This is a genomic window from Chryseobacterium gilvum, from assembly GCF_025628965.1.
Lineage (GTDB): Bacteria > Bacteroidota > Bacteroidia > Flavobacteriales > Weeksellaceae > Chryseobacterium > Chryseobacterium gilvum.
In genome coordinates this window covers 1-57,671 of record NZ_JAOTEN010000006.1, presented here as the reverse complement: position 1 = coordinate 57,671, position 57,671 = coordinate 1, and the positions used below count along the sequence as shown (strand labels likewise).

Here is a 57,671-nt window from a genome sequence, read left to right as displayed (position 1 = left end):
CGCCTTGCGCAAAGTCTGTAATACCGATTGTAGCAACATTACCTTCGATCTTTACCCATTCGTGATCTTTCGTGTACTTTAATTCTGATGGTGTGTTCATTTTTATTTTTTATTTAATATTGACAAATTTATTCAAAAATACATAAACGCTCAAAGAAAAGGGAGAAAATTTAGTATTAATGTTTAATTGTCATTTTTATAATCGTATACCAATATAGCATTCAATCAAAATTGTAGTTCTTCTAATGATCAAATACTAACCCCTCTGAGAAGAAGGGTTAGTGTTTAATATAAATTTAGAATCCTCCGCCTGAATCACCAAATGTGAATGTGGCCGAAATCCCTGCTCTAATCGTAGACAGCGGGAAAGCCGTTGAGATTTTATATTTTGAAGTCATCTGCTCATAGAAAACTCTCAGGTTCAGATTTTCTGAAACATTATAATCTGCTGAAAGTTTGATATTCATCAACTTCTGGCCTCCCGTTACCTGAGAATCATCTAATAAAATATTCATGATACTGGTACGGCTGTCTCTTAATGAAAAATCTCCACGGATGTTAAGATCGCTTCCTTTCCCTCTTCCGCCTCTGGTATTATTCATTGCCCCCAATCTGAAATTACGGACAATATAACCCAACCTCAGCACATATTCTGTATTTGAATCTTCGGTAAGGGTATGATTTACCAATCCTAAGATCAGCGTTCTCAATTTATTATACTGTAGGCCAAACTGCATATTGTTTCTCATAGTGACATCTACCCCGATAAGCGGTGAGAAAGATTCTACATATCCTACCTGAGAAAAAGTATAAGGATTGATGTAATCATCATTAATATCTCTTGCAAATCCTGAAGTATTAAAATAATCGATACTCGACTGGATTCCGGTAGCGGTATAAGTCGCGTTGTAGCTGTGCAAGATATCAAACTTAGAAAACTGACCATTAATAAACGGAATATTTCTTAACCCTGAATAAATAATCTTCCAGTTGGGAATCGGCATTCCTGCTTTTTTAGCATTTCCGATCCTTTTAGGAGCTTTTCCTTCGACAGCTGCCTTGAAAGCCGGAATCAGAACATACGCATTGGCAATACTGTGACCGTCTGTAAACCCATCGCTTCCTAAAACGCCCCCCAGTTGCTGCGAAATGGATTTTGCATTTTCCCGTATTGCCGCGTAAACTGCCTGTCCGTCCTGGAAAGCCGTATTAATCAGCACTACAGAATTGGAATAGGTTACCATATCACTGGCAAAAGTGAGATCAGGATTGGCTACCCCATTACTATCGCGGTAATTGAAACCGGTATGCGAGAAGTTTCGGTTATAATTTTGCAATACATTGATGTCGATTCTCAGATCATTGATCGGCATCATCTGTAGATTTGCCCGAAGTTCTCTGGTAGACATCTGAATGTAAGGATCGATCATTAATTCTGAGTCACTTACCCAGCCATTTTCAATTACTGTACGTCTGATGTCTGCCTGTGATCCCAATAAGAATCCGATAGTAGGACCGCCCAATGTTTGTCCGTATCCATATCCGTTCGGAGCAGACAGTAAGCCGGGAAGTACGGTTCCGTTATTTTCGGTGTAATTTACATCCAACTGTTTGAATGAGGTCAATAAAAACGCCGCACTTTGTAAAACAGTCAGCCTGTTTTTAAACTTATAGCTTTTAAATTTATACCTGTTTTTCTCCCAAGCCTGCGTGTAAACATTATTCAGAGAATCCGTCTCCTGTTTACGTTTCTGAAGTTTGGCAGATATTTTTTTGAAATACGTAAACTGGCTGAAGAATTTAGGAATATCTGCCGTTGCGGTCACCTGAATTACATTGGTGTTCTGACCGATAGATCCTAAACTTTCTACCTGATTGGTGTCAGGATTGACATAGCTGCTCAACACGGTACTTCTTGCATTCCAGTTATAGGTAAATCCGTATCCTAATTCTGCGTCGATAAAATCTAAATAGGGTAAATACTGGAACGGTAATTTATAATTCAGCTGTACTCTGTGATTATACAATACCGGTCTTCCGGATCTGAATACGTTTCCGAAAATGGATGAATTATCCATCGTATTGACATCTATATTATCGTTTAATGTTCTTGTGGTAGAATTGATTTCCAGTTTTAAGGATTTGGTAAAATTAAATCCTAAACCATACTGCCATCCGAAATAGAAGTTTCTGTTTTTAATGGCGGCAAAATCTTCATTTAGATTTCCACTTAAAATAGCTTCAATATTTCTGAACTCAAGCTCGTTGTAATTTCTGTCAAGCTCTGTTCTGAAAGATAACCTTGTAGGAACCGGATTAAAATTAAATTCTTTGACCCATCTCAAATATTTGGTTGATTTTGCCGTATCGCTGATCATTTTATTAAATGGCTTGATCACCCATGGTTTGAAGGTATAGTTATAATCCAGATATCCTCTGAAATACTGTCTGTAATTTCTTTTTGTATAGATATCCCTGTAGAAATCATCATTATATACTGCCGTAAGGGAAAGGTTTTCTACATCGTAGAATTTTGGTTTTTTGTTTTGATTAACTCTTTCCTTATGCATATTGACCACTCCCAAACTTCTTTGCTGCGTGTACGTTCTTGCTACTTTCTTTAGCTCTTCTTTATTGGCAGCCTTGCTGAATTCCACATCGGTATCCAAAGGATTATACTTCGGATCTTCGATCGTTTGCGAATACGAATAGTTTACCGGGATTTTCATTCCGCTTTTTTCCGGAAGGAATTTTTCTACATTTACCGAAGTATTAATGCTGAAAGCAGATTGTGTAGATTGGTTTCTCTCCGCAGGCTTAGAATCTATATTCCCAAAACCTACCGAAGTATATGAAGCACTGGTATTTACCACTGCAAAATCACCCAGGTTGAAATTCAGACTTGCGTTTCCTGCATATCCGCCGTCATTATCAATTTCTGAAAGACGAATCTCATTTACCCATAAAACTCTTCCTTTATCTGCAATACCGCCACGTTGCGTATTTCTAATCCCCAACATCACGGTGGTAACATTTCCTAATGATGGACGTCCTTTTATAAAGATTTTCTTATGGGTCCCGTCACCATACTGAGGATCTGCTCTTCTTTCTGTAATAGAATTCGGAAAATCTTTGTCTCTTCTTATTTTAGCATCAACGAAATCCTGAATATCAAAATCTACATCATTTTCTACAGGCCAAATTTCCAATGGTGTTGTTGCGGTATTTGGCGTATATTTTACTGAAGCTTCATATTCATAATAGTTATCTGTAGCATCGCTACCAAAACGGATGAAGAATTTTACATCCGGATCATAATCTGATGATCTTGGCGAATCTAAATTTTCACCATGCACAAAAAGTTTTAATTTTTTATATCTCCTCATATCCAGAGCAACATTTTTGAAAACACCTCTTGCTGCTTCATTCATGTTTTTTACTCTCAGGTAAAGAGAAGCTTCGTTTTGTCTTTGTGCTCCTGCATTTCCGCTCAACACCTGTCTGTCTATTCCCGGAGGAAGCACATACGGAGGCTGGTTTAATGCATTTTCTTCAATATTTACGCTTCCTACTTCGAAGTTATTATTAAGAGTAGCTCCTCCGGAAGTACCTTCTGTCTGAGAATCTACGGTAGGGCTCGCAATTAAATTCGGGTATCTTCTCCAGTCTGATCTTACTAAGTCTAAAGTCCCGAATCTTAATGTTGAAGTCTGATCAAAACCGGTTAATAACAATCTTGCGAACCGTACATTATTAAGCACTGAAGGATCTTTATCACCTCCCGCTGCAGGATCATCATATTTGGAAACTGGTACTCTGAATAAATACCATTTTACATCATCAGTCTGCCCATTCTGGAACGTTGCCTGTACCGTTTTAATGTCAACAATATTATTACTTCCAAGCGTTAAACTTCCCGGATCAAGGTTTACTACATATTCGTTATAATTTTCACTTTGATCTAAATTGTAGTCTCTGTTGATATCTTCCGCATCCGGAGTCTGAGAAGACACTTCCAGTGAATTGCTTTTCGAATTTCCATCAGGACCTCTGAAATATTTGTATCGTTGGATGATAGAAGCAGCCTGACTTCCTGTAAACCTATCCGATAAATAAAATAAGAAATCATCTACCGCAGGATCGGAAATATTAGTCACAGGATTCACAAATGTATTCCCAAATTTTGCAGATTCCTGATCAGAAGTTAAACCGTCATACCCTGCATCCTGAATGGTTCTGTCATCTCCTTCCGTTGAGAACGCGTATAAAATTGGCGGTTGTTTTGGCTGGGTCCCCAAATTAGAACTAGATGTGGAAGAAGCGTTGCCCGGAGTTGGCAAACCGTTTTCGTACTGCATTAATCCATCTTTCAGGATATCTTCACTTACGTTTCCTAACTGTAGTAAAATTTTAGGATTTGTTCCTAATGTATTTCCGTCCGCATACGGATCCATCATCCAGAATTCTACATATTCTATATTTGAATTCACAAAATTGGAAACACTGATTGGCCTCATAATTCCCGCCCACCTTTGCTGTGTAGTTTCGGGAGTCGGGTTTACGTTATAAGGTCCCTTTTCCTGCGGATAATAAGATATATCAAATGTATTGGTAAACGTTTGCTCACCCGCAACAAAATCTCTGTTGTTGTAAATTTCGGAGTACTGAACTCTTCTTGAAGCATGGTTCGATACCGATTGTGCCGTAATTCCTGTAGGCGCTTTTCCACCCACTCCCCAGAATCGCGGATCGATATTGTACCATGACATCAAACCTCTTCCATTACCGTTGGTAATATCATTGTTTGCTCCGGCGCCGGTAAAAATAGGATTTGCCTGATCTTTTTCCGGTTTGGAAGCCAAGCTCCATGCGGCAGGTTCTTTTAATGATATTTTTGAAGAAGTCTGCTCAAAATCATCGATGTAAGACTGATCGTTTGTCCCTTTATTGATTCCCGGAAGAAGATAGGCTCCTTCCATCTTGAAATTTAAATTCGAAGGCGCTTCTGTATTGATCAACGGTATTTTATCCGTTAATCTTGTAAGGAAAGGCAATTGATTATTATACATCAAATTGATTCCCGCCATGGTATTGTTTACCGCTTCCTGACCGTAATTTACTTTTTGGGTAAGCGGCGATTCGGAATAATTGACCACGGTTCCGCCCAAAATAAAGTTCTCACTGAATCTCCGTTCTAAATTCAATCCCAAAAATCTTTTTCTCTGGGTATTAAACGTAAGCTGATTTTCTAATGAAATATTAATGGCTTGTCCGGACTGTTTTACGTTTTCGTTGATGATCGTTACGGTTCCCAACATGTAATCTACGGTGTAATCTACCCCTTCTGTCAATTGCACTCCGTTTGCAGCTACTTTTACCGAACCTTGAGGAACATTGACAGCTCCTAAAGAAATCCCCTGTCCTTGTGCACCTTTATATCGGCCTTCTAAGGTATATCGCTGCGCCAGATTGCTGAATGTTGCTACCTGTTTCTGCTGCGTGTATAAATCTGAGAATACGTATTGAGGATCATTACTTCCGATCACAGAAGCCATATAACTTCCGAAAGGCTGCACTTTGGTAAACATTAGCCGTCCTAATTCCGGGCGGATCGTAATGCCGTTGACGAAGTCAAAAATACCGTCACCCAAAACATTACCATTGCTTTGCAAATCACCGTTTACATTGAGACGGTCCCAGTTTAAGAGCTTCAGTAAATTGGTATCCTGAACCGGGGTATTGGGAAGATAATTGACTTTCCCTCCTGTTTTGGCATCTCTGTAGTATACATTTAAAATAAAACCATCCTGATCTACCTGACCTGCATCTAAAGAATAGAAATTCTTCATCATCAGATTCCACATCGGGGAGCTGGTTTTTACGTTGGTATTCGGCTTCAGCACTTTGGTAATTAAAACCGGGCTTTCTTCAGAAAATTCTCCGACTTTATACACCTGGCTTGTTCCGTTGACCGTATAAGAATAAGACACTGCCAATAATTGCTGGTCATTAAGCTTTTGATTTAATGATACATATCCTAACTGCGGGTGAAAGGTATATTCGTTTGAATTTAGCCTTCTCGCTTTTCTGTTAAAAATGAATTGTTCCCCATCAGTATACGTTTCCGTTGTTCCCGTTGCATTAGGTAAAACCTGTCCATTGATCGCACTGTATGTGGAATTGGGGTCTCTAAGCCCTGATAAAGTATTTACCGCATTATACAGGCCATTCTGCGAATTATCCGGTAATCCTGATAAACCGTCTCCCAAATCCCGTACCCCGACAATACTTTTCTGATATGCGAGATTAGAATTTCCCTGGTCTAAAACCCATACTTCTATTCTGCTGATATTGATTCTTGAATTGATCTGCGGATAGTTGAGCAATGCTTTATCATAATTATCCAAAAAATAATGCCCGATAAAGTAATGCTGGTTGTCTTCGTAATCGATTGCATTAATTTTAAAGGTATTCATCACACCGCCTCCCTGCACAACGATGTTCCGTGCTTCACCCTGTTGCTGGGAAAGCACAACGGTTCCATAGGTTTTTCCCAGCTGAAATTCTGTTTTCACCCCGAAAAGTGATTCCGAACCTCTGATTAAGCTGGTAGAAAGAGGCATATTAACATTCCCGAACTCAACCCTTTTAATGATTTTATCTTCTCCTCCTGCGCTGGGTTTATTCACATCTCCCAACCCTTTTGTCTGAAGATCTTTCCAGCTTCCTTTTGCCTGCCAAACGAGGTTCATTCTGTTTTCAAAAGCAAAGCCGCTTTGGGTATCGTAATTGGCTTTTAACTGAAGGTTTTCACCTACTTTTCCTAATAATCCCAGCTGAATTCTCTGATCGATATCAAACGTAAAACTTGTTCTGTTTTGAGGAAGAATCAACGGGTTATCAATTTTCTGATACAATCCCGCGAAATCAAACGATGCATATCCCGAAGGAATAATCTCGATTTTATTGCTTCCGAAAATAGTTTCAAAAAGCCGGTTATTGATCGTAAGCGAAGGAATTAATCCTCTTCTGGCGGCTTCCGTTTTATCTTTTCTGAAAAGGAGGCTGTATCTTTCTGACCGGTCTCTGTAAAAAGCTCTGGCCTGCTCAGCAAGCATAAACTCTTTGTATTCTTCGGGAGACATGGCGGTAGGAGGACCAGTAACCGTATTTCCGATTTTAGGATATACGTAGTACATCCCGGTTTTTATATCGTAAAAAGCTTCGTAATATGTGGGGTCCGTAAGCTTATAATCCTTTTTTATAGAGATCCCCTGTTGATCCTGTGCCGATAAATTTATTGATAAGAATAAAAATGACAAGAATACATATATTTTGAGAAATTTATTATTTTCCACCAAATGTTAAATGTTTTTTAAAATTTGTTTTACCAATTCTTCTACGGAGATACTTGGATTTTGTTTTATTACACGATCAGCAATTTTCTCGCTCATTCTTTTAGAAATCCCTAAAACTTCTAATGCAGATAACGATTCTTCCTTGATTTTATTATTTTCAATTGTAGAAATATTTTCTTCTCCGGTACCGAATTTTTGTACTTTATCTTTAAGGTCAACAATAATTCTTTCGGCTGTTTTTGTACCCAGTCCTTTTGCTTTCTGAATAACGGCACTGTTTTTGGAAAGTATGGCAGAGGAAATCTCGGCAAGACTTAAAGTAGACAGTAATATCAATGCAGAAACAGCTCCTACCCCATTAACGCTGATCAAAAGATTGAACATTTCTTTTTCTGAGCGGGTATGAAAACCAAAAAGCAAATGAGCATCTTCACGGATGATCTGCTGAATAAAAAGCACTGTCTCCTGATGTAAAGTCAAGGTTTGTGAGGTCATTAAACTCACCCCTACATAATATCCTACCCCATTCACATTGATCACTGCATAGGTTGGTGTAAGTTCTTGAACAATGCCTTGTAAAGAAAACATCATATTGATTTTTATAACTCCCAAATATAGTAATTTAAACTCATTATTAAAATTTCCTTAAAATCACTTTGCATTTATCATAAAAAGAAAACTCCGGAAATCCGGAGTTTTTTATAAATATGATCTTGAATTATTTTTTGGTTTCTCTTCTCTGAGCATCCAAAACGGCAACCGTCGCGAGATTTACAATTTCATCCACACTGGAGCGCATTTGTAAAACGTGTACCGGCTGTTTCAATCCCATTAAAATGGGTCCGATGACCTGCGCAACTTTCATACCTCTGATGATTTTATATGATAAATTGGCGCTTTCAAGATTCGGGAAAATAAAAGTATTGGCCGGAGTGGTTCCTAATTTTGAGAAAGGATAATCACTCAAATGGTCCGCATTCATCGCAAAATCCGGTTGAATTTCTCCATCTACAATCATCTTCGGAAATTTCTCATGAAGAATACTCACCGCTTTTGCTACTTTTTTGGAAGTATCAGAAATGGCCGCAAAGTTTTCAAATCCTAACATGGCAATTCTCGGCTCAATGGCAAAAGATTTTACTGTATGTTCCGCCATTTTAGCAATATTGACCAAATCTTCCGCTGAAGGGTTCTGATTGATTGAAGTATCTGCGAAGAAAATCGGTTTCTTTTCAGATAAGATCATCATCATGGCCGCTACTTTTTCAACTCCTTTATCTTTTTCGATAATTTCTAAAACAGGTCTTAAGGTAGAAACATAATTTTTAGAAAACCCTACAATCAATCCGTCTGTATCGCCATGTTTCAGCATCAATGGTCCGAAGTAATCTCTCTGCCGAACGAATCTTTTTGCTTTGTACTCGTTCATCCCTTTTCGCTGACGAAGCTTCCAGAGCGTTTCCCTGTATTTTTTTCTGTTTTCTTCCTGATCATCATCACTTGGGTCAATAATAGGAACATCGATATTGATTCCGAAACGTTCCATCTGTTCTTTCACATATTTTTTATCCCCCAAAAGGCTTGGATATGCAATTCCTTCTTCATACAGGATTTGAGCCGCTTTCAGGACATTATATTCTTCGGCGTTGCCTAAAGTGATTCTTTTAGGATTTGCCTTGGCGCGGTTCTGCATCATTCTCACCAATTTCTCATCTCTACCCATCCTGTCGAGAAGCTGCGTTTCATACTCGTCAAAATCTGTAATTGTTTTTCTGGCAATTCCGCTGTCGATCGCTGCTTTGGCTACTGCACCTGAAACTTTGGTAATTAATCTGTTATCAAATGGTTTTGGAATAAAATATTCTCTCCCAAACTGTAAATTCTGAACGTTATATGCTAAAATAACTGCTTCCGGAACCGGCTCTTTTGCTAAGTTAGCAATAGCATGAACAGCTGCAAGCTTCATTTCTTCATTGATTCCCTTTGCCTGAACATCTAATGCACCCCGGAAAATATACGGAAACCCCAAAACGTTATTCACCTGATTAGGATAATCACTTCTTCCTGTTGCCATGATGACATCTTTCCTGGTATCCATTGCTAAATCGTAAGTGATTTCAGGATCCGGATTGGCAAGTGCAAAGACAATAGGATTTATATTCATGCTTTTTAACATTTCCGGTGTCATTACGTTCCCTTTGGAAAGACCGATAAAAACATCTGAACCTTTTACAGCATCTTCCAGAGTATCAATATCCGTATGTGCAACGAAATCTATTTTCTCAGCCGTAAGGTTTTCCCTTTTATGATTGATGACTCCTTTGCTGTCACACATCAAAACATTTTCTCTTTTAAGACCTAATGACATATAAAGGTTGGTGCACGCAACAGCCGCTGCTCCTGCACCATTAACCACCATTTTTATATCCTCAATCTTTTTGCCGGCAATCTGCAAGGCATTGATCAAAGCGGCTGCCGAAATAATCGCAGTTCCGTGCTGATCATCATGCATTAATGGAATATCTAATTCTTCCTTGAGTTTTTGTTCGATATAAAATGCTTCCGGAGCTTTGATATCTTCAAGATTAATCCCGCCGAAAGTGGGCGCGATCCCTTTTACGATCTGAATAAATTTATCCGGGTCTTTTTCGTCAATTTCAATATCAAAAACATTGATGTCTGCAAAGATTTTAAATAAAAGCCCCTTTCCTTCCATTACCGGTTTTGAAGCTTCGGCACCGATATCTCCCAAACCTAAAACAGCGGTTCCGTTTGAAATTACGGCAACCAAATTCCCTTTTCCGGTATAATCATAGACTGTTTCGGGATTTTTTTCTATTTCTAAACACGGAATGGCTACTCCCGGAGAATATGCCAAAGACAAATCTCTCTGCGAAGAGTGCGGTTTTGAAGGGATGACTTCAATTTTTCCTTTGGGTTCTGCTTTATGATAATCTAACGCGGCCTGATGAAAGTTTTTTTCGTCGCGGTGGGTTTTATTTGACATAGAATTATTTTTATAGTATATATTTAATATGGTAGCTGACTAAACTTTCGATAGGTTTTTGTACAACATGTCCCACATTTAACTGAAGTTCTGAAGCGACAGAACGGAGAATATTTTCGTAATAATAAGCGATAGACCCGATAAAATTAATTTCGGATTTTTTTGATTCTTCATACGGAAGAACCTGATATTCGAAGAAGCTTTTCATCTCTTCGGACACCATTTTCTCAAAATATGTGTGATGTTTTCGTTCGACAACAAATTTATTAAAATCTGCCAAGAACGCATTTGGCCTTGATGAGTGATACATATTCTGCAGCGCCACATCTATGGTAAGATGATAAGTATTTTCAAACTCCGTATGAAGATCGTGAGGAAGTTTCTGCATAAAAAATCTGCGGACCAGCTGTTTCCCGATAGCGCTTCCGCTACCTTCATCTCCCATGAGGAAACCTAAAGAAGGGAGTTTTATTTTTATATCTTTTCCGTCAAAATAGCAGGAATTGGAGCCTGTTCCTAAGATACATACGATTGCAGGTTTCCCGTTGTAGGCGGCATACGCTGCAGCCATGAGATCTTCTTTTACAATAATAGATGCATTGTTAAACACTTTACCTACCTCTTCCTCGATTCTTTCACGGTTTTTCTCAACACCGCATCCTGATCCATAAAAAAAGATTTTGGTAATCGAATTTTTTACCGAAAGCAGGCTTTTGTTTTTTTCAATCTCGGGAACAATAAGCTCTATATTGATAAAATTAGGATTAAAACCAATGGTCTCAGTTTTAAGGAAAACATTTTTAAATTCGTCTAAAATTACCCAATCAGATTTTGTAGAACCACTATCAACAATAGCCACCATACTTTGTATTTTAAGACTGCTAAATTATGAATTAATCTTTAAACAGGCTTTAAAAACAGATAGAGATGCTATGTTTATGATTTAAGTTAGCTTTTGATTTCGTTTTTATTTTCGCTGAACTGCAGAAGCCAGTCTTCAATCTCTTTCTCAAGATATGAAGTCTGCACCATCATGGCGTTGATGAAATCATCGGGAATGGGAGTTCCTTCTGTATTTTCCAGATTCCATAACTCATCAGACATATTTTCGTACTCTGAATACACTCTTTTGAACCGAGAATTTTCTTTTTCCAGTGCTTCGATATTTTTTTGCTGAAGCTGAAATTTCCTGTACTTGTTTTGAGATTTCATACAAATAGTAGATTATTTAATGTAATAATATGAGCAATAATTCCTATGCAGGGTATTACAAGATAGAAAAACCATTCACAGAAAAAGTTGAAAATGAATTTATTATCAGGTATTGTGTCTTTCGTTATGAAAATTAAATTTAGAAATATTTTTTATTTAAAAAAAAACTTTAACATCTTTTTTCACTGTTTAACATATAGTTATAAATTTGCGTATTACTAATATAGATGAAAGAAGCACTATTACGCCAGAAACAGGTTTTGTTTTTTATTATCGCGGGAGGACTGAGCGCGGTTGTTGAGATAGGAAGTTTTAAAATGTTCAGCACCCATCTTCCACAGATTTTGTATAGAGAGCAAAACTTTCACGGTATTCATTACCCGCTGAGTAATATTCTTTCTACACTTTGTGGTATCATTTCCAATTACTTTCTGAGCATCTGGTTCGTATTCGAACGCGGAAAGCATTCTAAGCGAAAGGAATTTCTTTACTTTATGGCGGTCTCATTTGTTTCAACTCTATTAAGCCTTGTTTTTTTCCAGATCTTTTACAGTTTTGTGTTTAAAGACAATATTGATTTAATTTTTTATACCTTGAGTCCGGAAATGATCAGTAAAATCTGTGCAATTCTGCTGGTCTCGATTCTCAATTATTCGGTGAAGAAAAAAGTAATTTTTAATGGTTAATCTGTGGTAAAAATTTTAAATTATCTCTGGAGATTCTGGCTGATCATCCTTGCATTTGTATTAACAATCATTCTGGGGCTGCCTGTATACCTCTTATCTTTTAAAAAGAAGACCTATAAGTACGCCTGTATTTTTATAAGAATCTGGTGTTACGGAGTATTCTACGGAATGGGTTTGAGATATGAGCTTACGAATCTTACGGATAAAAAAATAGATAAAAACACGCAGTATGTCGTGATATCCAATCATACATCTATCATGGATATTATGCTTCCGTGCATTCTTTTTCCCAATCATCCGCTTTGCTATGTTGGTAAAAAAGAACTTATGAAAATTCCTATTTTCGGAACGATCTATAAAAGAATATGCGTGATGGTAGACCGGAGCAGCCCAAGAAGCCGCGCAGATGTGTACCGAAGATGCGCCGAAAAAATGGAAGAAGGCAACAGTATTGTTATCTTCCCGGAAGGCGGCGTTCCGGATGACACTTCCGTTGTACTTGATGATTTTAAAGACGGTGCTTTCACGCTGGCTTCCAAACATCAGTCTCCTATTGCCGTTTTTACTTTCATTGGCTTAAAGGAAATGTTCCCGTTTGACAATTCAAAAGGCTACCCCGGGAAAGTTAAAGTATATTTTAATGATATCTTAGAACCTAATGACTCTCCAAAAGATCTGAAGCAGTCTGCTTTTGAGACAATAAAAAAAACATTAACAGAACACGGTTAATCAAAGAAATAATTTATATTTGTTTTAATTAATTATATAACTAATATGGACTCGAACCAGCAACAGACCAAATGGTCTCAATTTTTATCCTTAATTGTAGTTTTCTTTTTTTGGGGATTTGTCGCCGCAAGTAATGATATTTTAATCCCAGTATTCAAAAAATGGTTTGTGCTTTCACAGGTTCAAAGTCAGCTGGTTGCATGGGCATTTTATGTCGCCTATTTTATCGGTTCTGTTATATTTTTTGTTATTTCTCTTAAAAGCGATATTCTTCAGAAATTCGGCTATAAAAAAACGCTTGCAGTGGGACTTGTTTTATCTGCATTAGGAGCATTTCTTTTCGTGCCTGCAGCTTCAGCAGCCAACTTTTGGTTTTTTCTGGCGGCATTATTTATTGTAGGATTAGGATTTTCTGTACAGCAGATCGTTGCCAATCCTCTTGCAATTAAAATGGGAAGCCCGCAAACAGGAGCACACCGTCTAACCTTAGCCGGAGGCATTAACTCTCTGGGAACGACAATAGGACCGATTCTTGTGGGAATTGCCCTTTTCGGAATGGGAAATAAAGAAGATTCTGCTCCTAAAAATCAAAACCTCACAAAGATAGAAATTGTAAAAAATGAATATCAGACTCATAAAAATGAGCTTACTAAAAACATTATTGAACTAAAAAAAGACCGCGAAGATGACCCTGCAAAAGTAAATGAAGTCATCGCTACCGTAGAAAAAAATATTGCTGACCTTGATACCCAGATCAATTCCATCAGTCAAAATACAGAAGCAAACGATTCACAAGTTGAAGCATATTCCTCAAAACTTGGTGAGATCAAACAAAGATCTACCAATATTACTTATCCTTTAGAATTTGTAAAAGACAATTTAAAACTGGTAAAAACACCATTTATCGTATTGGGTATCGCCTTTATTTTGGTAGCAGTTTTCATGTTATTTTCAAAAATTGAAGATCCTGCCAAAGAAGAAGAAGCCCAGATTGAAGAAGGCAGCGCAAAGTTCAGCATCTTCAAATACCCACAGCTATATTTAGGGATGCTTGCAATTTTCATTTACGTAGGCGTGGAAGTTTCTATTATCAGTAATCTTCCCGCATTACTCCACACCAAAGAATTCGGAGGTGTTTTAGAACATAACATTGCTCCGTTCGTGTCTTTATATTGGGGAAGTTTAATGATTGGCAGATGGAATGGAGGAATTAATGTTTTTAATATTTCTAAATCTACCAATATGGTGCTAAAATTTGTAGTTCCTTTTATTGCATTTGGCATTATCATATTGGCTAATACTTTAAGCGGTAAAGATGTTTCGGCATTCTACATTTATGCATTCTGGATTATCGCTTTTATCATCATGAGTTTTATCGGCGGGAAAAATGCGGGAAAAACGTTAATGATTTTCGGAGTTGCAGGTGTTGTAATGATGATTTTAGGATTAATCTATCCCGATAAGGAGATTGCAAAGTACTTCTTTATCTCAGGCGGATTATTCTGTTCCATTATGTGGCCTTCGATCTTCGACCTTGCAATCGCAGGACTCGGAAAAAATACCGGAAAAGCTTCCTCGTTCCTCGTTATGATGATTTTAGGAGGAGGTATTATTCCGCTTATTCAGGGATGGATCTGTGATTTTGACAAAGCCAGCCCTGGAGGTATTATGGGTATTACCTGGACGCATTTTTCGTACGTAATTCCTATTATCTGTTTTATATATCTTGCATTTTATGGATTTGCAACTCCGAAAATCCTTAAAAAACAAGGAATTCAGATGGGAGAAACAGAATCAAGTGCGCACTAATACTTTAAAAATATATCATAAGAAGAGATTTTGGGCAGCTGTTTTGGTTGTCCAATTTCTTTTATTCCTGTTACTTTCCAAATCGGAAACCGCTGTTGGTGCATTTGAAAGCTTTTTTGAAATGCAGAAAAAATTTCACCAGATTCTGTTTTCGTGGATTCCCTTTTCATTTGGAGACCTTTTATATATCATCTTAATTGCAGTCATTATTCATTGTATCGTTACCTGTTTCAAAAAAAAGAGCCGTCATAATGCTTTTATAAGACTTTTGATTATGATGAATATTATTTATTTTTCGTATCAGATTTTTTGGGGCATGCTCTATTTTCAGAACCCGATTATTGATAAACTGCCAAAAGGAAAAATCACACTGAATGACAGAAAAGACTTAGCTCTACACTATCTTGAAAAATGTAAAAATTCCAGAGAGCTGGTAAAAGAAAATTCTGATGGCGTTTTTAGAATCGGTGATATTACATCTATCGAAAACGAAATTCTTAAAGAGCAAAACAAACTTCCTGCCTTTATTACCAATAAGAAAAATGATCATTTGAATTCTTTTAAACCAAGTCTTTTTAAAGATGTGATGAGCTTTACAGGCATCTTGGGATACTACAATCCTTTTACCGCAGAAGCCCAATATAATAGCAGATTGCCGTCTTCTTATCTTCCTTTTACTCTGGCTCATGAAAGCGCTCATCAACTTGGTTTTGCACGCGAACAGGAAGCCAACTTCATCGGATATCTTGCTGGGAAAAATTCCGGAAACCCAGATCTCAAATACAGTACAGAATATTTTGTTTTAAAAAGTCTTTTAAACTCGATCGTATATGAAGATGAAGATTTCGTAAAAGCTGTCTTAGAAAAGTACTCTGCTGCAATGAAAAGAGACAGGGCTTTTGAAAAAAGATTTCTTTTGGAACATCAAGGCTGGCTTGATCATTTTTTCGGGTTTACGAACAATCTCTTTTTAAAGACCAATCAGCAGGAAGGTTCTGTAACCTATTCATATTTTGTGGAGCTTTTGGTAAAATACGAAAAGTAAAAAAAAAGAATCGTATCAGGCGATACGATTCTAAAAACACAAATGATGAAAAAAAATTTATTACCTTGACTTGTTCCCTCATTCAAGGCTATGTAAAAATACAATATTATTTTTAAAATCAGATATCAATAAGTGAATTATTTTAATTTTAAGAAAACTTTATGATATTCATATTTTAAATTAAATATTATTCCCTAATTGTTGATTTACTATATTGTATCAAATGTATAAAATAGAACATACATATTTATTAAAATCTTAAATCATTAGAGATATAGCACTCATAATTGATATTTAATTAATTATCTATAATTATAAAAATTTACTGTTAAATAAAATACTTTTTAAAATATTTTAACAATTTGTTTTAATTTTAAAATATGGTTTATTAATTAATTTCAAAATCGTCTTAGTTTAGTAAACTTATAGAGATATATAATAATAAAAACTAATAATTGGCTGTTGAAAAAAATATATATGAGAACAAAAGTCACTCTTAAAAGAATTATTAGTATATAAAAATCATCTTAACTTTTACAATTAGAAAATTAGATAATCGTAATAAGTACTTCACTATTTATACCAAATCTGAAGCACAGTTTCTAGATTTTATATTTTTACAGATAGGTCCTGTTTTAATTTTAAGATAAAAAAAAACGATGTATCTTAATTGATACATCGTCTGATTTGTAGCGAAGACGGGAATTGAACCCGTGACCTCAGGGTTATGAATCCTGCGCTCTAACCAACTGAGCTACCTCGCCTTTTTGGTGGTGCAAATATATAAAATATTTGTAAAACACCAAAATTATTTAATCTTTAAATAGTTCAAAACGTCTCCTACATGGTCTGGTTTACTGACAATCTTATTGTTAGCATCCAAAATAAAATAAGTAGGTGTAGCATGAATATTATACGTTTCCGCATAAGAACTATTCCATCCTTTCAGTTCAGAATCATTGATCCAAGGAAAGGCTGCGATCTTTCTGGTATAAGACTCTTTATCAGTATCCAATGAAAGACCGATAATCTGTATATTTTTTGCTTTTATTTCTGAATATTTTTCCAAAAGTTTCGGCAATTCATTTTCGCAATGGGAACAGGTTGATGACCAGAATACGATTACTTTTTGGTCTGCTTTTACATCAGAAATTGATTTTACTGTTGTGTTTACTGCAGAATGAAATTTATAATTAGGAAAAACAGCGCCCAGCTCAACGTTTGCATTAGATTTAAGAGTTGATGCCAATCTATCTGTTATGGTACATTTGAGATTTTTTGCCAGAGATAGGTATTTATTTTTATACTCTGGCATCTCATAAATATCAAAAATATCAATTAATTCTGATAAAACGGTCTGTCCCCGCGGGGTTTCTACTTTCAAAGTATTAATCAGCTTATCTACAGATTCTCCTACGTTGGTATTTCCGCCAGTATTCAGGTACGCTACTAAAATTGGTCTTACTAACGATGAGGTTTCCAACATATCACCGGATTTATCAAATAAATTAATAATTTCATCCTGAGTAACTTTTTTGGAATTATCATTAGACAAAAACTTGCTGTAATTGGTATTATAGTAATAAATAAAAGGGTGCTGCGATTGATTGATCACATTATTCCCCGATAATCTTCCCATTTCTGCAATCAGTGCTTTCCCAAAATCTGTATTATCTTTATAGTATTCTTTAATTTGTGATAAAGCGGGCAAAATCAATTCTTTCTTTTGAGAAGATTCCTGAATGCTATTCATCAATTCATTGGCTTCATCAAGATAGATTACATTTTTTACTTTATTATTTTCAGTTTCAAGCTTAATATTTACATTCTTATTTTCTGAAATAAAGCTAAGTGTGTTATTGGTATTAGGAAAGAAAACCTTCATCATCCCTTCATAACTTTTGGGATATTTAAAAGTCCATGTATTGCTTTTACTTTGTTCTTTTGTAACTATAATATCTTTGGAACCATTAAGGGTATATAAAATTGCTTCTTGCTCTCTAAAATCTGCCGGAGACTGGATTGTAACAGAAAACTGAGCCTGCAGAGAAAATGTAAATAACATCCCTGATAATATAAATATCTTTTTCATACTGTAAAAATAAAAAAACTCCCTGATTAATCAGGGAGTTTAAAACATTTTAATAAAATTTTATATTTTACGACTTTTATACTTGTTGGTATAAAAAATAATTAACATTACAGCTATGATACCGAGAGCATAAACGTACATATCTACGGGTACTGACTGCGCTCCTGTTCCGGTTGTTCCTGTACCGCCATTCGGGTCTACAGGTTTGGGAGGTAATTGTGCTTGCAGCAGGGAAACCGCAAATACACATACAGCCAGTATTAATTTACTAAATTTTTCCATTTGTATTAATTTGTGTTATTTTAAAATTTTTGCGTTAACAATTTCACCATTATCTGCAACAATTTTTACAACATAAGAATTTTTAACCGAGTTATCCAGCTCTATTATAAAGTCTGTAGAAGTATTTACTGCTTTTTTAGAAATTACTAATTTTCCGCTCATATCATAAACCTGTACATCTGCTTTTTTCCAATTAGGATCAAATCTGACAATATAGTTTGTAATATCAGGATTGTAAACAACAATTGTTCTTGAAGGTTTAGCATTGGTATTTGAAGTTGCCAATACGCTTTCTGGCGGCCCATAATATAAATCATACAAATCTCCAGCGATAGGTACTACATCATCTTGATTGATCTGCTGTACGGTACCGTTCGGGGCTTTGTAATAAAATCCTAATCCTGAAGACAAAGCATGAGTACCGGTAGGAACAAGCTCTGCATTTTCTCTAATCTCAAACTTATAAGATACAGCATTGTTAGTAACGCCATAATCGTAGTTTGCCAATTTAATATTTTTTCCCTGGAAGTTATTTTCATTCGCCTGATTGATATATAACCAATAAGAAGAAAGATAATTACTATCCCAACCTCCTGTAGGAGCTTCCTCAAATGTTCCTAAAACATTGACTGTAGAACAAGCTGCCTGTACAGTAGTGTCTACAGAAGTTTGATGTCCCGTAGCCAAATCCGGAGAAACTACATAATATGTTCTTGCAATTTCTTTACCTGATGCATCTAAAGCAATAATACCCAATTGTTTTAAACTAGCTGTTACCGTTGTAGCAGCAGTTGCATTTTTTAAAGCGGTTACACTATAATTAGTAGCTGCAGCTCTTGCTGTATTGCTGAATCTTCTAAGGGTATTAAAGTTTAAAGTTTGTGCAGTATTATTTCTTAACTTAATCACAAACGATTGCATAGGTTTAATAATAAGACCTACATCACCTGCAGGAACCCCTGAAAGATCGAAAGTCTGAATTTGTGCCCCGGTAGAGTAAGTTCCTCCGTTACTTAAAGTCGTTACAACACCCGGATCATATCGCACTCCCCAAATATTGCTTACTGCATTTCCATCCCCTATTGTTGCAGATTCCGTAAAACCTATTTTTGACAAATCAATATTGGTAAGGAAAGGGTTTCCAAACTGATAAATATTTTTACCATAGGTTCCACTCCAAGGCGATGCAGTTCCTTCAAACTGATCCTGGAGGTAAGTATAATATTTTTCGTTGTACTGATTGATTGCATTACCTCCTGATCCGAAATTAATTCCGTTCCCTGCATTCTGTAAAGTAACATTTGCAACCAGAGGCGCATATGGTGTACCATTAATGGTGTACACACTTCCTGCAGGAGTAGGAGCAATAGTCGGCCATGCAGCAGGTGGTGTCGCGGTATTAAGATTGTTGTTTTTGGATCCTAACATGTAATATCCTGTAGGATCTATAGTAGTACTTGCTAAACTCGTATAATGATCCGATACTACTAAGGGATTATTATATTTAAGAATTTCATTTTGAGTAAACCTTGTGGTTCCAAAAGCTTTATTCAATTCTGTGGATAAAGTACTGAGTGTCTTTCCTGAAAAAGGTAAAGCAACCTGCTGGAAATAATTGGTCGTACCGTGCGCAGGAGTTCTGAATTCTTTACTTACAGTAGCCGTAACCGCAGCCTGAGCCAGGCCGTTGATGTATAATTGTCCGTAAGTAGATGTAGCAGCACTGCCTGGAGTATTAAGTCGCAGTACGATATTACTGCCGTCGGTTTTGGCAGCTCCGCCTGTCGTGATGGTTCTCACAACATCGTTATTGGCTGTTAAACCTTCAATCATCATGTTTCCATGAAGATCAATAAGTCCGGTTCCTCTTGTTTGAAGTCCGCCGCCGTTATAAACTAGAGCGCCTTCACTCACATACATATTAGCACTATTATCTACGTGTAGTAGAACATTCTGCGCCTGAACAGAACAAATAGCACCTAAAAGTCCTATAGCTAATAAATTTTTTTTCATTTGTATTATTATTATATTTAGTGTTGATATAATCTTATCTGCAAAGATATAATATTTTTTACTAAATATTCTAAAAAAATTATATCTTTCTGTTAAACAAAATATTATCGTTTGTTAAAATGATCTCTTCATCTTCTCCTATATCAAACATATAATCTTCCAAAACCTTTTCTGTGGTACCTCTCAGACCTCTTGCCCCCAAACCTTTATCCATAGTTTCATCCACTATTTTCTCAACGGCTTCATCTGTAAAAATAAGTTTTGTGCCATCCATTTTAAATAATTCAACAAATTGATTGATGATGGAATTTTTAGGTTCCTTCATAATACGGATCATGGTTTCTTTAGTAAGCTTTTCGAGATAGGTAATAATGGGAAACCTACCTAAAAGCTCGGGAATTAAACCAAATGAACGGAGATCTATCGCATTGATATTGGTTAAAATATATTCGTCTTCATCCAATTTATTGATTTTTTCTGAACTAAAGCCGATAGCCTGCTTATTCATTCTTCTTTCAATAATTTCTTTGATCCCGTCAAAAGCCCCTCCCGCAATAAAAAGAATATTCTGGGTATTAACCTGAATATACTTCTGATCCGGATGTTTTCTTCCTCCTTGAGGCGGAACATTTACAATGCTTCCTTCCAGCAATTTCAGTAAACCCTGCTGTACTCCCTCACCGGAGACATCTCTCGTAATGCTCGGATTATCTGATTTTCTCGCAATTTTATCAATTTCATCAATAAAAACAATTCCTTTCTCCGCTTTTTCTACATCATAATCTGCTACCATCAAAAGTCTCGACAGAATACTTTCTACATCCTCTCCTACATACCCGGCTTCGGTTAAAATAGTGGCATCAACGATACAAAAGGGTACATTCAATTCTTTAGCAATCGTTTTTGCCAATAGTGTTTTTCCTGTACCCGTCTCGCCGATCATGATGATATTGGATTTTTCAAGCTCCACTTCCCGATTTTCATCTTTTGCGTGCAACAATCTTTTATAATGATTGTAAACAGCAATAGAAAGCTGTTTTTTTGCCTGATCCTGCCCTATCACATATTGATTGAGAAATTCTTTAATTTCCTTTGGTTTTTTAAGTTCGCTCACATGCTCTGCAGAAGAAAACCCGGATTCTGAAACACTGTCTTTTATGATTGAATGGGCCTGCTCTATACAGTTTTCACATATAAAGCCGTTCTGCCCGGAAACTAACATTTGTACTTCATTTCTTTTCTTTCCACAGAAAGAACATTGATTTGAATTCATTTTTATTTTTAAATATATATTATAGAAAATCGCAAAAAATTTCTTTTTTACGATTCTATATTGGATTAAGAATTAAGTATTGAATTTTGAATGTCTGCATATTCTTCTGCAGATAATTGTAACCGTTCATTTTTAAAATTCATTTCTTCCACTTTATTAATAGGGATGAGATGAATGTGAGCATGAGGAACTTCCAGCCCTACTACCGCGACACCTATTCTGACGCAGGGAACTGCATTTTTGATTTTTTTTGCAACGTTTTGTGCAAATCCCCAGAGATTTTTAAACTCTTCGCTTTCCAGATCAAAAATTACATCAACTTCTTTTTTCGGAATAACTAATGTATGTCCTTTTACCAGCGGCATTGCATCCAAAAAGGCAATATGATGCTCATCTTCCGCGATTTTATAAGCAGGAATTTCTCCGTTGATAATTTTTGTGAATATTGAGCTCATTTTTTCAGTATTGAATAGTTTTACAAAGTGATTTCCAGTACTTCAAAAGATAATTTGTTTCCGTTTGGCAATACAATTTCTGCCTTTTCACCGATCACTTTTCCAAGCAATCCCTTTGCAATAGGAGTATTGACCGATATTTTACCTGTTTTCAGATCACTTTCATTATCCGGAACCAATTTAAAAATCTGCTCTTTTTTTGTATCGTTGTTCATCAGTCTCACCGTGGTCAAGATCGACACTTTTGAAGTATCAAGTTGAGTTTCATCAATTACTTTAGAAGTCGTAACAATATCTTTTAGTTTAGAAATTCTCATTTCCAACATTCCCTGTGCTTCTTTGGCTGCATCATATTCTGCATTTTCAGATAAATCTCCTTTATCTCTTGCTTCTGCAATCTGTTGAGTAATTTTGGGTCTTTCTATCTTTTCCAATTGCTCAAGCTCGGCTTTCATTTTCTCTAATCCTTCCTTAGTTACATAGCTCGCCATAATTTTAAAATTTTGTTTTAGTATAAAAAAATAATCCGACATTTGTCGGACAATGTTTTTGCGCGTTAATCGTTATTGTTTTACAAATATATAAAAAATTATATTCAAATGAAAAAAAGTTTTTCAGCCATATCATTTATCATCTTATTGACATTCAGTTTATTAAACATACACTCATGCAGCACGCGTGAAGATACCGTGAGCTGTTTTCCACTGACGCCAATTAGTGTTAATTTAAATCTTAATCTGGCTGCCTATAACAACCTCAACTATGTAGGCGGGTGGATTTATGTGGATGAACAGCAATCCGGAAGCCGGGGTCTTATTGTAGTTCGAACTGGTGACAATCCTGCCGCATTTAAGGTATATGACCGCAATGCACCTCATATTTGTCCGGATAACGGAACGACGCTTGAAGTAAAAGACAATATCAGTATTCTGTGCCCGAAAGACAACGCTACATGGATTTTACTGAGCGGGCAACCGACAACGGTAACATCCCTTCCTCCAAAAACCTATTTCTGGAATTATGATTCTGCAACGAAGAATTTAAATCTTTACAATTAAATGATTTTAAATTCTAATTCATGAAAGTTGTTATCCAAAGAGTTTCTGAAGCCAGCGTGCAGGTCGAAGATAAAGTAGTCGGAACTATCGGAAAAGGCTTTATGCTATTGGTGGGAATTGACGAAAATGATTCAAAAACCGATGCAGACTGGCTGGTTCAGAAAATCTTACATCTCAGAATCTTTGGTGATGAGAATGATAAACTGAATCTTTCTATTAAAGACATTTCCGGTGAAATTTTGTGCATCAGTCAGTTTACACTGATCGCCGACTATAAAAAAGGAAACCGCCCTTCTTTTATAAAAGCAGCAAAACCTGATTGTGCAGTTCCGATTTTCGATTATTTTAAAGAAGAGCTTGCAAAATCCGGATTAAAAACAGAATCCGGGATTTTCGGGGCAGATATGAAGGTTTCACTAATCAATGACGGTCCTGTCACTATTATTATGGATTCCTTAACGAAAATGTAGCCTTAAAAAATATAAAAAGCGTTTGTTTCAAATTGAAACAAACGCTTTTCGCTATAATAAAAATTAACAAAATTATCTTGCAGGAATGCTGCTGAAATTAATCGCAACTTTCAGATTCATATCGGAAGTGGTCTGATTTCTCAATTCATACACCGTTCTTACCGTAAGACCTGTACTTTTCACCACACTGTCCAGATATCCTGTATCACTGTTCAGATCAAGATTTACACTTGATGCATCTGTAGAAATATCAGTACGGGAGGCAACCAGTTTTTCGGAAGTCCCGTTCGATGAAATATAAACTTTCACTGATTTTAAGGCACTCAGATTTCCACCCGATGGCGAAACCACAGATATTTTAGCATCCGCAATTCTTACGTCTTTAATCTGGGCATTATCATTACCGCCAAACCAGGTCTGAACATTTGTAGCAGTTGCAGTAGAAGAAACTTCTTTGTTTGCAGGAACTCCCGTCGATATTAACACATTGGCCGTGTAAGGAAATGTATTCTGAACGATTGACTGTACGGTGCCGCAACTTGCCAAAGCTGCAGATGCGATCATAATTGAAAATATATTTTTCATAATAGATTATATTTTGATTTTTTTAATTTGCAGAAACTGTACCAAAAGTTATTCGACGGTTACCGAGAAGTCGCCTGTGGTTTTTCCGTCTGCCATATTATTTTTGCCGATGATCAGCCATACTTCTCCTTTTTTGGGAACTTTATGGGATATTTCTCTCATAAAAGGCCCATCCATCGTTCCGTCCGGAAGCTGAATCTGATTAAATCTAATATTGAAATCTTTTTGTTTGGTGTTGATGGAAGCTTTAATCTCCGGTTTGGTATAGTTCTCAATTTTAAGGATAAGCTTATCATGTTTTTCTGTAAATTCTTCGCCTATGGTAAAAGGAAGATGTTCACCATCAGCAATTCTGATAATCACCCTGTCTTTTTCTTCTCTCATGACTCCGGTTTTTAAAACTTCTTTGGTAACAGGAGCATTATTGATCACCGAATCTTTCTGACGGATTTCTGCTGAGTCAGACTTTGATGAATCTCCTGTTGTCTTTATAATACTTACAGAATCATTACTTACATTTTCCGTAACGGGAGATTCTTTTTTACAGGCTATTATGAATAACGGAAGGAATAATAAAACTGACTTTTTCATATGCTAAATATAATTTTAAAGGTTGCTTATCATTCCCAGACAAGATTTATTTTTGTATGGTTTCATAATACAGGACTTTCGATAGAAATGTCGCAGACCTTTGGTTTTTTATTTTTTCTAAAATATTTTTTTTCAGTTTTGTGTTTTGTTTTTCTTCTGCATATTGCAACAGACACTTTTCGCTAAAGTTAATTGATGTAACATGATAATTGACCGCGAAATCTTTTCTCTTCATGTTTTGTGCGGTAATAATTCCGCCCCAGTTGATATAACTGCATGCTAAAACTGTTCCATAAAAAAACCAGACCATGGTATTAAAAAGATACGCATTTCTTTTCTTCATCTGAATTTTAAAAAAAGTAGCGATCAGACCAATCACAGAAAGGATCAGAAAAGCGCACACTCCCAAACGTTTGTAGGTAAACCCGTAATGGACGATATATTCCAGATTTTTCAGCATGGCAGAAATTACCAAAACCGCATTCAGGATAATCCAGATTTTGACTAAAATTTTCATTAAGCCTGCTTTCGGATCAAAATTGAAGTTGGATTTAAAATAAAACATAATCACCAGAATCGCCATAACGATCGATAAAATGACGGCAACTACTCTTTCATGTGTTTCTTCGGAAAGCTGATTCGGCGTTTTTACCGCTTCATAAAACTGCTCATAATTAAAGGTAATAATGAAAAAAACCAATAAAATATTTAATAAGAAGAAAGAAATCACCCCGCTCATTCTTTCCGCATCAATATCTAAGAAAGAATAGGTCGGTTTCTGAACGATATCATTGGTTTTAAAATCATTGTGAAAAATATGGTTTTGTTTATAGATCAATTTTTCTACTGAATAGTTCCAGTAATTAAACGCGATAAAAAATCCCAACACTGAAATACCGATGAGCTGCCAAAAATTGATATCCAGCTCATAATTGGTAAACAGATTTGCAAAATGCGTACTTCCTGCAGAATAAATCCCAAAGAAAACTGAAATTAAAACCAAAGGAATAATGATAACAGCTACTATTTTCTGCCAAAGGCGGGAAGTATTGGTTTTCGGAAGCCATTCATCAAAACTGAAAATCCTGCAGATGAACGTAAAACAGTTAACGACAAATACCGGAATCAGCATCAGTATTTTCATCCTTCTGTTTTTTGACCTATAGCCCAGAAGCAGAATTGAACTTACAACCGCTAAAAATGACGGAAAATCGCCAAACCATGCAAAAGCAATTCCTGAACATATACTGGTTACCGATAAGATGATAAATGATTTTGTCCTGTTTTTTTCAGGAGTTCTGAAGAAAGTAAGTACAGCATAGATAATGGTTAAAATTCCGAGATTGATCCCCACTTCTTCATTATAAAATAAGATGATGAATAAAGCGGTTGTAAGAAATATATAGTGATGTGTTTTCATGATAAACAGATTATAATTTGAAATTAGTGCGATACCTGAGTGATATTTTGCTGGAAAAAATCTTTGATGTGATCAAAATTCTGCCATAAAAGCGCTTCAAAATCAACGTGATGGAAAGCTCTCATATTTCTTCCTTTTTGATAGGATTTCAGGTATAATTGGTAATATTCCGGGAGAATGACGATTCCCAGACCGATTGCTGCAAGAAGATGCGCATTCATTTTTCCGTTTCCCAGAAGGAGAAACTGCATGGCGATTTCGTCTTCAAAGTTTGTTCCGCATCCCGTAATCAAATGATGAACATCATGATTTTCCATTTTAGGAATCATCGTAAAGCCATGACGTTTGTAAAACTCACCGAGTTTTCTTCCCAAAGAGTCTTTATGGAATTCCAACAGTTGTTTTTCATTAAACTGCCACTGTCTTTTTTTCTTTTTAAAATAGGTTCTGTACAGTTTCTGGGTTTTGTTGTAGACAAAAAGCAGGAATGCAACGCGTATTTTTTTCATGATTATAGATTTAAAAGTGAGATTCCGATCAAGAAATATAGGATGGCAATTGGAATATTAATACAGATAATGGCAGATGACTTTAAACAGATATTCCATTTTGATTTGTTGAGAGACCCATAAATCAATAAGTATATAATTGCTAAAACATTGATCACTGAGCCAAAAATCAAGAGCAAAAAACCATACACGGCAAAATCTTCATTTTTTGTCATTACATATCCGAATAAGCTGATATTCCCGAGAATAAAAGAAGACCAAAAAAATAATTTTCCTGTATTTAAAATTTCTTTTTCATTCATCATTGTATTATTTAAGCTTGTGTTAAAGTAAACACGGTAATCTCCGGGCGTACCATAAACCGCACCTGATAAGAATGGCCTATCGCGCGGTTGATATACAGCATTCTTCCATCTTCCAGATCAATTTCGCCAGAAACATATCTTCTGTTATTTACGGGAAGTAGCGGAGTAACGACTCCGGGAATCCTGCATTGGCCTCCATGGGTATGTCCGCTGAGAATCCAGCCTTGATAGCCGTTCCAGACGTCTTTATCACATACATCAGGATTATGGCAAAGCACAATATTGGCTTTTGACGCATCGTAATCCTTCATTACTTTCATCGGATCAAAATTGGGCGACCACAGATCATCAAAACCGATAAAATTTAATTCTTCACGTTCTTCCTGCTGATTTCTAAGCATGGTAACCCCTGAATTTCTGAGGATGTCACAAATCGCCTCTGATGAGCCTATATCTTTCCATTTTCTGCCATAATCATGGTTTCCTAAAATCCCGAACGTCCCAAGTTTACCAAACACTGCATTTTGCATCACTTTTTGTAAATTGTTTTGATCTTCTAATGTTCCGTGATTGACAAAATCTCCTGTATACACTACAAAATCCGGATTGAATAGCCTTGCTTTTTGGAAGGATTCAATAAGGAAATTCCAGTCGAACCTATTTCCCACATGCAAATCTGAGATCTGCATCAGAATTTTTCCTTCCAGTGCTTTTGGCAAATGTTGAACGGGAAGTTTCCTTTCTACAAACTCTACCCAAAACGGCTCGATCTGCCACGAATACAGCAAGGGAAATGCTCCCACCACCGAAAGCTGAAATACCCTTTTGAGAAAATGTTTTCTTGTCATCTTCTTCAGATTAATTTCCTGCGTAAGGAGTTCCGAAAATACCGACTGCGAGCTCTGCCCAGGTCAGCAATAACAGCAGTACAACAATACCGCTTATCAGGATTTTGTACGTTTTATTTTTGATCACCCGCTGAACGAGGTCAATCAGAAAAGCCATTCCAAACAGCAATACAGCGGCAATTATAAAATCTCCTGCAGACCAGTCGAATTCGTCTGAGAAGATATTTCCCAATACAGGAATGCAAAATAAAACGGCAGGAACTGCATAAATAATGGTTGTTTTTTGTTTTTGTGTCATCATTTTAATTAATTTAGTTATTATAAAGTACTTTGTATTTCAAAGTTTGAATTCAAAAAAATATACGTTATCTTCCGATTAATTTTTCCAGAGCATCTAAATGTTCGGTAAACGCTTTTCGACCGGTTTGAGTTACCCGGTAAGACGTTTTTGGCTTTTTCCCGACAAATTCTTTTTTCACTTCGATATAATTTGCTTTTTCTAAAGCGTTGCTGTGGCTTGCCATATTACCGTCTGTAATTTCAAGTATATTTTTCATTTCAGAGAAATCAACCCAGTCATTGACCATGAGAACGGACATGATGCCCAATCGTACACGGCTTTCGAATTCTTTGTTGAGTTGTGAAATGTTGATCATAATTTTTAATAATAATATTTAGCGATTGTTTCCGGTTTTAAGCATAATATCGATAAAATTTAATTTTCAATGCTATTTGTATTTTTTATGCATGATCCAGCCATACACAATATGCAGCACCCCGAAACCGATCGTCCATGCAACCAAGCCCCATCCCAAAAATAATAATGAGATCAGTCCTAAAATAATCTGGCAATATCCTAGGTACTTAATATCAGTCAGCGTATAGCGTTCTGCGCTTACCAAAGCCAAACCATAAAATATTAAAGTAGCCGGAGCAATTCCTACAAACAAGTGGTGATATAATAGAATCAGACAGAAAAAACCTCCTGTAACTAAAGGCACGGCAAAAGTAATCAGGAGTCTCTTCGTGGTATGGTCCCAAATTTTTAATCCTTTCTTTTTACTTTTGTTTGCTGTAAAAAAATAGCCGCTTAACAATGCAACCAAAAGGATTACTGTTCCTGTAATGACCAATTCTTTCACCAGTTCTTTTCCGAAAATATTTCTTTCTCCGTCAAAATAATCTATCCCTTCCCTCCTGAAAACAAAGAAAACATAAGCAGCACCAATGATGGCCGCTAAACCGGCAACAACGCCGGACAAACCGCTTAGTGAAATGAACCGGGAAGACCGTTCCATCATAGAACGGATGTGGGATAATTCTTCGTGATAGTTTTTTGAATCCATATAAAAAGAACTTTGAATTACAAAGTTATAATTTATTTTCAGATACCAAAACTTTTATGCAATAAAATTTAAATTATAATTAAATGTGAATACATAAAAAAACCATTCTGAGATCCCAGAATGGTTTTGTGATTTGGCGTGATGATTAGTTTGGGAGTTTAGTTCCTGAAATTTCAAATGGAAAACTTACTCTTTGTCCGCCGTCATCCAGATTTACCCATGTAGAGCTTGCTACAACAAACTGCTGCGCATTATTGATTTTGCCGGCATCATGAGGAAATTGTGGATAGAAATGAGTTCCGGTAGAAGTTTTTGAACCCCATTTTATCCAATAATTACCTGCAGTAAGATTAAGATCAGGAGCATTTATTTTCATTTTATAAATTTTTCTTGTGGTATTATCCGCTTGTCCTTGTAAGATTCTATACCATTTGGTTTCTTCAGCAGAGACATACCGATTGGTGGTACTATCTCCATATACTTTTACGGCTCCAGCCACCGAAGGATCTGACGAATAAATTTCAAAATAGAATTCGCTGACAGGAAAAGTGGAACCAGAAAACCCCGTTTGATAAGCATAAAAATAAAAATTCTGAATATTCCATTTTTCTCCTGCGGGAACCTGAAAATCATCTGCAAGCATACGGTCAGTAATAGTTCCATTAAGTCCCCACGTACTTTGAGGAGCCTTTACTTCGCTCCACATATATCCTGCCGGAACAGAGGTTCCTGCAACAGAAGTAGTTCCCGTACTCATCCCGGTTACAGCACTGTAAGTAAATGCTTCGGGTTGCGGAACTACTTCATCATCATCGTTTTTACAGCTTAATACAAATGTGGCAACTGAAAACAGGCATAAAAAAAGTCTTGATTTCATAATAAAAAGTTTTAAATTATTTGGTACAAAACTACTTTTTGCAATCGCCCATTTTTAAAGGAAAAACACCCTTTTTAGCTGGGTGTCTTTCCTATTTATCGTTAAATGTATTAAGTATTGCTACTTCCGGATTTAATTTTATTTCGCTCTAAGCCTTTCCTTAATGGCTCCTATGCCTTTTTTTGCAGAATCTTCCAGAATCAAGCTTGCGCTCATGTGGATTCTCGCGGGCATCAATTCGTTAAAATGCTCTGTTCCTTCCCAGGAAACTTTTTTGATTAACGCTAAAGCATCTGTGCTTCTTGAAGCGAGTGTGTTTAAAAACTGTTCTAATTTGGCATCCATCTCAGCAATATTTTCTGAAACCGAATGGTAAATATTATGCTGTTCGGCCCAGTCTGCAGATCTGAAATCTGCATCAATAGCCATAGCAGAAAACTGAGATTTTCCGATTTTTCTTTCTACATACGGCCCGATAACAAACGGCCCGATTCCCAGATTAATTTCCGTTAAAGCCAATGCAGCATCTTTTGTTGCAAAGCAGTAATCTGCGCCGCATGCAATGCCTACTCCGCCGCCAGTGGTTTTTCCCTGGATTCTTACGACAACAATTTTTCCACAATTTCTCATCGCGTTTAAAACTTTGGCAAAACCTCCGAAAAATTTTGTGGACGCTTCCAATTCTTCTATAGAAAGAAGCTCATCAAAACTTGCCCCCGCACAAAAAGCCTTTTCTCCCGTACTTTTTATTAAAACTGCTTTTACTTCTTCTTTCTCTGCTTCATCCAAAATGGTTTGCGCAAGCTTTTCTAAAATTACTCCCGGAAGCGCATTGCTTTTATGGGTTCCGAAAGTGATTTCGGCAATACTGTTTTTAATTTCTGAAATGACAAAATCGTTCATTTTTGCTGTTTTGAATTTTTACAAAAATACAGATTCCCATTCTTTTAAAAAAGTATAAATGAATAACCTAGTCCGTATAAATACGTAATTTAAAAATGGGGATTTCTACGCTACCTCTCCTCAATAATAAAGCGTTGCTTTGAAGTATCAAAAAAATCATCTTAACCACAAATCACGGCGGAATCCGAAAAGCCTTTACCAAGAGTAGGAAACTAAACATAAAATATTAATCATGGACGAATTTATAGGAATCGTAAAATTATTCGCAGGCAATTTTGCACCAAGAGGATGGATGTTCTGCGATGGCAGCTTATTGAGAATCTCTACCAACAGTGCATTATTTTCAATTTTAGGAACTACGTACGGAGGAAATGGTGTCGATACTTTTGCACTTCCTAACCTGAAAGGACGTATGGCAATAGGTGCAGGAAATGTAAGCGCGAGTGAATATTATCCTTTAGGCGTTGTTGCAGGAAATACGCAGACCACTCTAACCTCTCAGAATATGCCAAGTCTGGGCACAGGATTTCAGATTAAGGTGGCTAATCAGAATGCAAATACTTCTACGCCTACCTCCAATTCATCAATTGCTATTTCCGGTACATCAAGCGGAAGAGATTTCACCCCTGTACCCAGCTTTATTGATGCAGATCCCGATACAATGATCAATTCAAAATCGATGTCATTTGTGGGCTCTAATCTTCCCATTAATAATATGCCTCCGTATTTAGGTTTAAATTATATTATATGTGTTGAAGGACTTTATCCTCCTAGAGACTAAAAAATCAATTTTAAAATTAAAGAGCCATGAAAAGTTCTACTTTTTTCACCCTTTGCAGTTTGTTTATTTCAATTTTTTCTATAGCGCAAACCAGCACAGAATTATTTGAAACAGAAAGCCACAATTCTGCAAATTTCACGGATAACGGAGTGATTTTTAATATTATATCTTATTCATCGACCTTTGATATCCAGGCCAATTATCCTAATACAGGATGGGGCGGTAGCGCCAATGACAACAGATACATTGATAACTCCAGTTCGGCAGCGGCTTCGGCATCTTTCGGCATCAGAACGACATCCAATCTGTTTAAAGCTAACCGATTCTGGCTTTTCTTATCTAATACGTCTTTGAACCAAAATGTGGTGGGAACCGTCACAGTAACCGGAAAATTATCCGGTGTCACTAAATTTACACAAACCAAAACAACGGGATTTGTCACTTCTTTAGGATCTACCAACGGATATACTTTGATCGACCTGACCAATCTGAATGGACAGAATTATTCAGGAATCGTAATTGACGAGCTTCAGGTAACGCTTGGCGGAGCTTATACGTATGCAGGTTTAGACGCATTTACCTGGGTGAAAGATACCGGAATCGTTTTGGCGACAAATAACGATACAAAAGCAATTAAAAATAAACTCAGCATTTACCCAAATCCTACCCGAGGAGATTTTTCAATACAAGCATCAGAAAGTTCAAACGCTGAATTGTATGATCTTTCAGGTAAATTAATAAAAAGCATGAGTGTACAAAAAGGAAGCAACGCAGAAAATATTTCTGAACTTCCAAACGGCACCTATCTTTTAAAAGTAAATTCTGAAACTCAAAAAATTATTAAACACTAAGTTTCTTCAAAACTCTAACCATGAGAACTTTAAGCAGAATATAAATGCTTAAACAAATAGACCCTGAAAATTCAGGGTCTATTCTTTTTTAAGTGCAATCATATATTTGTCTATATACAGCTGTTTTTCTTTTGATTTGTATTGCTGAATGTATCTTGGATGTTCCAGAATGGTTATTTTGCTGAATAGTCCTGCTTCCTTATTTAACTTTGAAATAAAATCAGCATTCTTTTTTCCTAATATAAAAACCTCAGAAGTATCAATATTTAAACTGATGTGCTTCTTCAGAGAACTGATCATAAAATGTTTTACATCATTAAAAAGTTCTTTATCATCATAATAATTGGCATTCAGCCACCCGGTTTTCGTTTGCTTTACAATAGCCAGAGGAAAAGGTGAGTTGATATAAAAGTTTTTATAGAAACTTTCAGCTCCTCCATATTCTGCAATCATATCATACATATACACAGAAGAAATCTCATGGGTATGCGCCGAACTCATTTTTATCCCACAAATGCTTTCAAGCCTTTTGGTGTCGGTAAACGGAACACCTGTAACACCTGCTCCATGACGGCTCGGATTAATTCCCAATATGAGCTTTCTCTGATGCAGATCATTATAATATTTCTGATAAAACTTCTGCATCACTTCCAGCGTCTCCGGATGATCCCCATAAGGATTAAGAACCTGAAAACCCTCCGGAAGTTTGCCTGAATAGTTTAGATTTTGATTAAATTCAATCACTCTTTCAGCGAAAGTTTTATCTGTCATATCATTTCTGCATCAGAATGCTTTCTAATCAAGTTTCTCTTCTTCTTCCAACCCTCTGATAAATGTTTCAAAATCTTTTGCCAGAAAAGTCTTTTTATAATTATTTTCCTGATCGATGTGCACCACTTCCGGTTCCCCTTGAGGACCACAATTGCTGTAATCGAGCAAAATCATGTCATGTCCTTCAGAAGGGCAGTCTGCAATATACACTCCTGTCGCAGGATAGCCCCATTTATCGATCATAAACTGGCTTCCCTGCTCTCCGCAAAGTGAATGTATTTTTTCTTTCCCGATTCCCATAATTCCTGCAATGGCAATATGATCTTCTGCCCAGGAAGTTCCTTCAGTCGTAGGAAAGCAGGATTTGTTGACCAATCCGCCGTTTTGTGTCCTCATTAATGCGACATAAGAGCCTGGAAGTTTGTATCCGAGTTCTTTTTCTACTGATTCAATGACTGCATCATCGGGGAAACTTTCAATATAATCCCGAGACGAGTAGCTGCATTCACTCCAAAATTTTGAAAGGTCAAAATCTTTATAAAATGTAAATTCCATGGTTTTTTAGATTTAAAAGAGGTACTTTTTAAGCCCCCTTAAAATTATATAATTTATTTTGAATTAAATCAATCCAAACTGCTCAAAATGATGGGTAAAATGCTTTTTGTGCAATAACTCCCACATTTCTTTATTTAATTTTCCAAAAACGAAATTCATATGTTCAGCCTGCGGATTTTCTTTATAATAGATTGAAAATCTTTTTAAATGTTCTGTGAAAGACTGTTTTGCAGCATCAAGATTTTTGTGTTTTAATTCCGGTAAAGAACCATCAGCGTTTAAAAAAGGAGCTATAAAGTCTTTTGGCATTTTTCTGTGATTATATAGGGAATCCTGATATTTCTCAATATGCTCTTCCGGTGTAAAACACTGGTCTGCTTCCGGATCGCCCAAACTGGTCAAAACACCGTGCTCCAAATGCTCGATCATTTGCTGAGGAGACATTTTCCCCCATTGAGGCTGGGTATTTTCTGTTAATCCATTTAAGATCTTCTGAACATCTTTTAAATCGATGAAAGGAGATTTTTTTGCGACCAACGTTAAAATAGTTGCCACACAAACGATCTCATCTCTCTGATTAACTACTTCAACCAGCCATTTCACAACACCGGAAGGAATATTTCTGCCTTTTACGCCGCGATTGATTTTCTCTTTTGCCGTTAAATATACCGTCATCGTGTCTCCCGCATAGACCGGCTTGAAGAACGAACAGTTTTCCAGACCGTAATTTGCGATAACCGGGCCTTTTTTACCTGACACGAACAATCCGGCTGCTGCAGAAAGAATGAAATATCCGTGCGCAACCGTTTTGTCAAAAATGGTTCCCGTTAAACTCGTTGCATCGGTGTGTGCATAGAAATGATCCCAGGAAACATTTGAGAAATTAACGATATCTGCATCTGTAACCGTTCTGCCTGCAGTTTCCAATGAGTCTCCAACCTCAACCTCTTCAAAATATTTCTGGAAAGGATGTTTGTCCGCATATTTTTTCTCTGCTCCCTGCTGATAAACTTTTGTAATTGCTGTTAAAATATCAGGAGAACCTTGAATGGCTGTTTTTTGGAGGAAGAAGTGAAGTCCGTTCAAACCGCCCATTTCCTCACCGCCTCCTGCTCTACCGGGACCGCCGTGCATCAGGGTCGGAAGTGGTGAACCGTGACCGGTGCTTTCTTTTGCATTGTCTCTGTTGAGCACAAAAATTCTTCCATGCTGAGAAGCCATTTTCCAAGAAGTTTCGGCTACAAATTTTTCATCGTGAGAAATAATGGAACCTACTAAACTTCCTTTTCCTCTTTTTGCCAACGCTGCCGCTTCTTCCGCATCTTTGTAAGGCATTAATGTAGAAACCGGACCGAACGCTTCCACATCATGAGAGATATTTTTAGTAAACGGAGCATCATTTAAAAACAATTTTGGTGACATAAATGCGCCGTTTTCATAATCGGCATCCACCAATTCGTGCTTTCCGTCATAAATCAGCTCGTTTTCCGTTTTTAAAATATTTATTTTTCTAAGCACCTCATCATACTGCTGTTTTCCCACCAGAGAACCCATTCTTGTTTCCCTGCTTAAAGGACTGCCGATTTTTGTCTGATCCAACGCTTTAGACAAAGCATTCTGTACGTCTCCAACCAAATTTTCAGGAACGATAATTCTTCTGATCGCCGTACATTTTTGCCCGGCTTTTGTGGTCATTTCATTTCGGACTTCCTTGATAAAAAGATCAAATTCCGGAGTTCCCGGTTTTGCATCCAAACCAAGAATTGAACAGTTCAGAGAATCCGCTTCCATATTAAACCGAACAGAATTGCCTGAAACGGAAGGTAAAGATTTTAATTTTCTGCCTGTTGTTGCAGAACCTGTAAATAATACGGAATCTCCGTCTTTTACATAATCCAGAATATTTCCCGGCTCACCGCATATTAATTGCACAGCACCTTCAGGAAGAATCCCGCTTTCAATCATATCCTGGAAAACCGCGTTCGTAAGATAAGAACCGTAAGGCGAAGGTTTTACAATCGAAGGAACACCCGCCAACAATGAAGTCGACAGTTTTTCAAGCATTCCCCAAACAGGAAAGTTATACGCATTGATTTGTACAGAAACGCCTTCACTTGGCGTTAAAATGTGCGTTCCCAGGAAAGTTCCGTTGGCCGAAATTTTCTGAGTTTCCCCATCTACCCAAAATGGCGTATTCGGAAGCATTCTTTTTGCCAACCCTGAATAGGTGAAAAATGTACCGAAACCTCCTTCAATATCTACCCAAGAATCTGTATGGGTTGCCCCTGTTTTATAAGATAGTTCGTAATACTTTTTCTTTCTTTCTAACAGATAAAGTGCTACTTTTTTCAGCATCTCACCACGATCATAGAAGGTCATGGATGAAAGGTTTTTGTACCCTATCGTTCTTCCGTAATCAAGAGCCTGTTCAAAATTAAGCCCTTCCGTATCTGAAACAGCAACCTGTTCCCCTGTCACTGCATTGTATAAAGGAATTCCATTTCCGGTGCCTTCAATCCATTCGCCGTGGATATAGTTTTTTAGTTTTTCCATATGGTATTTTATTTTTATTTAACAATGGTCACTGTAACCGTTTATTAATGAAATGCTTCGCAAGCTCCAGCATGACAATGCGTAATTGTTACATTTCCAAATTGTCATATTTTTACATTATAAATATTATTTCAGTTCCTGATACGGAAACAATTTCACCAAGCCCTCATATAAACTTCTGTGAAGAATCGTTGCGTGGTTGTCTGTTTCCATCATTTTATATTCTATCGTCCAGCTCTTTTTATTTGATTTTTTCAAAATATCGAATAAATTTTCGGCATCTTTAATCATCACCGGATGTTCGCCTTTTCCGACCGAAATGTAAACAAATTTCCTGGTATCAGGAATTTTAGCTAATAATTGATTTGCCTGTTTCAGAAGACTTTCGTCATCCCACCACAGACTCGGACTTATGATGAAATAGTTATTAAATAATTCAGGTTTTTTTAGCAAAATTTCTGCTGCTAAAAGTCCGCCTAGAGATTGTCCAAACAAGTAAGTGTTAGTCGTTTTAAACTGACTTTCAATATAAGGTTTTAACTCTTTTTCAAGAAAACCGATGAATTTATCCGAATGTCCTGTCGTAGGATAGTCTTTCTGTAAATCTTTTAAATCTGTATGAAACGTGAAATCTCTTTTCCTGTCAACATTAGTGATTCCGACAACGATGGTTTCCGGCATCGCATACATTAGATTGAAAAACTGCACCAATCCTGCAACATGGATAAAATCTTCATTTATGCTGCCATCCAAAAGATAAATGACCGGATACGATTTGGTTTTGTCGAAATTCTGTGGAAGATAGATGTTTAATGTTCTTTCTTCTTTTAAAATTTCTGATTTTAATGTCCTGATTTCCCCAATAGTCAACGGTTTTGCATTTCCTTTCTGGGCAAAAACCAAAGACTGAAATGTAAATAATATGCCGCAAAAAATAATAAGCTTTATAGTCATTCTTTTATTCTTATTCATCACTTTTCAAAACCTCATAGGTTTTAGAAACCTATGAGGTTTGTTGAGCTATATTTATTCGATTGTCAGAAAATCATATTCAACATTTGATTTATGATACTCTATAAAATCTTTTATTGTTTCAAAATACTGCATCATTTCAGCTCTTTCAATTTTGCTTTCTTTAGCCAAATTAATATAAGAGTAATAAGATGAATATTTCCAATCATTAATATCTTCAACAAATCCATGGTTGACAGGATTATTGTGGATATAATGCAATAGTTTCCTTAAATACTTTTCATCATTTACTCTCTTCCTTTTCAAATAATCAAGAAACAGAGAACCTTTTCGATGATATCTTTTATTATAAGCTTTTGCATAGCCATTCAATAGATTACTAAACTGTTTCATTAAATATTTATGCTCGTTCTCACTTACTATTTGATCCAGATTTTTAAATCTTAACAATAATTGAAAATGATTTGGCATTAAACAGTATGCATATATTTCAGCTATTGGAATAATATAATTTGTAAGCTTCTCTAAAAAATATTTATAATTTTCTTCTTCTCTGAAAATTAAATCTTTTCCATTTGCATGAGTGTAGATATGATACACATATTCACATTCAAAATTTTCTGTGTTTGACATTTATTTCTCTCATTTGTGTGTTTTAATATTCAAACCTCATAGGTTTTCAAAACCTATGAGGTTTAATTAGGGATTACTATTTCACATCATCCCAAATACTATAATCAACAGTCCTTGTAGGAATTTGCTGAACATATTCTGTAAATGGTTCGCAAGGTAAAATTGCATCTTTTCCTTCTCTCGCCAGTTCCTGATACAGTTTTGTACCTTCTGTTTTCCATTTAATCATTTCATCAGAAACATCACGGATGATTTTTGCAGGACTTCCCACAATTAATTTTCTTGCATCACATCTGAAATTTGCCGGAACGAAAGCTAATGCACCGATAATACATTCATCACCGATTACGGCTTTATCCATTACAACCGCGTTCATTCCAACCAGACAGTTTTTTCCGATATGTCCTGAATGAATGATCGCACCGTGACCGATATGTGCAGATTCTTCCAGGATCGTCTCAATACCCGGAAAAACGTGAAGGGTACAGTTTTCCTGAACATTTGCGCCGTCTTTGATGATAATTTTACCCCAGTCACCACGGATGACTGCGTTCGGACCGATATAAACTTCTTCACCAATTTCTACATTTCCGATGATTACCGCTTGCGGATGAACGTAAGCGGATGGTTTGATGATGGGACGAATTCCGTGGTATGAGTAGATGTTCATAATTTAAATTTGAAAATTTGAGAATGAGCTAATTTGAAGATTATTTTTAACGCAAAGTCCACAAAGTTTTTTTGAAAATTTTTCTGCATATTTCCGTTCTCAAAGGCGTTTCACTCAGCAAAGACTAAACGTTAATTTAACAAATTAAATTGAAAAATGAGAATGCATTCAAATTCTCAAATTAGCCCATTTTCGAATTGTTTTATACTTTTTCAATAACCATTGCATAGCCTTGTCCGACACCGATACAAAGGGTACACAATGCATATTTTTTATTTTGTTTTTGAAGTTCAATAGCTGCAGAACCGATGATTCTGGCTCCGGAAACTCCGAGTGGATGACCGATGGCAATGGCTCCTCCGTTAGGATTTACTCTTGAATCGTCATCTTTTAAGCCTAAACTTCTTGTTACGGCTAAAGACTGAGCGGCAAAAGCTTCGTTCAATTCGATAACATCCATATCATCTAATGAAAGATGTAATCTTTTTAATAATTTCTGAGTCGCTTCAACAGGCCCGATTCCCATGATTCTCGGCTCAACACCGGCAACGGAAGATCCTAAAATCTTAGCTTTTGGCTGTAAACCATATTTTTTTACTGCGTCTTCACTTGCCAAAATAAGAGCTGCAGCGCCATCATTCATTCCGGAAGCATTTCCTGCCGTTACTGTTCCGCCTTCTTTTCTGAAAGCCGGACGAAGTTTTCCAAGCCCTTCCATGGAAGAAGTGGGTTTGATAAATTCATCTTTATCGAAAATTTTCGGATCGCCTTTTTTCTGTGGAATTTCAACTTGTACAATTTCTTCCGCCATTCTTCCGCTTTCCTGGGCTTTGGTTGCTTTTTGCTGGGACCAGAGTGCAAATTTATCCTGATCTTCACGGCTGATGTTATGCATATCTGCTAAGTTTTCAGCAGTATCGCCCATTCCGTCGACTCCATACATTTCCTTCATTTTCGGATTCACAAATCTCCATCCGAAAGTGGTATCAAACATCTGGCTGTCTCTTCCAAAAGCAGCACTTGGTTTTGACATTACATATGGTGAACGTGTCATGTGTTCTACGCCACCTGCAATGTAAATTTCACCTTCTCCCGAAGCAATCGAACGGAAAGCGTTTGCTACCGCCGACATTCCGGAAGCGCACAGCCTGTTTACGGTTTCACCTCCAATTTTGTAAGGAAGCCCGGCCAATAAAAGCCCCATTCTAGCCACATTTCTGTTGTCTTCACCCGCTTGGTTTGCACATCCGAAGATAACGTCCTCAATTTCCTCTACAGGAACTTCAGGGTTTCTTGCAACGATTTCTTTAAGGACAACTGCCGCCAAATCGTCGGCTCTCACTTCTGATAAACCTCCCTGCAGTTTTGAAATGGGAGTTCTGATGTAATCTATGATATATACGTTGTTCATTTCTATTAGATTTTAGATAATAGATTTCAGATAACAGACATTTTTAAATCTAATATCTGACATCTGATGTCTTTTATCTTATTTATAATTCTGTTACTTTTTTTCCGATTTTATAGACTGTCCCGACGAATTTTGCAACCAAATCATCGTTTTGATTGGTAATTTTTATATCGTAGATCGCTGTTTTTCTGGTCGTATTTACCAAAATGCTTTCTGCTCTGAAAATATCACCTTCTTTTCCGGCTTTGGTAAAATTAATGATGCAGTTGAGTGCAACAGCCGCATCTCCGGAATTGTTGGATGAAAATGCCAACGCAGAATCTGCAAAGGCAAATGTTATCCCGCCATGAACTGTTTTCAGCCCGTTGATCATTTCTTTTTTGATCGGCATTTCTATCAAACAGTAATGTTCTTTAACGTCAATCATTTTGATATTCATCCATTGGGAAAACTCATCCTGATCGAACATATAATCTGCTACCTGTCTCGGTGTCATAATTTTCTAATTTACCAATGTAATGTTTTACCCATAAGATGCTTCGACAAGCTTAGCATGACCGTAATTGTTACTTTGTGCATTTACATTTACATTTTGCGCAATATAGGGCTTTGTCTGTATCGTTCTTCCTGATATTCATCGTAAAGATTTTGAAGAGTTTCTGAGATTTTAGAATACCCTATCTCTTTTCCCCAAGCCAATAATCCTTTTGGATAATTTACCCCTTTTTGCATGGCCAGTTCTAAATCTTCGTCATTTGCAATACCTAATCGTTTTGCTTCAACAGCTTCGTTAATCAGCATTGAAATGATTCTTAAGAAAATTTGTTGATATAAAGAATCGTCTTGTTGGGCAACCGGTTTTACAGCCTCTTCACTATAATCGTAGAAACCTTTTCCGGTTTTTCTGCCGTGAAGTTTGGCTTCCGACATTCTTTGCTGAAGAAGAGACGGTTTGTATTTCGGATCGTAGAAATATTCGTTGTAAACCGTTTTCGTTACAGAGAAATTCACATCGACCCCAATGAGATCCATGAGTTCAAAAGGTCCCATTTTGAAGTTTCCAAGTGTTTTCATGGCTTCATCCACCTGTTCTACCGTTGCAATATTTTCTTCAACGATTCTTAATGCTTCACCGTAATAGGGACGGGCAATTCTGTTTACAATAAATCCCGGAATGTCTTTAGCAATCACAGGCGTTTTGCCCCAATCCTTCATGAGGCTGTATATTTTTTCTGATAAAGATTTTTCTGTAAGTAAAGATGGTATCACCTCAACCAAAGGCATTAATGGAGCCGGATTGAAGAAGTGAATCCCAATGAAACGCTCCGGTTTCTGTAATTCTGCACCGAGAGAGGTGATCGAAATGGATGATGTATTGGAACCAATCACACAGCTTTCTGAAACGTATTTCTCTAATTCTGTGAAAACTTTGGTTTTGATTTCTTTGTTTTCGATGATGGCTTCGATGATCAATTCACAATCTTTGAAGTCTTTCAATTCTGTAGCGATGGAAATATTCGCTAAAATTTCAGTCATTTTTTCTGCCGAAATTTTTTGTTTATCCACCAGTTTGATCAATGTTTTCTCCAAACCAGTGGTTGCCGTTTCTACCTGTTTTGCGTTGGCATCATATACCCAAACTTTACATCCGTTGGTTGCGGCTACTTGCGCAATACCGATTCCCATCGTTCCGGCACCGATAATTCCTATATTCATTTATTTGTAAAATGTATTTATGTAAAAAGTATTCATGTAAATAAAAAGAAATTCTAAGTTTTAGTTGATAGCGTATCCATAATAATCTTTAATACATTTTACATAAATATCTTAATACGATGTTATTTTCCTTTATAATCAGGTTTTCTTTTCTGTAAAAAAGCACTTACGCCTTCTTTAAAATCTTGTGTTTCAGCGGCTTCCTGCTGTAAATCGCCTTCTAACTGTAATTGCTCTTTTAAAGTATTATCGTAAGAACTGGCAAAAGCTTTTTTGGTTAATTTTAGACCGACAGTAGGCATATTGGATACTTTTTCAAGAATTTCCATTGATTTTGAAGTGAATTCTTCTTCGTTAAAGACTTCCGCTACCAAACCGTACGATTTTGCTTCTTCAGCGGGTAATCTTTTCCCTGTAAATGCTAAATAATTGGCCAGTTGTCTTCCCAGCAATTTTGGCAGGAAATATGTTCCTCCCGTATCCGGAATCAAACCGATATTGGAGAATGCCTGAGAAAAATAGGCTTTATTATTGGCCAGTACGAAGTCACAAATTAATGCTAACATTGCCCCAGCTCCTACTGCAGGACCATTTACCAAAGCGACTACCGGTTTTTTGCAATGGGTAATTTCCATGACCAGCGGATTATAATAATCAGTTACGATTCTTCTGATGATATCGTTGTCATGATGTTCATCACCCTGTACAAAAGCATCATCCAGGTTTTGACCGGAGCAAAACGCTTTTCCTCTTCCTGAAATGGCAACGCATCTTACGGTTTCGTCATTGCTGCATTCTTGTATGAAATCTTTCAGGTCAGATAATGAAGGCTTGGTGAGCGCATTCATTGTTTCAGGCTGATTAAGGTACGCTATTTTCAGTTTTCCGTCAAAATGGGTCTCAATATCGAGTTGTGTGTACATGGTTTTAAAATTAAATGATTAAAGAATTAAAAAATTACATTGCTCTAATTTAAACAATATTAAATAACATATCAATGTTCATTTTTTAATGGCATTTAAAATAATCAAAAGGCTCTAAACAGTCTAAGCATTGATAGGAAGCCTTACATAAGGTAGACCCGAATCTGCTGATCTGTTTTGAATTCATAGACCCGCAGCGAGGACATTTTTTCGGCTTACCGATGTGGTGTTCGTCTGCTCCTTTTTCGGGAGGTGAAATTCCGTAAACCCGGAGTTTTTCTCTTGCTTCATCGGTCAGCCAGTCTGTTGTCCAGATCGGAAACATTTTGGTAACTACTTTCGCATCCCATCCGTTTTCCTTCATGATCTTGATGATGTCTTCCTCAATGGTAAACATAGCGGGACAGGCAGAATACGTCGGCGTGATTGTTACTTCGCAAGAATTTTCACTGGTAACTCTCGCTTCTCTTACAATGCCTAATTCCACGATATCGATCACCGGAATTTCCGGATCGGGAACTTGTTTTAATATTTCTAAAGGATTTTTCAATCTTTTTAATCTGAATGTTTATATTAAAAATAAATTTGCACTAATTCAAGCAAGTTTATCAATTTAAAAATAGTATAGTTATTATAGATTCCTATAAAATCTGTAATAAAATTAGAATCTTGTTGTAAAAGATTATTTATTTAAAAAGGTACTCAAAAAATAGAATCCCAAATTTTATTCTGTCTTAAAATTAAATCCTCAATGTTGACTTTCTGATACAATTCATTAAAAATTTCAAATTTTTCAAACCAAATTTTTATTTCAATATTTTTATCAAAATCATCTTGAAATAACTCAATCGAATCTTGCTCATCATAACTCTCAGATGTTATATAATCTAAGCTAGAATTCTCAAAATTAAAATTTGATTTTTCTATATTTATAAAATCCCATCCGTAAATATCTTTATTGATAAATTTTTCAACGTAATATGAAATTTCATTTGGATTAATTTTTTTTACCTTGATAATATCTTCTACTTTCTCAGAATATTTCGCAACAAATCTAAAAATATTTTCAAATTTAAAATTTACAATATTTGGAGGTTTATTGTCTTTTTCTCTTAAAAGTTCGAATTTGCAGAATATATAATTTTCGATTTCATTAAATTCAATATTTATGATTGATGCTTCATTAAGAATTATATTTAGACCCTCTCTAATCTCTTTTGATATAGCCATTCATAAATTACTTTTAAATCTGTTAGGTTGGTATTTTTACCATGTACAACCCGGATACGCTCTCTGCATATACTGTAATTCGCAAAGCATGAACCCGAAATATTCTGTGTGATACCCTGTTCTGGATTTTGGCTGCATAAAATGATCTTTTGGATATTCTAACCCGAAATCCTGAAAATCTTTTTCTGTAATTGAAAGAAAATCTTCATAAAGGGCATCCACATTCGGAGTGATATTTAAAGCAATCAAATCATCTTCTCCTTCTACTTTTGCAAATAAACCTTGGGTATATTCCCAGATATTTTCGATGGCTCTATCCAGACGCATTCTACTTTCTTCTGTTCCCTGCGCGAAAATTTTCATCCAGGAAGCAGCGTGGGTATAATGATACCTTACCTCCTTCAACGATTTCTGAGCGATGGCAGAAAGTTCTTCATCAGCAGAGTTTGACAGCGCAGCATACATGAGTTTCTGATAGACAGAAAAAACATATACTTTAAGAATGGTCTGTGCATAATCTTCATTCGGAAGCTCGGTTAAATGAGCATTCAGATATTCATGTTCGTATCTTAAAAATGCCAAATCATCCTCACTTTTTCCGTTATCGGCAACTCTTGAGGCATAAACGTAGAAGTTATTGGCTTGTCCCAGCTCGTCCAATGCAATATTCGTCAAGGCGATATCTTCCTCCAAATAAGGGCCTTCACCGCACCACGCAGACAGACGCTGCCCCATGATGAAACTGTCGTCTGCTAATTTTAATAAATAATTATATAACGCGTTCATTACATGTTTTTTACATCGTTAGGAATATCGTAAAAGGTTGGATGACGGTATAATTTGTCATCAGCAGGATCGAAGAATGCTTCTTTATCAATCCCTTCCGAAGTCACAATATATTTACTTGGAACTACCCAAACTGAAGTTCCTTCTTTTCTTCTTGTATACACGTCTCTTGCATTCTGCAATGCCATTTCTGCTGTTGGTGCCTGTACAATTCCAACGTGTTTGTGAGATAATCCCGGTTTAGTCTGAATAAACACTTCCCACATATCTAAATTTGCCATAGTCAAATTTTAAATTCTAAGTTTTGAATTATTTTTGAATTTTAATTCCTGAACCATAAGGACAATTAAGTCGTTAAGAATATTTAAGTTTAGCTTCGTTTTTAGATTTAAAATCAGAATGATTTATCTTAATTAAACTTAACTTCTAAACAAAATCTTAGTGGTTTAAATTAAATATTATATTACTTCTTTTCGTTGTTTCTCTGCAAAAGCTTTTGCCGCTTCTTTTACCCAAAGGTTTTCCTGCTGCGCTTTCACTTTGGTTTGTAATCTTTTCTTATTGCATGGGCCATTTCCTTTTAATATAGTCATGAATTCATCCCACGGAAGCTCCCCGAAATCATAATGCTGTCTTTCTTCATTCCATTTCAAATCTTTATCCGGAACAGTTAATCCCAAGAATTCAGCCTGAGAAACCGTAACATCGATAAATCTCTGACGAAGACTGTCGTTACTTTCTCTTTTTACCCGGTAATTCATTGAGATTTTAGAGTTTGGCGAACTGTCGTCATTCGGGCCAAACATCATTAAAGCCGGCCACCAGAAACGATCTAATGAAGCCTGAGCCATTTCTTTTTGCTGTTTTGTTCCACGGCAAAGTGCCATAAGAATCTCGTAACCCTGTCTTTGGTGAAACGATTCTTCTTTACAAATTTTTACCATTGCTCTTGAGTAAGGACCATAAGAATTCCCCATCAACATCACCTGATTCATAATTGCTGCACCGTCAACCAGCCAGCCGATCGCACCGATATCTGCCCAGCTTAATGTAGGGTAATTGAAAATGCTTGAGTATTTCGCTTTTCCTTCCAGCATATCTTCATACGTCGCGTCTCTATCTGCTCTGATCGTTCCGTTCCCTAATGTTTCAGTGGCAGAATATAAGTATAAACCATGACCAGCTTCATCCTGAACTTTAGCCAAAAGAGCCATTTTTCTTCGTAATGAAGGCGCTCTGGAAATCCAATTGGCTTCCGGCAACATTCCGATAATCTCAGAATGGGCGTGCTGTGAAATCTGACGAACCAATAATTTTCTGTAATCGTCGGGCATTACATCTTTTGGTTCTACTTTATTTTCGTCGTGTACGTATTGTACAAATTTTTCTAAGTCCATTTCTTTTGTTTTTGTAAAATGTAAAAAGTATTAGTGTATTTATAAATACATCTTACATTAGTCATTAATACAATTTAAACGTCATAATTAAGCATCACCACATTCGTCGTCGGGTGACACTGGCAAGTCAGAACAAAACCTCTGGCTACTTCGTCTTCGGTAAGCGCGTAGTTTTTCTCCATGAAAACTTCTCCTTCCAAAACTTCCGCTTTACACGTACAGCATACTCCTCCTTTACATGCAAAAGGCACAGGAAGATTGTCTTTCAATGCTTTATCTAAGATACTCTCTTTTTTAGAATTAAGGTGAAACGAATATTCATCATCATCGATAATGACTGTTACCATACTTTCTATATTGGCAATTGCCTTGAATTCATCGCTCATTTCCTCAGAATTCTCTTCATCGGGAGCCGTAAAATATTCAAATAAAACCTGAATGGCAGGTACTTTTTTCTCTTTCTTTAAATAATCGGCAATTCCCTTGATCATTTCTGAAGGACCACAAATAAAGAATGTAGATTCTTTTACATCGATATCTGCATACCTTTCAAACAACTGATCTAATTTTTCAGGAGAAATTCTTCCTTCAAAAATAGGATCTTCATGCTGCTCACGGCTTACTAAATAAACAACTTTCAGTCGTCCGTTAAAAGTTTCTACCAACTTATCGATTTCAGCTTTCTTCATCACATGATTCATGCTTCGGTTGCTGTAGAACAGATACGCATTGGAATTCGGCTCCTGGTAAAGACTTTCTTTAATATTGGACAATACCGGAGAAATTCCGCTTCCTGCCGCCAAACCAATGTATGTTTTTACGTTTGTAGGATGATAAGATGTATTAAAACCACCCATTGGAGGCATTACTTCAAGCATCTCATCCATATGAAGATGTTCGTTGAAATATCCTGAAACTTTACCGTTTTCTAATAATTTTACCAATACTTCCAGTGTGTTGCTTTTTTCACTGGGCGCGTTGCAGATTGAATAAGAACGTCGTTCTTCATTTCCGTTGATCATCATCCGGAAGTTAAGATACTGCCCTTGTTTGAACCTGAATTTATCTTTCAGCTCTTCAGGAATTTCAACCGCTACGTTTACCGCATCGTTGGTATCTTTCTGAACTCTGACTGTTTTTAATTTATAAAATGAATTCATTTTTAATGATGTTATATAAAACTAACTAACATTTGTTAGGTTGTAAATTTAAAAAGAATTTTCATCACCACCAAATTTATTTATCCGGACTTTTCTGATGGTTTCCTATAAGCCCGAAAAGGATTTTATCCCTGATTTCGTCGGTAATATCTGTTGTAGACTCTACATTTCTTTTGAACCAGAAATAGGAGTTATTTAACGTATGGAGAATAAATCTTGTGGTAAATGCAGATGATTTCAATTCCCAGTTTTCAGCCTGATAGATCTCAGAAATCAATTGTTCCACTTCCTGCTGATATTTTTTCCTTAATTCTATAAATTCGGGAAGCTTGACATCAAGATGTCTCCATTCATTAGAATAAATATGCGTGACATCACGATTTTTAAGTACTATGGATAAATGCTTATCAATAAACAGATTTAATTTTTCTCTGGGAGAAATATTTGTACTTTTCACTTTTTGAAGTTCAGCAAAAAATTCATGCGCGATTCCGAAACAGATCCATTCCAGAATTTCTTCCTTTGAACGGATATGTGCATAGAGTGACGCCGCTTTAATATTAAGCCTGGTCGCCAAATCTCTTACCGAGCTGCCCATGTATCCTTTTTCTTTAAAAAGTTCTACAGCCGCTTCTAATATTTTATTTTGTTTATCTTTAAGTACCATTATGCAAGTACAAAAGTAATTATTCTATGGAAATGATTAAATGAAAAATTTGTAAATACCGAAACAGTCAAAATGGAATATTTTTATTGCATATTTTTTTATTTTCGGAAAATTTGTCGTCAAAAAAGAATTTAAAATATAAAATTCGGAAAATTTGTCCTTAATTTTTAAAAATTCGACAATAGAATAATTTTTGCGATGTAGATATCAGAATTAAATGATTGATCATGCATTAAGAAATTAAGCCTTAAAATTTAGTTTCTTAATGTTTTTTAAACTGTAAAAGAGTAACGAAATAAAAATATAAATATGAATTTAAACCAATATACCGTAAAATCGCAGGAAGCTATACAGGCTGCACAGCAAGTAGCGATGGAATTTGGCAATCAGCAAATTGAACCCCAACATCTTCTGGAAGGAATTTTTCAGGTAGATGAAAATATATCGCCTTTCTTGTTAAAAAAATCTGAAGCAGACGCCAATCTGGTAAGAGAGCGAAACCGTGAAAATCTACAAAAACTTCCTAAAGTGCAGGGAGGAAATATTTATCTTTCTCAAACGGCAAACAAAGTCTTGCTTGACGCGCCCAACATCGCAAAAAAAATGGGTGATGAATTTGTCACCATCGAACATTTATGGCTTTCATTATTAGAAACCAGTTCAGAAGTTTCCAAGATGCTGAAAGATATGGGTGTTACCAAAAGTCTTCTGGAAGGCGGAATTAAGGAATTGAGAAAAGGAAGTACTGCGAATTCTGCAAGCTCAGAAGAAACGTATCAATCTTTAAAAAAATATGCTAAAAACTTTAATGAATTAGCAGCAGAAGGGAAATTAGACCCTGTAATCGGGCGTGATGAAGAAATAAGAAGAGTGTTACAGATTCTTTCAAGAAGAACCAAAAACAATCCCATCCTAATTGGTGAACCCGGAGTGGGTAAAACTGCTATCGCAGAAGGAATTGCCCACAGAATTATCAGTGGAGATATTCCTGAAAACCTGATGGATAAAACTTTGTATTCATTGGATATGGGAGCCTTGATTGCCGGTGCAAAGTACAAGGGGGAATTTGAAGAACGTTTGAAATCTGTAATCAATGAAGTGACAAAATCGAATGGCCAAATTATTCTTTTCATTGACGAAATCCACACTTTGGTAGGAGCAGGAGGCGGCGAAGGCGCGATGGATGCTGCAAATATTCTAAAACCCGCTTTGGCACGAGGAGAATTAAGAGCGATCGGTGCGACCACTTTGAATGAATATCAAAAATATTTTGAAAAAGACAAAGCGCTTGAAAGACGTTTCCAGAAAGTAATGGTGGAAGAGCCGGATACAGAATCGGCGATCTCCATCCTTCGTGGAATTAAAGATAAATACGAAGCGCATCATAAAGTAAGAATCAAAGACGAAGCGATCATCGCCGCGGTGGAAATGTCTCAGCGGTATATTTCAGACCGTTTTTTACCGGATAAAGCAATTGACCTGATTGATGAAGCTTCGGCTAAATTAAGAATGGAAATCAATTCAAAACCTGAAGAACTGGATGTTCTCGACCGGAAACTGATGCAGATGGAAATTGAATTGGCGGCCATTTCAAGAGAAGGCAACCAGACAAAAATAGACCATTTAAAAGAAGATATCTCGAAAATTTCTGAAGAAAGAAATGAAATTAATGCAAAATGGCTTAAAGAAAAACAAAAATCTGAGGATTTAACATCCATCAAAAAAGATATCGAATCTCTGAAACTGGAAGCAGAACGAGCTTCAAGAGCAGGAGATTATGCAAAAGTGGCTGAAATACAGTACGGGAAAATAAAAGAGAAGGAAGATGCTTTGCAAAAACTTGAACTGGAGATGCAAAATCATCAGAATGAATTGATTAAAGAAGAAGTAACTGCTGAAAATATCTCTGAAGTAATTGCAAAATGGACCGGAATTCCCGTTACAAAACTTCTGCAATCCGAAAGACAAAAATTATTACATCTCGAAACCGAACTTCATCACAGAGTTGTAGGGCAAGATGAAGCGATTCAGGCAGTTGCCGATGCGATCAGAAGAAACAGGGCGGGATTGAGCGACGAGAAAAAACCGATCGGTTCATTTTTATTCTTAGGAACAACCGGAGTTGGTAAAACTGAGCTTGCCAAAGCACTGGCCGAATTTTTATTTGATGATGAAAACAATATGACGAGAATCGATATGAGTGAATATCAGGAGCGTCATTCGGTTTCCAGATTGGTGGGTGCTCCTCCTGGATATGTAGGCTATGATGAAGGTGGCCAGTTGACGGAAGCGGTGAGAAGAAGACCTTATTCTGTGGTGCTTTTAGATGAGATTGAAAAAGCGCATCCTGATGTTTTCAACACATTGTTGCAGGTTCTAGATGACGGTCGTTTGACCGATAATAAAGGCAGAGTCGTGAATTTTAAAAACTCGATTATCATTATGACTTCGAATTTAGGTTCGCATATCATTCAGGAGAATTTTGAAAACATCACCGAAGAAAACCAGGATGAGATTGTGGAAAAAACTAAAATTGAGGTTTTTGATCTGCTGAAACAGACTTTACGTCCGGAATTCCTGAACAGAATTGATGAAACGGTATTGTTCCAGCCTTTAAGAAAAAAAGAAATCGGAAAAATCGTTCAGTATCAGTTGAGAGGATTTAATGATTTATTAAGCAAGCGCAATATCATCATGACCGCGACTCAGGACGCTTTGGATTACCTGATGAACAAAGGCTATGATCCGGCTTTTGGGGCAAGACCTTTGAAGAGAGTGATCCAACAGGAAGTTCTTAATAAATTATCTCGGGAGATTTTGGCAGGAACCGTAAATGACGGTGACAGAATTACGCTGGATTATTTCGAAGAAACAGGTTTGGTTTTCCGGCCTACAGAAAAATAAATAGTTTTTTCATATATTATTTTGTAATAAGTGCTGAAGAGAAATTTTCTTCAGCACTTATTTTTGTTGATATGACGAGTATTCTTAATGACTTACCAATACATCCAAATTTTTAAGAGGATTTACTTTCTTACTGGTTACATCAAAATTTTTGGGAGCTGCCGTAAAATAGATACGCTGATTTCCGTGCTGTACATTCTTACCGGCTGTTGCTGTACTTACAGGATCCTGACCAATATTAATGATTACATTCACGTTTTCATTTCCTGTTCTTCTTGCTTCGCTTCTCACATAAGCAAAATAAGATTCCAGAGCTTGTATACTATACAAATAGGTTCTTTGTACCTCTACACCGTTTTCATTCAGAATTTTTTCATTGGTATTCGTGTACGTGTCATACAGCATTTTTGCAGCAGGAGAGGTAATCAGATACCCTTCAAAACTTTCTCCTGCGTCGCCCGGATCATCAGAAATGATAATAGATGGCGGAATAAGGCTTCCGTGATTAAGCGCAGGAATCATTTCAACCGCTGTAGAATCGCCTTCTTCCGTACCTTTATGTGCATTCAGAAAAACAGTTTGATACCCTTCATATTCTTCATTTTGACGATCATCAATGAGATGCCCTTCAGGATATTGTCCCAGATTAATTTCAATCATTGCATTTTCACCAGCCCTTTGCTTGATGAAGTGTACGTAATCTTCAAGAACCTCAATCGGATAAATAACCTGTCTTGATTCTTGTGACGATAAGCCTCTAGCCGATCTTGAATCGGATAAGATTCTATAATTGTGAGCCAGATATTCATCTTCGAAGATCTGCGCATCTTTTGCGCTTATCGTATGGTTCTTATCACTGCTATTCTGAGTTTTATCCTTCAATGTATTTTCCTGATCTGTAATACATGATTGAAAGGATAAAAATATCATCAGAAAGCTTAATAAACTAAAAAATTTTGCTTTCATTATTTCTCTTGATTTTTATTTACAAATATACTTCTATTCTAATTAATAATGTTAAAATGGGTATTTTAAATTTATATTTTTATTAACATAATATACCGTGAAAACCCTGATTACAATGGGAAAATCCCCTATGTTTTTATTGGTAAATTTTATCATTTTTGTAAATAATAACTATCTTTATGATAAATATTATAAAGTAAGCAATATGAATTCCAAAACTATACATGCCCTGATAAAAAATTACCGGGAAAACCAATTAAATGCGATCAGTCAAAATATGGGGATCACAGATGCCCATTCTGTCTGGTTTGATTTGCCTACCCTGAAAAACTTCATTTCCAGAATAGAGTCTGAAAGCAGCAATATAAATTCTGAGATTACAGAACATGATTTAGGGATCAGACTATATTTCGCAGCCTATCCTCAAGGTCAGGAATGGACCGATATGAAAACACAGGATCCTGATTTTTTCTTAAATAACCCTCTCACTGATGATTATGCCGGGAAACAAACGCTGATTATGATCCCTACACTTAAAATGGCAGATGATAAAGAGAATGTGTACGATTACGACTTTAATCCTCTGGATGAAACCACATTTTCTCAAAGACAGGGAGGCCATTCTGCAAGTACAGCTTCAGCAGTTGAAACCATGGCGCTTAACCACGGCAGTCTTATACCACCGGCAAATCCTATTGTTGAAACCTACTAATTTTAATATATGCAGATATTACAAAGTATTTTAGATGAGGCCCTGTATTTTACAGAAGGTTTTTGTGCCTTGGCTGCCATCATCTATTTTAAATCTGTAAAAAAAACCTATTGGAAATATTTTGTATTCTATCTTGCTGCTATTTTTTTATTTGAATCTTTAGGTAGATATGGCAATTTTGAGCTGTATTCAAAAATAAAATACTATAACAACATTGTCATTCCCTTTCAATTCATTTTTTTCTTCTGGCTGTATGGAATTAAATCACTTAAAAGTAAAACTCTGTTTTGGATTCTTTCTGTTTTGTATCTGATCTCATTCATACCCAGTGAATTGTATTTTAAAGGCAGCAACGTTATTTACTCCTTCAATTATACATTCGGGTGCCTTCTTCTTATGATTTTGGTGATTTTAGAATATTATAAACAAATTAATTCTGATGATATTATCAATTTCCAGAAAAACAGAATGTTTTACATAAATTTGGGGGTAACATTATTTTATATCGGGACTTTACCATTCTGGACGTTTTATGCGCTTATTTTTTATGAACATAGACAAATCTGGGATATATATTACAGTTACAATTTAATTTCTGATATTATCATGTATTTACTATTCTCAATTTCTTTTGTATGGGGAAAACAGAACTCTTATTAACGATTATTTTATTCAACTTATTTTTTGTAATGTTTATCGTTGCGGTATCGATCTACATCAGGAAATACAGATTGCGAAAGCGAGAATATCTTAATGAAATACAGATCAAAAACGAAATCCATCAAAAAGAATTATTGGCTACCCAGCTTGAAATTCAGCAGGCAACGATGCAGCAGATCGGGCGTGAGCTGCACGATAATATCGGCCAAAAACTCACTTTGGTGAGCCTTTATACCCAACAGCTGCTTTATGAAAACAGGGTTCCGGAAGTGAGTGAAAGAATCGAGCAGGTTTCCCAGATCATCAATCAGTCGCTGCAGGATTTAAGAAGCCTTTCAAAAACCTTAACGGATGATAATATCAATCAAAAGGAAATCGTAACTTTAATCCAGGAAGAAGTAGACAAAGCGAACGCGTTTAAAAGATGTCAGATCAGCTTTCAGCATAATTTTGAGCAGCTTGACCTTGATTTTGTACATAAAAATGTACTGTTAAGAATCACACAGGAATTTATTCAGAACAGTATAAAACATGCTAAATGCGAAAATATTTATATCAGCCTTAATACTTCTGAAGAAAATTTGTGGGAGCTCAAAATCAACGATGACGGAGTTGGGTTTGATCAGTCTCACATCACTTCTAACGGTATTGGTCTTACGAATATGAAAAACAGAGCGGAAATCATTGGTGCGCAATATCATCTTGAAAGCACCAAAGACATAGGAACCACCATACGTATTATTTTAAAGAAACAGCCATGAAAAAGACTATTGTAATCGTAGATGATCATGTTCTCATCGCAAAAGCTCTTGAAGGGATCATTGATAATTTTAAAGAATTTGAAGTCATTTATGTTGCCGAAAACGGTAAAGACATGATTCAGAAATTTGAAGATCATAAAATTCCTGATATCATTCTCTTAGACATCAGTATGCCAATTATGGATGGTTTTGAAACAGTAATCTGGCTCAAAAAACATCATCCCGAAATAAAAGTAATGGCACTCAGCATGCAGAGTGATGAGAAAAGTGTTATTAAAATGATCAAAAACGGAGCAAAAGGGTACCTTTTAAAAAATACACATCCGAAAGACCTTGAAGATGCACTTACAAAATTAAATACAGATGGCTTTTTTTACCCAGAATGGGCATCAAAAATAATCTATTCGAGCTTTAATAACGATGATTCCCAAAAAGCAGTAAAAATATCCACGCGCGAAAAAGAATTTTTAAAATATACCGTTACAGAACTGAGCTATAAAGAAATTGCCGAAATCATGTGCTGCAGCCCGAGAACGATAGAAAGCTACCGAGATCAGCTCTGCGAAAAATTAGACCTGAAGACAAGAGTAGGTTTGGCTGTTTTTGCCATTAAAAATGGTTTCGCCGAATCATAAAAACGTACACTGAAAATTATAAATACTTTTTCTGATGTGAAATGGTATTTGTATTTTAGAAAGATTTCAAATTGTCTTCAGGGGTATAATCCATAAAAAGGCCGCCGTCTAATAGTACAGACTTCACTTTTTTCTTCGCAGGAAGAGAAATTACAATCTGCTTTTGATTTTTTTCCCATAATGCAGGTGTATAATGTTTTTTCTCAACTGAATCATCATCGTAAGTGATCACCACATCAAAAGGAATCGCAAAACCTCCTATGTTATCTATTGTAACGGTCAGATTACTGTTTTTATTAACAATATCTTTGATTTTAAGGTCAATATAATAATTGGTATAAAACCAATTGTTAAAAAACCAATTCAGATTTTTTCCTGACCCTGTATTCATAGAATAGAAATAATCCCACGGAATCGGATGTTTTCCATTCCAGTGATCCATATAATGATGAAGCGCTTTTTTGAAGAGTTCATCTCCTAAATAATCTTTTAATGCTAAATAAGACAATGAAGATTTTACATACGAATTATTTCCGTAACCGGCTCCGCTCACTTGGGTACTCATGGTAATGATCGGCTGATCCTGTTCAGCTGAAGGGTCATTAATCCACCGTTTTACCCGAAAGTTCTGATAAAACTTTTTTGCCGCATCTTCCCCGTTTTCATCAATTCCGATCAGATATTCTAAAGTGGTTGCCCAACCTTCATCCATAAAAGCATACCTTGTTTCGTTAATTCCCATATAAAATGGAAAATACGTATGGGCAATCTCATGATCCGCAGTTAATCTAGCATCCTGTAAATCATCTGGAATGCTCGTGTCGTTGATCATCATAGGATATTCCATATCGGCATATCCCTGTATCGCAGTCATTGTAGAATAAGGATATTCTACACCGGGCCATTTTTTCGAAAACCAGTCAAGATTATAGCGCATCCATTCCACATAATGTTCAAAATCGTTCGCATCTGCTTTATAACCTGCCTGAACACCGGCTCTTTTCGTTTTCAGCTGAACGCTGGCTCCGTCCCAAACATAATGATTGCTTAATGCAAAACAGAAATCTGTGATATGGTCTGCTTTAAATTTCCATATATTCCAATCTTTTTGAAGAGTAACCTTCCCTAACTTCATTTCCGCTTCATTCGCAATATGGATAACCTGATCACTTTTCAAAGAATTTTTAAATCTTTTTACATATTCAGGCTGAAGCACTTCGTCAGGATTTAAAAAAGTTCCTGTTGCCCAGACTACATAGTTTTTCGGAGCTGTAATTTCAAAAGAGTAATCATTAAAATCATTATAAAATTCCTGCCTATCGGAATGAGGAAGAAGGTCCCAACCGTTGTAATCATCATAGACAGAAATTCTTGGGTAAGAATAGGCAACATAAAAAGTTTCAGGATCAATTTGGCCCTCTCTTCCGCTTTGCACTGATAAAGGATATTCCCACTGGATTTTAATTTCACTTTTAGATTGAGAACGTAACACATTATTCAGTTTAACCCATTCTACCGTTCCCCAATTTTCACTATCGATTTTATATTGCTCACCATTGACGGAAAAAGATAAAATCCTAAGGCCGGAAGACAAAAAATCCTTATCAACAAAACCTGATCTTGGAGACTGTGGTTTGTGAAGATTATTAACAAACCTTATCGCTAATCCGGATAAATCATCCGGACTGTTGTTGGTGTATGTGATTGTCTCTTCGCCTGAAACTGTTTTAGTTTCAGCATTTACTTTTATATGAATATTGTAAATGCCTTTATTTTGCCAGTAATTTTTACCCGGAGCACCGGAAATATTGCGCGTTCCGTTGTCGTACGCTTTCTTGATATTTCTCGGCATGTATAATTCCTGAGCGGCAATATGCAGAGAAGTTATAACTAAAAGAACTGCAGTTATTAATTTCATTCAACTACTTTATTATAATTCTGAATAAAGATATTAATTATTATAATCATAAAAGATTAAAAGAGTTGACTTAGTTTGATTTTTTTGCTTTAATCATTGCTTCAAGCATATCCCACATTTCTTGTGGTACATCTTCCAACATATTGAATTCACCTGCTCCCTGAAGCCATTCTCCACCGTCAATAGTGACTACTTCACCATTCATATATGCCGAATAATCTGACACTAAATATGCGGCTAGATTTGCCAATTCCTGATGCTCACCGACTCTTCTCAAAGGAACTTTTTTTCTCATATCAAATTTCTCCTGCAAATCCCCCGGAAGTAATCTATCCCAAGCTCCTTTTGTAGGAAAAGGACCGGGAGCGATTGCATTAAATCGTATTCCATATTTTGCCCATTCGACCGCTAAAGATCGGGTCATAGCCAAAACTCCTGCTTTCGCGCATGCTGAAGGAACTACATATGCAGAACCGGTCCACGCATAAGTAGTAACGATATTTAGAACTGTCCCTGGACTTTTTGAATCAATCCAGTGTTTTCCTATGGAAAGTGTACAATTTTTTGTCCCTTTTAAAACAATATCTAAAATAGAGTCAAAAGCCGAATGTGTTAATCTTTCGGTAGGAGAAATAAAATTTCCGGCTGCATTGTTCAGAAGAATATCAATTTTACCAAACTCTTTTAATGTTGCTTCTTTCATTGCTTCTACTTCCTCCCAATTTCTCACATCACAAGCAATACATAGTACTTTTCCACCAGTTTCCTCTTCCAATTCTTTTGCAGTGGTCTGCAATTTTTCTAAATTTCTGGAAGTAATGACTACTTTTGCGCCTAATTGTAAAAAATATTTGGTCATTGCTTTTCCAAGACCACTTCCCCCACCGGTAACGATGGCAACTTTATCTTTTAGGGCATCTTCACGCAACATGGGCTGTGTATATAGACTCATATAATTTTTTATTAAAAATAAGAAATATTCAGCTGATTCTGTTGAAAATGAAATGATAAAGAATGTTATAAATAATATTATTGGAATATATTATAAACGAAAAAGCTCATCAATTGATATTGATGAGCTTTTAAAAAAGACTGGCGGCGACCTACTCTCCCGCTTTCGCAGTACCATCGGCGCTGGTGGGCTTAACTTCTGTGTTCGGAATGGG

General features: G+C 36.3%; 56 protein-coding genes, 1 tRNA gene and 1 rRNA gene (1 of these 58 running past the window's edge). 13 read left to right on the top strand and 45 right to left on the bottom strand.

Going from position 1 to position 57,671, the window contains the following annotated elements; all coding sequences use genetic code 11:
- The 6 genes from gcvH to N0B16_RS14030 form a co-directional block, all read right to left on the bottom strand.
- A protein-coding gene (gene gcvH / locus N0B16_RS14055; RefSeq protein ID WP_262991575.1) for a glycine cleavage system protein GcvH crosses the window boundary here: on the bottom strand, positions 1–100 show its start. It extends 278 nt beyond the left edge of the window; only the first 100 of its 378 coding nucleotides appear in the window; it begins with the start codon at positions 98–100; its stop codon lies off the left edge, out of view.
- A gap of 196 nt (positions 101–296) precedes the next feature.
- Positions 297–7,358 carry a T9SS outer membrane translocon Sov/SprA gene (sov, locus tag N0B16_RS14050; RefSeq protein WP_438265281.1) on the bottom strand — a complete coding sequence of 2,354 codons (7,062 nt, stop codon included), beginning with the start codon at positions 7,356–7,358 and terminating at the stop codon, positions 297–299.
- Between the two features lie 6 nt (positions 7,359–7,364).
- A complete protein-coding gene (gene ruvA / locus N0B16_RS14045) occupies positions 7,365–7,949 on the bottom strand; it encodes a Holliday junction branch migration protein RuvA (RefSeq protein WP_262991573.1) in 585 nt (194 codons plus the stop codon).
- A gap of 127 nt (positions 7,950–8,076) precedes the next feature.
- On the bottom strand, positions 8,077–10,365 hold the full coding sequence (locus N0B16_RS14040; protein WP_262991572.1) for an NADP-dependent malic enzyme: 2,289 nt from the start codon (positions 10,363–10,365) through the stop codon (positions 8,077–8,079).
- A gap of 10 nt (positions 10,366–10,375) precedes the next feature.
- A complete protein-coding gene (locus tag N0B16_RS14035) occupies positions 10,376–11,227 on the bottom strand; it encodes a BadF/BadG/BcrA/BcrD ATPase family protein (RefSeq protein WP_262991571.1) in 852 nt (283 codons plus the stop codon).
- An 86-nt stretch (positions 11,228–11,313) separates the two neighbouring features.
- On the bottom strand, positions 11,314–11,577 hold the full coding sequence (locus N0B16_RS14030; RefSeq protein WP_262991570.1) for a hypothetical protein: 264 nt from the start codon (positions 11,575–11,577) through the stop codon (positions 11,314–11,316).
- A 227-nt stretch (positions 11,578–11,804) separates the two neighbouring features.
- On the opposite strand from N0B16_RS14030, the gene N0B16_RS14025 reads away from it, so the two are divergent.
- The 4 genes from N0B16_RS14025 to N0B16_RS14010 all read left to right on the top strand — a co-directional run bounded on the left by N0B16_RS14025 (position 11,805) and on the right by N0B16_RS14010 (position 15,846).
- Positions 11,805–12,263: a GtrA family protein gene (locus tag N0B16_RS14025; RefSeq protein ID WP_262991569.1), complete on the top strand. Its 459-nt coding sequence runs from the start codon at positions 11,805–11,807 to the stop codon at positions 12,261–12,263.
- A gap of 3 nt (positions 12,264–12,266) precedes the next feature.
- The gene (locus N0B16_RS14020) at positions 12,267–12,992 is read left to right on the top strand and encodes a lysophospholipid acyltransferase family protein (protein ID WP_262991568.1); all 726 of its coding nucleotides are present in this window, start codon (positions 12,267–12,269) and stop codon (positions 12,990–12,992) included.
- A gap of 45 nt (positions 12,993–13,037) precedes the next feature.
- A complete protein-coding gene (locus N0B16_RS14015; RefSeq protein ID WP_262991567.1) occupies positions 13,038–14,801 on the top strand; it encodes an MFS transporter in 1,764 nt (587 codons plus the stop codon).
- Positions 14,802–14,922: 121 nt separating this feature from the next.
- A complete protein-coding gene (locus N0B16_RS14010; protein WP_262991566.1) occupies positions 14,923–15,846 on the top strand; it encodes a DUF3810 domain-containing protein in 924 nt (307 codons plus the stop codon).
- Between the two features lie 690 nt (positions 15,847–16,536).
- On the opposite strand, the gene N0B16_RS14005 is transcribed toward N0B16_RS14010, so the two are convergent.
- The 7 genes from N0B16_RS14005 to greA all read right to left on the bottom strand — a co-directional run bounded on the left by N0B16_RS14005 (position 16,537) and on the right by greA (position 22,452).
- Positions 16,537–16,610: transfer RNA gene (locus tag N0B16_RS14005), tRNA-Met, on the bottom strand.
- Positions 16,611–16,654: 44 nt separating this feature from the next.
- Entirely contained in the window at positions 16,655–17,938 is a 1,284-nt protein-coding gene (locus N0B16_RS14000) for a peroxiredoxin family protein (protein ID WP_262991565.1), read from the bottom strand.
- A gap of 60 nt (positions 17,939–17,998) precedes the next feature.
- Positions 17,999–18,220, bottom strand: coding sequence for a signal peptidase (locus N0B16_RS13995; RefSeq protein ID WP_262991564.1), 222 nt, complete (start codon positions 18,218–18,220; stop codon positions 17,999–18,001).
- Positions 18,221–18,235: 15 nt separating this feature from the next.
- On the bottom strand, positions 18,236–20,233 hold the full coding sequence (locus N0B16_RS13990; RefSeq protein ID WP_262991563.1) for a T9SS type A sorting domain-containing protein: 1,998 nt from the start codon (positions 20,231–20,233) through the stop codon (positions 18,236–18,238).
- A gap of 79 nt (positions 20,234–20,312) precedes the next feature.
- Positions 20,313–21,506 (bottom strand): ATP-dependent Clp protease ATP-binding subunit ClpX, encoded by a 1,194-nt coding sequence (gene clpX / locus N0B16_RS13985; RefSeq protein ID WP_262991562.1) that lies wholly within the window; start codon positions 21,504–21,506, stop codon positions 20,313–20,315.
- Positions 21,507–21,571: 65 nt separating this feature from the next.
- A complete protein-coding gene (locus N0B16_RS13980) occupies positions 21,572–21,961 on the bottom strand; it encodes an HIT family protein (protein ID WP_262991561.1) in 390 nt (129 codons plus the stop codon).
- A 20-nt stretch (positions 21,962–21,981) separates the two neighbouring features.
- Positions 21,982–22,452, bottom strand: coding sequence for a transcription elongation factor GreA (gene greA, locus N0B16_RS13975; protein ID WP_262991560.1), 471 nt, complete (start codon positions 22,450–22,452; stop codon positions 21,982–21,984).
- A 108-nt stretch (positions 22,453–22,560) separates the two neighbouring features.
- On the opposite strand from greA, the gene N0B16_RS13970 reads away from it, so the two are divergent.
- Together N0B16_RS13970 and dtd are read left to right on the top strand one after the other, a co-directional pair.
- Positions 22,561–23,019 (top strand): hypothetical protein, encoded by a 459-nt coding sequence (locus N0B16_RS13970; protein ID WP_262991559.1) that lies wholly within the window; start codon positions 22,561–22,563, stop codon positions 23,017–23,019.
- Positions 23,020–23,039: 20 nt separating this feature from the next.
- Positions 23,040–23,489, top strand: a complete 450-nt coding sequence (dtd, locus tag N0B16_RS13965; RefSeq protein ID WP_262991558.1) for a D-aminoacyl-tRNA deacylase — start codon at positions 23,040–23,042, stop codon at positions 23,487–23,489.
- Between the two features lie 72 nt (positions 23,490–23,561).
- Here the strand turns inward: dtd and N0B16_RS13960 are convergent, their stop codons facing one another.
- The 11 genes from N0B16_RS13960 to N0B16_RS13910 form a co-directional block, all read right to left on the bottom strand.
- Entirely contained in the window at positions 23,562–24,074 is a 513-nt protein-coding gene (locus tag N0B16_RS13960) for a hypothetical protein (protein WP_262991557.1), read from the bottom strand.
- Between the two features lie 48 nt (positions 24,075–24,122).
- Positions 24,123–24,665, bottom strand: coding sequence for a hypothetical protein (locus tag N0B16_RS13955; RefSeq protein WP_262991556.1), 543 nt, complete (start codon positions 24,663–24,665; stop codon positions 24,123–24,125).
- 46 nt (positions 24,666–24,711) lie between these two features.
- Positions 24,712–26,085, bottom strand: a complete 1,374-nt coding sequence (locus N0B16_RS13950) for a DUF4153 domain-containing protein (RefSeq protein WP_262991555.1) — start codon at positions 26,083–26,085, stop codon at positions 24,712–24,714.
- Positions 26,086–26,108: 23 nt separating this feature from the next.
- The gene (locus N0B16_RS13945) at positions 26,109–26,594 is read right to left on the bottom strand and encodes a Coq4 family protein (RefSeq protein WP_262991554.1); all 486 of its coding nucleotides are present in this window, start codon (positions 26,592–26,594) and stop codon (positions 26,109–26,111) included.
- A gap of 2 nt (positions 26,595–26,596) precedes the next feature.
- Positions 26,597–26,899, bottom strand: coding sequence for a hypothetical protein (locus tag N0B16_RS13940; protein ID WP_262991553.1), 303 nt, complete (start codon positions 26,897–26,899; stop codon positions 26,597–26,599).
- An 8-nt stretch (positions 26,900–26,907) separates the two neighbouring features.
- Positions 26,908–27,747: a metallophosphoesterase gene (locus N0B16_RS13935; protein ID WP_262991552.1), complete on the bottom strand. Its 840-nt coding sequence runs from the start codon at positions 27,745–27,747 to the stop codon at positions 26,908–26,910.
- A 10-nt stretch (positions 27,748–27,757) separates the two neighbouring features.
- Positions 27,758–28,048, bottom strand: a complete 291-nt coding sequence (locus tag N0B16_RS13930; protein WP_262991551.1) for a hypothetical protein — start codon at positions 28,046–28,048, stop codon at positions 27,758–27,760.
- Between the two features lie 64 nt (positions 28,049–28,112).
- Positions 28,113–28,403, bottom strand: coding sequence for a winged helix-turn-helix domain-containing protein (locus tag N0B16_RS13925; protein ID WP_262991550.1), 291 nt, complete (start codon positions 28,401–28,403; stop codon positions 28,113–28,115).
- 72 nt (positions 28,404–28,475) lie between these two features.
- Positions 28,476–29,093 (bottom strand): hypothetical protein, encoded by a 618-nt coding sequence (locus tag N0B16_RS13920; RefSeq protein WP_262991549.1) that lies wholly within the window; start codon positions 29,091–29,093, stop codon positions 28,476–28,478.
- 145 nt (positions 29,094–29,238) lie between these two features.
- On the bottom strand, positions 29,239–29,970 hold the full coding sequence (locus N0B16_RS13915) for a hypothetical protein (protein WP_262991548.1): 732 nt from the start codon (positions 29,968–29,970) through the stop codon (positions 29,239–29,241).
- A gap of 138 nt (positions 29,971–30,108) precedes the next feature.
- Positions 30,109–30,873: an enoyl-CoA hydratase/isomerase family protein gene (locus N0B16_RS13910; protein WP_262991547.1), complete on the bottom strand. Its 765-nt coding sequence runs from the start codon at positions 30,871–30,873 to the stop codon at positions 30,109–30,111.
- Positions 30,874–31,105: 232 nt separating this feature from the next.
- Here N0B16_RS13910 and N0B16_RS13905 point away from each other — a divergent pair, with 232 nt between their 5' ends.
- Together N0B16_RS13905 and N0B16_RS13900 are read left to right on the top strand one after the other, a co-directional pair.
- A complete protein-coding gene (locus N0B16_RS13905; protein WP_262991546.1) occupies positions 31,106–31,654 on the top strand; it encodes a phage tail protein in 549 nt (182 codons plus the stop codon).
- A 26-nt stretch (positions 31,655–31,680) separates the two neighbouring features.
- Positions 31,681–32,505, top strand: coding sequence for a T9SS type A sorting domain-containing protein (locus N0B16_RS13900; protein WP_262991545.1), 825 nt, complete (start codon positions 31,681–31,683; stop codon positions 32,503–32,505).
- Between the two features lie 78 nt (positions 32,506–32,583).
- Here N0B16_RS13900 and N0B16_RS13895 read toward each other — a convergent pair whose 3' ends face one another.
- From N0B16_RS13895 to N0B16_RS13815, 17 genes are all read right to left on the bottom strand, one after another.
- Positions 32,584–33,276, bottom strand: a complete 693-nt coding sequence (locus tag N0B16_RS13895; RefSeq protein WP_262991544.1) for an SMUG2 DNA glycosylase family protein — start codon at positions 33,274–33,276, stop codon at positions 32,584–32,586.
- Between the two features lie 24 nt (positions 33,277–33,300).
- Positions 33,301–33,831, bottom strand: a complete 531-nt coding sequence (locus N0B16_RS13890) for an SMI1/KNR4 family protein (protein ID WP_262991543.1) — start codon at positions 33,829–33,831, stop codon at positions 33,301–33,303.
- 63 nt (positions 33,832–33,894) lie between these two features.
- Positions 33,895–36,384 carry a phenylacetic acid degradation bifunctional protein PaaZ gene (gene paaZ / locus N0B16_RS13885; RefSeq protein ID WP_262991542.1) on the bottom strand — a complete coding sequence of 830 codons (2,490 nt, stop codon included), beginning with the start codon at positions 36,382–36,384 and terminating at the stop codon, positions 33,895–33,897.
- 126 nt (positions 36,385–36,510) lie between these two features.
- Complete coding sequence (locus tag N0B16_RS13880; RefSeq protein ID WP_262991541.1) at positions 36,511–37,356, bottom strand: alpha/beta hydrolase; 846 nt, start codon at positions 37,354–37,356, stop codon at positions 36,511–36,513.
- Between the two features lie 54 nt (positions 37,357–37,410).
- Complete coding sequence (locus N0B16_RS13875; RefSeq protein WP_262991540.1) at positions 37,411–37,989, bottom strand: transposase; 579 nt, start codon at positions 37,987–37,989, stop codon at positions 37,411–37,413.
- Between the two features lie 76 nt (positions 37,990–38,065).
- A complete protein-coding gene (locus N0B16_RS13870) occupies positions 38,066–38,659 on the bottom strand; it encodes an acyltransferase (RefSeq protein ID WP_262991539.1) in 594 nt (197 codons plus the stop codon).
- A 202-nt stretch (positions 38,660–38,861) separates the two neighbouring features.
- Positions 38,862–40,070, bottom strand: coding sequence for a 3-oxoadipyl-CoA thiolase (pcaF, locus tag N0B16_RS13865; protein ID WP_262991538.1), 1,209 nt, complete (start codon positions 40,068–40,070; stop codon positions 38,862–38,864).
- A gap of 82 nt (positions 40,071–40,152) precedes the next feature.
- Entirely contained in the window at positions 40,153–40,566 is a 414-nt protein-coding gene (locus N0B16_RS13860) for a PaaI family thioesterase (protein WP_262991537.1), read from the bottom strand.
- Between the two features lie 89 nt (positions 40,567–40,655).
- Positions 40,656–41,786: a 3-hydroxyacyl-CoA dehydrogenase NAD-binding domain-containing protein gene (locus tag N0B16_RS13855; protein ID WP_262991536.1), complete on the bottom strand. Its 1,131-nt coding sequence runs from the start codon at positions 41,784–41,786 to the stop codon at positions 40,656–40,658.
- Between the two features lie 122 nt (positions 41,787–41,908).
- Complete coding sequence (locus tag N0B16_RS13850) at positions 41,909–42,709, bottom strand: enoyl-CoA hydratase/isomerase family protein (protein ID WP_262991535.1); 801 nt, start codon at positions 42,707–42,709, stop codon at positions 41,909–41,911.
- A gap of 85 nt (positions 42,710–42,794) precedes the next feature.
- Positions 42,795–43,259: a 1,2-phenylacetyl-CoA epoxidase subunit PaaD gene (gene paaD / locus N0B16_RS13845; protein ID WP_262991534.1), complete on the bottom strand. Its 465-nt coding sequence runs from the start codon at positions 43,257–43,259 to the stop codon at positions 42,795–42,797.
- A 152-nt stretch (positions 43,260–43,411) separates the two neighbouring features.
- Positions 43,412–43,939: a hypothetical protein gene (locus N0B16_RS13840; protein WP_262991533.1), complete on the bottom strand. Its 528-nt coding sequence runs from the start codon at positions 43,937–43,939 to the stop codon at positions 43,412–43,414.
- Positions 43,940–43,975: 36 nt separating this feature from the next.
- Entirely contained in the window at positions 43,976–44,725 is a 750-nt protein-coding gene (gene paaC, locus N0B16_RS13835; protein ID WP_262991532.1) for a 1,2-phenylacetyl-CoA epoxidase subunit PaaC, read from the bottom strand.
- Positions 44,725–45,006, bottom strand: a complete 282-nt coding sequence (paaB, locus tag N0B16_RS13830) for a 1,2-phenylacetyl-CoA epoxidase subunit PaaB (RefSeq protein ID WP_034679196.1) — start codon at positions 45,004–45,006, stop codon at positions 44,725–44,727. Before paaB ends, paaC begins: the two co-directional genes overlap by 1 nt.
- A 177-nt stretch (positions 45,007–45,183) precedes the next feature.
- Positions 45,184–46,122, bottom strand: a complete 939-nt coding sequence (gene paaA / locus N0B16_RS13825) for a 1,2-phenylacetyl-CoA epoxidase subunit PaaA (protein WP_262991531.1) — start codon at positions 46,120–46,122, stop codon at positions 45,184–45,186.
- A 74-nt stretch (positions 46,123–46,196) separates the two neighbouring features.
- A complete protein-coding gene (locus N0B16_RS13820; RefSeq protein ID WP_262991530.1) occupies positions 46,197–47,282 on the bottom strand; it encodes a 2Fe-2S iron-sulfur cluster-binding protein in 1,086 nt (361 codons plus the stop codon).
- Between the two features lie 76 nt (positions 47,283–47,358).
- The gene (locus tag N0B16_RS13815) at positions 47,359–47,949 is read right to left on the bottom strand and encodes a TetR/AcrR family transcriptional regulator (RefSeq protein WP_262991529.1); all 591 of its coding nucleotides are present in this window, start codon (positions 47,947–47,949) and stop codon (positions 47,359–47,361) included.
- Positions 47,950–48,258: 309 nt separating this feature from the next.
- On the opposite strand from N0B16_RS13815, the gene clpB reads away from it, so the two are divergent.
- On the top strand, positions 48,259–50,853 hold the full coding sequence (gene clpB / locus N0B16_RS13810) for an ATP-dependent chaperone ClpB (protein ID WP_262991528.1): 2,595 nt from the start codon (positions 48,259–48,261) through the stop codon (positions 50,851–50,853).
- Positions 50,854–50,937: 84 nt separating this feature from the next.
- On the opposite strand, the gene N0B16_RS13805 is transcribed toward clpB, so the two are convergent.
- Positions 50,938–51,819, bottom strand: coding sequence for a hypothetical protein (locus N0B16_RS13805; protein WP_262991527.1), 882 nt, complete (start codon positions 51,817–51,819; stop codon positions 50,938–50,940).
- A 97-nt stretch (positions 51,820–51,916) separates the two neighbouring features.
- On the opposite strand from N0B16_RS13805, the gene N0B16_RS13800 reads away from it, so the two are divergent.
- Genes N0B16_RS13800 through N0B16_RS13785 form a run of 4 tightly spaced genes read left to right on the top strand, consistent with a single transcriptional unit; the run spans position 51,917 to position 54,587 of the window.
- On the top strand, positions 51,917–52,531 hold the full coding sequence (locus N0B16_RS13800) for a hypothetical protein (RefSeq protein WP_262991526.1): 615 nt from the start codon (positions 51,917–51,919) through the stop codon (positions 52,529–52,531).
- Between the two features lie 9 nt (positions 52,532–52,540).
- Entirely contained in the window at positions 52,541–53,191 is a 651-nt protein-coding gene (locus N0B16_RS13795; RefSeq protein WP_262991525.1) for a hypothetical protein, read from the top strand.
- Entirely contained in the window at positions 53,167–53,952 is a 786-nt protein-coding gene (locus N0B16_RS13790; RefSeq protein WP_262991524.1) for a sensor histidine kinase, read from the top strand. Before N0B16_RS13795 ends, N0B16_RS13790 begins: the two co-directional genes overlap by 25 nt.
- Entirely contained in the window at positions 53,949–54,587 is a 639-nt protein-coding gene (locus N0B16_RS13785; protein ID WP_262991523.1) for a response regulator transcription factor, read from the top strand. The genes N0B16_RS13790 and N0B16_RS13785 overlap by 4 nt, the downstream gene beginning before the upstream one ends.
- 55 nt (positions 54,588–54,642) lie before the next feature.
- Here N0B16_RS13785 and N0B16_RS13780 read toward each other — a convergent pair whose 3' ends face one another.
- The 3 genes from N0B16_RS13780 to rrf all read right to left on the bottom strand — a co-directional run.
- Complete coding sequence (locus tag N0B16_RS13780; protein ID WP_262991522.1) at positions 54,643–56,505, bottom strand: M1 family metallopeptidase; 1,863 nt, start codon at positions 56,503–56,505, stop codon at positions 54,643–54,645.
- Positions 56,506–56,575: 70 nt separating this feature from the next.
- Positions 56,576–57,457, bottom strand: coding sequence for an SDR family oxidoreductase (locus N0B16_RS13775; RefSeq protein ID WP_262991521.1), 882 nt, complete (start codon positions 57,455–57,457; stop codon positions 56,576–56,578).
- Between the two features lie 138 nt (positions 57,458–57,595).
- Positions 57,596–57,671: ribosomal RNA gene (gene rrf, locus N0B16_RS13770) — 5S ribosomal RNA — on the bottom strand; the annotation flags it as partial.

Excerpts from the sequence above, each read along its gene's own strand:
- N0B16_RS14025 (WP_262991569.1), top strand. The coding sequence starts at position 11,805 with ATGAAAGAAGCACTATTACGCCAGAAACAGGTTTTGTTTTTTATTATC.
- paaA (WP_262991531.1), bottom strand. The coding sequence starts at position 46,122 with ATGGACTTAGAAAAATTTGTACAATACGTACACGACGAAAATAAAGTA.
- ruvA (WP_262991573.1), bottom strand. The coding sequence starts at position 7,949 with ATGATGTTTTCTTTACAAGGCATTGTTCAAGAACTTACACCAACCTAT.
- N0B16_RS13960 (WP_262991557.1), bottom strand. The coding sequence starts at position 24,074 with ATGAAAAATATATTTTCAATTATGATCGCATCTGCAGCTTTGGCAAGT.
- N0B16_RS13970 (WP_262991559.1), top strand. The coding sequence starts at position 22,561 with ATGAAAAAAAGTTTTTCAGCCATATCATTTATCATCTTATTGACATTC.
- N0B16_RS14040 (WP_262991572.1), bottom strand. The coding sequence starts at position 10,365 with ATGTCAAATAAAACCCACCGCGACGAAAAAAACTTTCATCAGGCCGCG.
- N0B16_RS13905 (WP_262991546.1), top strand. The coding sequence starts at position 31,106 with ATGGACGAATTTATAGGAATCGTAAAATTATTCGCAGGCAATTTTGCA.
- N0B16_RS13875 (WP_262991540.1), bottom strand. The coding sequence starts at position 37,989 with ATGTCAAACACAGAAAATTTTGAATGTGAATATGTGTATCATATCTAC.
- N0B16_RS14000 (WP_262991565.1), bottom strand. The coding sequence starts at position 17,938 with ATGAAAAAGATATTTATATTATCAGGGATGTTATTTACATTTTCTCTG.
- N0B16_RS13775 (WP_262991521.1), bottom strand. The coding sequence starts at position 57,457 with ATGAGTCTATATACACAGCCCATGTTGCGTGAAGATGCCCTAAAAGAT.
- N0B16_RS14015 (WP_262991567.1), top strand. The coding sequence starts at position 13,038 with ATGGACTCGAACCAGCAACAGACCAAATGGTCTCAATTTTTATCCTTA.
- N0B16_RS13805 (WP_262991527.1), bottom strand. The coding sequence starts at position 51,819 with ATGAAAGCAAAATTTTTTAGTTTATTAAGCTTTCTGATGATATTTTTA.
- dtd (WP_262991558.1), top strand. The coding sequence starts at position 23,040 with ATGAAAGTTGTTATCCAAAGAGTTTCTGAAGCCAGCGTGCAGGTCGAA.
- N0B16_RS13895 (WP_262991544.1), bottom strand. The coding sequence starts at position 33,276 with ATGACAGATAAAACTTTCGCTGAAAGAGTGATTGAATTTAATCAAAAT.
- paaC (WP_262991532.1), bottom strand. The coding sequence starts at position 44,725 with ATGAACGCGTTATATAATTATTTATTAAAATTAGCAGACGACAGTTTC.
- paaB (WP_034679196.1), bottom strand. The coding sequence starts at position 45,006 with ATGGCAAATTTAGATATGTGGGAAGTGTTTATTCAGACTAAACCGGGA.
- pcaF (WP_262991538.1), bottom strand. The coding sequence starts at position 40,070 with ATGAACAACGTATATATCATAGATTACATCAGAACTCCCATTTCAAAA.
- N0B16_RS13855 (WP_262991536.1), bottom strand. The coding sequence starts at position 41,786 with ATGAATATAGGAATTATCGGTGCCGGAACGATGGGAATCGGTATTGCG.
- N0B16_RS14030 (WP_262991570.1), bottom strand. The coding sequence starts at position 11,577 with ATGAAATCTCAAAACAAGTACAGGAAATTTCAGCTTCAGCAAAAAAAT.
- N0B16_RS13945 (WP_262991554.1), bottom strand. The coding sequence starts at position 26,594 with ATGAAAAAAATACGCGTTGCATTCCTGCTTTTTGTCTACAACAAAACC.
- N0B16_RS13785 (WP_262991523.1), top strand. The coding sequence starts at position 53,949 with ATGAAAAAGACTATTGTAATCGTAGATGATCATGTTCTCATCGCAAAA.
- clpX (WP_262991562.1), bottom strand. The coding sequence starts at position 21,506 with ATGAATTCAAATCAATGTTCTTTCTGTGGAAAGAAAAGAAATGAAGTA.
- N0B16_RS13980 (WP_262991561.1), bottom strand. The coding sequence starts at position 21,961 with ATGAGCTCAATATTCACAAAAATTATCAACGGAGAAATTCCTGCTTAT.
- N0B16_RS13840 (WP_262991533.1), bottom strand. The coding sequence starts at position 43,939 with ATGGCTATATCAAAAGAGATTAGAGAGGGTCTAAATATAATTCTTAAT.
- N0B16_RS13915 (WP_262991548.1), bottom strand. The coding sequence starts at position 29,970 with ATGAAATCAAGACTTTTTTTATGCCTGTTTTCAGTTGCCACATTTGTA.
- N0B16_RS13940 (WP_262991553.1), bottom strand. The coding sequence starts at position 26,899 with ATGATGAATGAAAAAGAAATTTTAAATACAGGAAAATTATTTTTTTGG.
- N0B16_RS13910 (WP_262991547.1), bottom strand. The coding sequence starts at position 30,873 with ATGAACGATTTTGTCATTTCAGAAATTAAAAACAGTATTGCCGAAATC.
- greA (WP_262991560.1), bottom strand. The coding sequence starts at position 22,452 with ATGGCGAGCTATGTAACTAAGGAAGGATTAGAGAAAATGAAAGCCGAG.
- N0B16_RS13950 (WP_262991555.1), bottom strand. The coding sequence starts at position 26,085 with ATGAAAACACATCACTATATATTTCTTACAACCGCTTTATTCATCATC.
- clpB (WP_262991528.1), top strand. The coding sequence starts at position 48,259 with ATGAATTTAAACCAATATACCGTAAAATCGCAGGAAGCTATACAGGCT.
- N0B16_RS13780 (WP_262991522.1), bottom strand. The coding sequence starts at position 56,505 with ATGAAATTAATAACTGCAGTTCTTTTAGTTATAACTTCTCTGCATATT.
- N0B16_RS13870 (WP_262991539.1), bottom strand. The coding sequence starts at position 38,659 with ATGAACATCTACTCATACCACGGAATTCGTCCCATCATCAAACCATCC.
- N0B16_RS14010 (WP_262991566.1), top strand. The coding sequence starts at position 14,923 with ATGCAGAAAAAATTTCACCAGATTCTGTTTTCGTGGATTCCCTTTTCA.
- N0B16_RS13860 (WP_262991537.1), bottom strand. The coding sequence starts at position 40,566 with ATGACACCGAGACAGGTAGCAGATTATATGTTCGATCAGGATGAGTTT.
- N0B16_RS13850 (WP_262991535.1), bottom strand. The coding sequence starts at position 42,709 with ATGTACACACAACTCGATATTGAGACCCATTTTGACGGAAAACTGAAA.
- N0B16_RS13930 (WP_262991551.1), bottom strand. The coding sequence starts at position 28,048 with ATGATGACACAAAAACAAAAAACAACCATTATTTATGCAGTTCCTGCC.
- N0B16_RS13995 (WP_262991564.1), bottom strand. The coding sequence starts at position 18,220 with ATGGAAAAATTTAGTAAATTAATACTGGCTGTATGTGTATTTGCGGTT.
- paaZ (WP_262991542.1), bottom strand. The coding sequence starts at position 36,384 with ATGGAAAAACTAAAAAACTATATCCACGGCGAATGGATTGAAGGCACC.
- N0B16_RS13795 (WP_262991525.1), top strand. The coding sequence starts at position 52,541 with ATGCAGATATTACAAAGTATTTTAGATGAGGCCCTGTATTTTACAGAA.
- N0B16_RS13820 (WP_262991530.1), bottom strand. The coding sequence starts at position 47,282 with ATGAATTCATTTTATAAATTAAAAACAGTCAGAGTTCAGAAAGATACC.
- N0B16_RS13815 (WP_262991529.1), bottom strand. The coding sequence starts at position 47,949 with ATGGTACTTAAAGATAAACAAAATAAAATATTAGAAGCGGCTGTAGAA.
- N0B16_RS14035 (WP_262991571.1), bottom strand. The coding sequence starts at position 11,227 with ATGGTGGCTATTGTTGATAGTGGTTCTACAAAATCTGATTGGGTAATT.
- N0B16_RS13890 (WP_262991543.1), bottom strand. The coding sequence starts at position 33,831 with ATGGAATTTACATTTTATAAAGATTTTGACCTTTCAAAATTTTGGAGT.
- N0B16_RS13925 (WP_262991550.1), bottom strand. The coding sequence starts at position 28,403 with ATGATCAACATTTCACAACTCAACAAAGAATTCGAAAGCCGTGTACGA.
- N0B16_RS13790 (WP_262991524.1), top strand. The coding sequence starts at position 53,167 with ATGGGGAAAACAGAACTCTTATTAACGATTATTTTATTCAACTTATTT.
- N0B16_RS13880 (WP_262991541.1), bottom strand. The coding sequence starts at position 37,356 with ATGAATAAGAATAAAAGAATGACTATAAAGCTTATTATTTTTTGCGGC.
- N0B16_RS13900 (WP_262991545.1), top strand. The coding sequence starts at position 31,681 with ATGAAAAGTTCTACTTTTTTCACCCTTTGCAGTTTGTTTATTTCAATT.
- N0B16_RS13990 (WP_262991563.1), bottom strand. The coding sequence starts at position 20,233 with ATGAAAAAAAATTTATTAGCTATAGGACTTTTAGGTGCTATTTGTTCT.
- N0B16_RS13920 (WP_262991549.1), bottom strand. The coding sequence starts at position 29,093 with ATGGATTCAAAAAACTATCACGAAGAATTATCCCACATCCGTTCTATG.
- N0B16_RS13955 (WP_262991556.1), bottom strand. The coding sequence starts at position 24,665 with ATGAAAAAGTCAGTTTTATTATTCCTTCCGTTATTCATAATAGCCTGT.
- N0B16_RS13935 (WP_262991552.1), bottom strand. The coding sequence starts at position 27,747 with ATGACAAGAAAACATTTTCTCAAAAGGGTATTTCAGCTTTCGGTGGTG.